The organism is Flavobacterium cauense R2A-7 (genome assembly GCF_000498475.1).
GTDB classification, from domain to species: Bacteria; Bacteroidota; Bacteroidia; order Flavobacteriales; family Flavobacteriaceae; genus Flavobacterium; species Flavobacterium cauense.
In genome coordinates this window covers 519,045-576,715 of record NZ_AVBI01000019.1, presented here as the reverse complement: position 1 = coordinate 576,715, position 57,671 = coordinate 519,045, and the positions used below count along the sequence as shown (strand labels likewise).

Genomic DNA, 57,671 nt, shown 5'->3' with positions numbered 1-57,671 from the left:
AATACTCCGTCAAGTAGTAGAGGATATTTTAATCAACGGTTTTAATCCTTATGAAGAAACTGAACCATTAGATGTAGTTAAAAAATATACAGTGCCAGAAGCTTTTGATTTTATTCTTGATCTTAAAAAAGGAGTTCTTTCTCCTTCGAGTTTTAGAGATTTTAAAAGTAGAATGAAGCAATTTAAGGAATGGCTTATTTCTCATGGTTGGGAATACAGATTCATAACCTCTGTAAACAAAGATGTTGTTATATCTTACCTTAATTATGTAATGAAAAAGACAAGTGCTTCGAATCGTAATAACACGAGAAGTAATATTTCATTATTCTATACTGCATTAGTAGATAATAATATTGTTGAACGTAATTTCATTGCAGAAATAAATGTTGTTAAAAGTGCTCCCGAGAGAAATAAAACATATACAGTTACACAAGAAAAAAAGATATTTGAATATCTAGTTAAAGATTACCCAGTCTTATTGCTTTTTATAAAATTCATTTCTTATAATTTTCTAAGACCGATAGAAGTTTGTAGATTGAAAGTTGGTGATATTGACATTTTGAGTAAACAATTGCATGTCAAAGCAAAGAATAAGGCAGTTAAAATCAAAATTATTCCAGAAGTACTTTTGAGTGAACTTCCTGATTTATCAAAATTCCCATTAAATAATTCTCTGTTTTCTCTCGATACAATTGGGGGTGGATGGGAAACCGAAATTGATAATAAACGAAATTATTATTCAAAACAATTTTCTAAAATTAAAGCGGAACTTGGTTTAGGAAAAGAATACGGACTTTATAGTTTCAGGCATACCTTTATAACAAAACTGTATAGAGAGTTCAGGAAGGAGTTTACACCTTTTGAGGCAAAAAGTAAGCTCATGCTAATAACAGGCCATTTTACCATGGATGCCTTAGAAAAATATCTTAGAGATATTGATGCAGAACTACCTGAGGATTATTCTGATGCAATTAAATGTGCAAATTCGGAATAAGAATAATGATGATTTATTTAGATGAATGAAAGAGTTAAAGATTAAAATTTACTTTAAAATTTCATAAAAATTAGGAATTAATCTTTTATTATAAATCAAGTAGTTACGATCGAAACTAACGAAGAATTTGGACATACCAATGATATACAAGAACTAAATAAAGATATATATTAAAAATAAAAGAGAATGTTGATAATTGTTCTTTTAATTTTTTAGGAATACTACAAAGTGGATTGTTTTTTTACAAGAACATAGCTGCGCAGTAAAATGAGATTTCACTGAGTAGCGCGCGTAAAAGGAAAGTTTTAATTTATTTAAAGAACGAAAATGAATTTTATGACGTTTAAGGGGTGTTTTTATATTTAAATACAAGAGAAACTGTTTTTTGTGAGTTATCTTCTTTTAAATATGTTTTTTTTGCTTTTTACGATATGTGTAGTAATGGAAGTAGGAAACAGAATGGAGAAAGTAATTCTAATATGATTTTTCGAAATTTTATAAAGTGTTTTTCTTGTCAATATTTCTTCTAAAACATTATTTTGGTACGTGAATGGTACGTGAAATTTTTCACGTACCATTCACGTACCATTCACGTACCATTCACGTACCTTTTACCTACCGCCCACGTACCATTTCACGTACCGCCACGTACCAAACAGTGTAAAAAGTATCAAAAACTGTCTAACTGTAGAGACTAACAAAAAAAAAGTTTGTAATTGTTATAGTAAAATTAAATTTGAATATTGGTACAATTAACTGATTCGGAAGAGCATTAAAAAACACAACTTCCTCCGATTAAAAAAGAACGGCATATTTGTCTATGCTTTAAAAGAAAACTCATACGAAGAAGTTGATATTCGAAATAAGGAAATTGAAGAGGAATAACCCCTAAAAAAAGCAACATTAAATTACTTCATATTGCGCTTAATTAATAGGGTAAGGAGGGTAGGCAAAAAACGTTGAAACTTTTTTCGTTTTTTTCTGAAACTAAAATTCAGGTAACATAAGACTATTACAATGCAAATCAGAACAGGAGTTGTTCCGGTTTGCATTGTTTTTAGCGGTTAAATCCGTTTTTGTCATTCTGAACTTTTCGAAGAATCTTTTAGTAAAAAATTGCTTACCCTGCTTACCCTATTCAAACAGTTGTAATTTTTTACATTTTGTTGATAAGAAGTAGATACTTTACGTGTTTCCTCACTTTACTTTCGATTGCTTTTCTCTATATTTACAACTTTACATTTTTGTACAACTTTACCTCGTTAAATAAGCCTGAATAATGGATAAACTAATTCAAAATTTCTCTATAAAATCAATATCAGATTTCTTTAAATCAAAAATATCTTCGTTTCAGCCTATCTCTGAAAATCTAGATTATATCATTGACGATAAACAGTTTGACAAATTCTCAGCGCTACAGAAAATAGGTGAAGTGGAATTTAAAAACGCAGAAGATTTATTAGTTTTTGCATGTAAATTCAATGGAGAATTATCGGAACGGGCTTCAAAAAAGCAACAATTTGAAATAGCAAAAAAAGTACTTAAGGAAGATTTCAAAGACGGATCTATTTTTGTTTTTCATGACAGTAAAGGCTGTTTCAGATTTTCTTTCATCAGAAGAAACTACGGTAACAAAGAACAAAAATTCTCTAATTGGAAACGTTACACTTATTTTGTTGATCCATTAAAAACAAATAAGACCTTCAAGAATAGAATCAATGGGTGTAATTTTTCTTCGTTAGATGACATCCAAGAAGCATTTAGTGTTGAAAAATTAAACAAGAAATTCTATGAAGAGATAGCAACTGCCTTTTATAGTCTTATAGGAGGTAAAGTAAACATTAACAAAAAAGAAGTTTCGTTTAATTCCTGTTTGCAATTACCTTCAACACCTGTAGATAATAGAAAAGTGTATCAGGAGTTTGCTGTACGTTTAATTGGTAGAACTATTTTTTGTTGGTTCTTAAAAAACAAGAAATCTGATGCAGGAATTCCGTTAATTCCAGAAGAGTGGCTTTCATCAAGTAGGGTGGCAAGTGTCAATAACGACCAACACAATTACTATCATTCCATAGTAGAAAAATTGTTCTTCTTGGTGTTAAATAAAAAACAAGAAGACAGAAAACCATATATGTTGCCTAACGATCATGAGTTGGTACCTTTCTTAAATGGAGGGCTTTTTGAAGCTCAAGAGGATGATTTTTTTCCAAAGGATAGCAAAGGGATACACAATCAAAATTTTGCGTTAAACATTCCAAATGATTGGTTTTTAAAGTTTTTCGAAACATTAGAGCAATACAACTTTACCATTGATGAGAATAGCATTAACGATTTTGAAGTAAGTATCGACCCGGAAATGCTGGGAACTATTTTCGAAAATCTATTGGCAGAGATTGACCCGGATACCGAAAAAAGTGCTCGTAAATCTACAGGGAGTTTCTATACTCCTCGTGAGATTGTCGATTATATGGTGGAACAATCACTATTGCAGTATATCAAAACAAAAACCAATATTGAAGACGAAGAACAATTAGAAATATTGTTAAAAGACGATACTGAAAACCCGTTTAATGAAAAACAAACCATTGCTATATTAGAAGCATTAAGCGAAGTGAAAATTTTGGATCCTGCTTGTGGTTCCGGTGCTTTTCCAATGGGAGTATTGCACAAGATTATTGTATTACTCAAAAAATTAGATAAAGGAGCCGTTTGGTGGAGAGCTAAGCAATTGGAAAAAATTGATAATGCATTAGTTCGCAAAGCGATGGAAGAAAAAATATCTAAAGAAAATAGTGATTACATCCGTAAACTGGGTGTAATACAACATTCTATTTATGGGGTAGACATTCAACCCATTGCTGCAGAAATCTCTAAATTAAGAAGTTTCCTTTCCTTGATTATTGATGAAAATATTGATGATAAAGCAGAAAACAGGGGAATAGAACCTTTGCCAAATTTAGAATTTAAGTTTGTTACTGCTAATACGTTAGTCAGTCTTGAGAAAGGTAATACACTTGGTAAAGACATGACTTTTGATTTTGGTGAAACATCTCATTTACAAAACGAATTACAACAGCTTAGAGCAAGTTATTTACAAGCGACTCCTCAAGAAAAAGAAAATCTAAAAAAGAAATTCGAAAAACTGCAAACACAAATTTATAAACAAGAAGTTTTAAATGCAGGGGGTATTGGTAGCAAACGAGCACAACAATTAGTGGCTTGGAAACCATTTAGTAACGAAAGCTCTGCTTGGTTTGACCCAGAATGGATGTTTGGGGTAGAAAAATTTGATGTGGTGATTGGGAATCCTCCTTATGTTCAAATAAAACAAATTGATGCTGAGAGCAAAAAAAGATTTACCAATAGTTTCAAATTTGCTACAGGTAGATTTAATCTTTTTTATTTATTCATAGAAATTACAAAAAAGTTTTCTAAAGAAAATTCTATAACTTCTTATATTGTACCAGATAGACTATTATTAAATACTCAATGTGCAGATATTAGAAAATACCTTTTGACAGAACAAAATATTAATGAAATTATCGCTTTTGGTGAATTAGTTTTTGAATCCGCGATAGTTGATTCAATAATAATAACTTACTCAAATTCAAAAAGAAATAAAGACTTTATTAAAGCGCTTACTAATTGCAGTATTGAATCATTGAAGAGTCCAAAAAGAACCGAAATTCCATATTCACACATAGATAACTCTCCAAATAATCAATTAGATTTAAACTATAATTTAGAAATAAGTAATTTAATAAATAAGATTAGAAATAATTGTGAGTTGTATGGTAACATATGTAATGTTAAGGATGGTATAATCCAAAGTAAAATTCCAGATTTATTATTTCTAAAAGATAGAAAAGATGAATTTTCAAAGAAAATATTATTTGGTCGAGATATTGATTCATATAAAATTAATTGGAATAACAATTGGGTAAATTACAATGAAGTAGCTATGAAATCGGCTGAGGCTTTAAGAGGAGGAAATGGACTTAGACTAAGAAATTCTAGCTTATTTGAAAACAAAAAAATTCTAACTAGACAAACTTCTGATTCAATAATTGCCGCCTATGATGTTGATAATTTTTATTATGCAAATACTTTACATGGAGCTGTAATTCAAGATGTATCTTATGATCCGCTTTATCTACTTGGTGTTTTGAATTCTAAATTAATAACTTTTTATTATAGAACGATTACTGCAGAAGAAGGAAAAGTTTTTGCGCAGGTTAAAATAGAGTTATTAAAATTACTTCCTATTAAGAAAACAAAAGACCAACAAAAAATCATAGATATAGTAAATGCTTTAATAAATCAAATAAAAATTGATGACAACAATACTAATGATAATTATATTGACCAAATCGACCTATTGGTATATAAACTTTACGAGCTTAGTTATGATGAAGTTTTAGTGGTTGATGCTGCGTTTGAGTTGAGTGAGCAGGAGTATGATAATTACAAATTAAGTTAATATGCAAAGCATAGCTGAAATATTAGAATACTTAAACAGTACGGACGAATGTACAACCATTGAGGCAAAGCGTGGTACAGCCATCGATATGTCAGTTATGGAAACTATTTGTGCTTTTGCAAATGAGCCTGGTTTAGGAGGTGGAATAATTGTGCTTGGAGTTACCCGTGATGAAAGTTCTTTGTTTCCATCTTATACAATTGAAGGAATAGATAATCCCGATAAATTACAGTTGGATTTAGCATCTCAAACGGCTACACTATTTAATCAACCAGTGCGTCCGGAAATTGAGGTTGAAATGCTGCCTAATAAAAAAATAGTAGTAAAAATTCAAATTAATGAGTTGCCTGATGGTCAAAAACCGTTGTATTTCAAAAAAAACGGATTGCCACAAGGAGCTTACAGAAGAATTGGTTCAAGCGACCAACGTTGTACTGAAGATGATTTGTTTGTTTTTTATAACAAAGAAGATAGTTTAGATAGTACAATTGTCAACGATACCAGTATAGAAGATATTAGTGAGGAAGCTATTTCATTATACAGAACCTTAAGAGCCAAAGTAAATGAATATGCTGAGGAGCTAAACTATAGTGATAAAGATTTATTACGTTCATTAGGTTGTATCAAGCAAGATAAAGGCGATTGGAAACTAACTTACACAGGTTTGTTAGTTTTTGGTAACCGTATGGCTTTACGTAGATTATTACCTATGGTTCGTGTAGATTACATTCGCGTCCCGGGTAATGAATGGGTAGAAGACCCTGAAAATAGATTTACTACTATCGACATGCGGGGTCCGCTAATTCAATTAGTACAACGTGTTTTTAGTGCTATTGCAGATGATTTGCCTAAAGGTTTTTTATTAGGCGAAGGCGAAATACAAGCTTCAAATATTGGATTGCCTTCTAAGGTACTTCGTGAGGCATTAGTAAATGCTTTTATCCATAGAACGTATAGAGAAAATCAACCTATTCAAATAATTCGTTATGGGAATAGATTAGAAATTAAAAATCCTGGATTTTCACTGAAACCTGAAGAGCAATTGGGAGAGCCGGGTTCAAAAAATAGAAACCCTTTCATTGCTTCTATATTTCATGAAACCAATCTGGCTGAAACCAAAGGTAGTGGTATTAGAACTATGAGAACTCTAATGGAAAAGTCTTCGTTAGCACCACCGACATTCGAAAGTGACCATTCAGCGAATTTATTTACTACTAGATTGTTATTGCATCATTTCTTAAATGAAACAGATTTACAATGGTTAGACACATTAAAAGAGTATGAGTTAAATGAATCTCAGAAAAAATGCCTTATCTTTTTAAGAGAAGCCGGAGCAATTGACAATCCAACATATCGTCAGTTAAATGCTTGTGATATATTGAGAGCTAGTAATGAATTAAGAGCTTTAAGGGATAAAGATTTAATAGTCCAAAAAGGCAAAGGACGTGCGACGTATTATATTGCCGGACCTGCCCTTAACACAAAAGTAGAAGAACTTAACACAGAACCCCTCGCGCTTAACACAGAACCCCTCGCGCTTAACACAGAACCTCAATCTTTAATACAGGAGTTACCTTCTGTTTTAAGAGACAAAATTCAGGTATTAGGTAGTAGAGAAAATGATAGTAGTAAAATTGAGAATATCATATATGAGCTATGCCAATTTAAAAGCTACTCTGTGAAGCAAGTAGCTGTAATTCTTAATAGAAAAGAGAATTATGTATATAGAAATTACATTAATCCGATGCGAGAGGCTGGTAGACTTCAATATACAATACCAGATATGCCTAACCATCCGGAACAAGCATATAAGTCAATTTAACAATGAAGGAAGAGTAAGCTTAAAGCATAAGGTATAATCCTTAACACAGTACCTAACTTATGTAATAAGCAGTAAAAAATAAGAACATAAAACAGAGAATGGCAAACAATTTTATAACCAATAATAAAACCCATAAATCACTAAAAGGAAGATTAAATACTTTAATCGGAATTAGTGATGAACTTAAATTTCTAGTAGGTTTTTTTTACTTTTCAGGTTGGCAAGAACTCTTTGAAAATCTAAAAAAGAACGAAAATCTAACCTTGAAATTATTGGTAGGTTTACAAGTAGATCAAATCTTAAATAAAATTGTAGAACACGGTAGTCAGGAAGAAGAGCAATCACACGATGATCAGTTCAATCAGTTCATGACTTCAATGGGAAATGCTATTAACAATGAAGAGATGGACACAGAAGCATTTTACAATCAGGTAGAATTCTTCTTGCAAATGCTTAATGAAAAACGTTTAATCATTCGTAAAACCGAAAATTCAAATCATGCCAAGTTATACTTGTTTCGTTTAAACGAAGAGCAAGCAAACATTCAGGCAATGACAGGTCAGTTTATTACAGGAAGTAGTAATTTAACACGTGCGGGTTTATCAGGTCAGGAAGAATTTAACGTTGAAATAAAAGATTATGGTTTTAATGAAGCAGAAACGTATTTTGATGAACTATGGGAACGTTCCATTCCAATTTCAGAAATTGATGACCGCAAAGAGTTTTTAATTCAATTTATTCAACACAAGTCTCAAGCAGCTTCAGTAACCCCATTTGAAGCCTATGTTTTAATTCTAAAAACATATTTAGACCTGCAACAACAAAAACAAATCAAACCTGAAATAGAAAATCTTTTAGAAGAAAAGGGATATAAAAAATACAGTTATCAGTTAGATGCAGTAAATCAGGCATTAAACATCATCAATGAATACAATGGGGTTATTATTGCCGATGTAGTAGGATTAGGGAAATCAGTTATTGCAACTTTAATAGCAAAAAATTTAGGAAAAAGAGGTATGATTATATGTCCTCCGGGTCTTGTTGGTGACAAAACATACAGTACGGGTTGGTGGGGATATATTAATGAATTCAATCTGTATGATTGGGAAGTAGAAAGTCGTGGAAAGCTGGAAGACTTGGCTGACACCATCCAAACAAAAGGAATCGAAGTGGTAATTGTCGATGAAGCTCATTATTTTAGAAATCAGGATACAGCCGATTATGAAGCACTTTTAACAATTTGTAGAGATAGAACTGTTATTTTACTAACAGCCACACCTTTCAATAATTCACCTGCCGATATATTTGCACTACTAAAATTATTTATTGTTCCCGGAAAATCAGGTATAACAATTGATGATAATATCGAGGGATTATTCAGAGCATATAACTACAGATACAAAAGACTTTCGGACATCATAAAAAATTGGAATTCCAAAGAACCAAAAAAAATTAGAAAAGCGGAACAATTGTACGTATCAATGCTAGGAAAAGAACTTCCTATCGATGTAAATAGTGTAAGACACGAAACTAAAGTATTAGCTAACCAAATCAAGAACATAATATCTTCTGTACTGATAAGACGAAATCGATTAGATTTAAAGGAAGATTATGTCTACAGAGAAGAGGTAGGCGATTTATCAACTGTAAAAGACCCCGTAGAATTATTTTACCTTTTAACACATGAGCAAAACACTTTTTACGATAAAATTCTTAACGAGTATTTTGAAGAAAATGGAAGATTCAAAGGTGCAATTTACCAACCATTTAGTTATGTTAAAATTGTAGATGAAGATGCTCTAGATGAAGAAGGAAACAGAGCTTTCCAACAACAGAGAAACTTATATGACTTTATGCGGCGTTTATTAGTAAAACGTTTTGAAAGTTCATTTGGTGCTTTCAGTAAGTCAATCGATAGATTTTTAAATGTGCATTTAATTGTTAGAGATTTTATTGAAAAATCAAACGGTAAATATATTTTAGATAGAGGCTTAATTGAAAAAATACTTTCCTATGATGAAGATGATATCGATAAGGTATTAGATGATTATTCGAAAGAGTTATTAACTAAAAAAACACCAAAAAACAATACGGTTTATAATCTGGATGATTTCCAAAGAAGAACTGATTTTTTGGAAGATATAGATAGTGATATTGTTGTTTTTCAGGAAATTCAACAACAACTTAAAGAGCTAAACATTGTTGACCATGACCCCAAAAGAGAGCGTATTGCAGAACAAATAAAGCTAATTCTTGAAAACGACAAGAATCGTAAAATAATATTGTTTTCGGAGTATGTAGATACCATTAAACATTTGGAAGATTATTTTAGAAAAGAGTTCGGAAATAAGTTGATTGTTTGTGATGGAAAAGTTTCTAAGGAAATGAAAAAACATCTTGATTCAGATTTCAATGCACAATATAAAGGCTCTCAAACCAATCATTTCGACATATTAATTACCAGTGATAAACTTTCCGAAGGATTCAATCTCAATAGGGCTGGTGTCATTATCAATTACGATATTCCCTGGAACCCGACACGAGTAATTCAAAGAGTAGGCCGTATCAATCGTATTGGTACTAAGGTGTTTGATGAGTTGTACATATATAACTTTTTTCCTTCCGAAATTGGAGCTGATATTGTAAAATCAAGAGAGATTGCTTCTCAAAAAATGTTCCTAATACATAGTTCATTGGGGGAGGATTCCAAGATTTTTGATGTGGAAGAAGAACCAACAGCATCAGGTTTATTTAATAAATTAAATCAAAACCCGGAAGAAGAGGGAGAAGTCAATACTTCAACCCATATTAGAAATATATTCAAAGATATTGAAGAAAAATATCCGGAGGCAATTAAAAAGATTTCAGATTTACCAACTAGGGTAAAAACCGCCAAATCATTTGATAAGTATCAATTAAATGTATTGCGAAAAAAAGGTTTAAGTTTATTTGCTCAGATTATCGAAAATTTGGAAGGGACACAGTCACACATTAAAGAAATTACGTTTGAAGATTTAGTGACAAATGTACAATGTGAATATGATGAAAATAAATCACCTCTTTCAAAAGACTTTTGGACTAATTATGAAAGTATTAAAACGTTCAAGCCTCAATACAAAACAGGTAGAAGTGACATTGCATTAGAATCAAAAGCTTTGGACAATCTAAAAATATTCCTGAAAGTATTGCCTGCTAATGAAGAAGGATTAGCAAATTTTTCAAAAATGTTAATTAAAGATTTAAAAAAGTACCATACATTATCTAGTAGAACATTGGGAAGGTTAGGTAGAAAGAGCATAAATCCAAAGTCGAATGAAAAAGAAATAGAGGCTTTTAAAAAAGAAATAATTTGGGTTAGAAATCACTTTGGTGACGATTATTTAGATAGAATTTTAAAAAGAGTAGACAATCAAAAAAATGAGGTAATCATTGCTGTGGAAAATAACGATACTCATTCAAAATCAGTACAATAAATATGTAAATTTCATGCTATTTTTTTTTAATGCCTAAGTGTTGAACTGCTTCAAGACTCAGATAAATTCAAATTTGCTGATGACACTTTATATCTTAAAATAAAAGATAGTTATTGTCTAAGTGTTTGTTTTTACCTAGTTTGGTTTCAATCGCAATAATTTCCAAGCTTAATTTTTTTTAAACATAAATTAGATAAAAACATAAATGAATATGATACTTTAAAAACATATAAATTAGATATGATTTTCTATTCTAAATACTATGGTATAAATTATGAAAAGTGAAATAACGCAACAAGAAGTAACTGATTTTTGGATAAGGGTATATTTTGATACCACAAGTGGTTTAGAAATAGCTGCCATAAAGAGAGCTTACCGAGATTTAAGCAGAACATTGATAAACTTTCCAAAAGATGAAAACAAAAAGAGTTCTTTTAGAGAGAAGTGGCTAATTGCATTACTTCCAAAAATTGAAGAGGTAAGATCAAAAGAATTCATAGATTTTGTAGAATTTACCATTTGGCATCAGTCAGCGTGTTATGCTCTAAGAACCGCTAACGATGAATATCATTTAACTCAGGGACAAGCTCAGAAATGGATAAATATGACCTTGAAATATTTATTTGCAATGGGAGAATCCAGAGTAAAAGGGATAACTAAAAACTATCATCATTTTCATGTCCCAATAGACAGTATCATCATGGATAAATTTCAGGGGTTTGGTATTCCAAAATTAGAAATGCCTTGGAGTAAAATAAAAGATTATGATACATACTACAGCTACCAACAATTAGTTAGAGATACCTTCAAAGGTAAAATTCCGTTAGATGTTGAATTTAAATTATTCAATCAAATAGGTTAATGGATTATGTTGGTATTTATTTGATTTTCAAGAAAATAAAAATATTGCTATTAAGGATTAAAATTGAAAACATTTAAGGTTAAGGAAATAAAATTTGCATAATTCATTTTTTTTCTTTATCTATGTACCCAGCATCAAGAATCACTCTTTTAGGTGATGCCAACCGATCAACTCACGACACGGTGGCTCAGAATGCGGAACAATCGTTCAAATGTGTTGAGAAATCAAAACTCTTTATCGCATTTCACGATGTAACAAAAATGTAAATTTTAAATTGTTATATTATGAATACTTGTAGCTCGAAAGCCATTACTACAGACTACCTTCACGAAGGGTTGTATGAGGAAACCGTTAACCTGCAAAACGCTAGTGTTGATGTTTTTTCAGTCATTAAAAATGACACCATCAGAATTCTAATTTCTGTCAATCACAACCAAATCAACACACTTTTAAATCTTACAGGTGTTCAGCCTTATGAATTGCTGTATTTTGATGAAAATAAAAATTTTACCGGAAAAGCGTTTAGCCTTTTTACCGGTGCAGCTCCTTTTCATATTCAAACCACTGCGCATTATATTTTGTTAAATCCGTTATTTAAATAGTAACAAAACATTTAATCATTAAAAAAACTCCAAACATATTTATTATGATACTAGAAATTTATGGAATTATTGCAGTTATTATTATCTATTGTATTTGTAAAGCCGAATATTAAATTTATTATATTTATAAAAGGTAATTATTATGATAAAAGGTACAGTAATAAGTTTTGAAGAAAATAGTTTTTCTGTTGAAAAAACGGAACAATTTATAGCCGACCACGATTTAGCTTGTAAAACAATGAGATCAAATGATTTTATTAGTCTTTTTGAAAAATATGATTTTACAATATTGGAAAATCCAAATGATGTTTTGTATAACATTATTGATTTCATCGGACGTTGGGAAGACGATGAAAAAGGAGCGGAAATTATTGAAGTAATAAAATCAGATTCTGCATGTTTATTTTGTAATATCGGAAACCCAGTAGTTGCTTACAAATGGATATACAAATACAATAAACTAAGAGATTTAGAAGGTAGGATTGTTTATGAAAAGAAGTTTGGTTTTAGATTTGAATTCAAAAATAATCAGTTAAGCCATTACGGATATTGTAATTCTTTTCGTTAATGAGTTTAAATTAATCATAAGCACGGCATAAAAAATCATTACTGGTGAAATGTTTTTTTTGTGTAAACTAAGACTTAATATCTGAATAGAGTTATAGTATGAAAAGTAAGTATATAGTATTTTTTTATTTGTTTTTATCCTACGGTTCATCCTATTCTCAAAAGCATAATCCTATTTTTTTCTCGAAGTATCCGAGGCTTGGATGGGAAGTGAAAACATTACATCTCAGGCTATAACAGGAAATCAAAGATTGATTATCTATACAGATAATAAGTCAGGTGTATTAGGGCTTACAAATGCTATTGTAAAAGACAATACTATGAGCTATGGGGTCATTACTGATGTAAATACAAAATCGTTTCTCAATCAACAAAATGGTTATTATCAAAAAGAGTATGATTTTAACTGGAAGTATCAAAACACTTATAACGACAAAACAGGCATGGCTCAGGTAAATTTAAAAATAAGTCAAATTGATAGTAGCTATGATTATTTTGGTGAAATTACCATCCAAAATTCCTATGGATTATTTTTAAAATACAAAGGACCGATATTTTTTAAAACCGATATTTTTGTTCTTGATTATCTTGTTGAGAAACTTAAATAATTCTTACTCTAGTTACCTGATTTTCTATAATAAATCACACTAATTACTTTTGAGATAGCTTTTAATTACTATTCAGTTATTAAAATTTCATTACCTCATTCAGCTGCACAAAAACCGTCTTTAGTCCAAGTATTCCTAAAGCCGGTTCTTTGTTTGCTTCATTTCGTTAATTTCTATTTCTAAAAGGCTTCTCGTATATTTATTAGAAATTAATATAGTCGGGTATTTTATGAACACAAAGGAATTTATACGGAAAGAACTCTACGATTTAGTTTGGTCAACTCCAGTATCAAAATTAATCCTAGAGTATGCAATATCGAATGATGGCTTTAAAAAACTTTGTAAACAGTTTGAAATCCCCCTGCCAAATAGCGGATATTGGGGTAAATTGAAATTCAACAAGGAGGTTATAAAGGAAAACCTCAATTCAACCTTTAACGGAGAAGACAAAATTATTTTAACCATAAGAGAGGAAGGAAATCCAATAAACGTAGACCAAACCCCACTTACGATAAGAATTAAAGAAATCGAAAGCGATCCAAAAGCACCTTTAATAGTTCCTGATAAACTAATCAAGCCGGATATTTTAATTCAAAATACCAAAACAGTTTATGACAACAGAAAAAATAAAGGTTTTAAATGGGATGATAAAATAGATACGGTATCAATTTATGTCGAAGAATCAAATTATAGCAGAGCACTTCGAATAATGGATACTTTCGTTAAACTGTTACGGTATAGAGGGCATATCTTTAGGAGAGATAGAAATAATAGAGGTCCACGCATTGTTGTAAACGATGTTGAGTTTTATTTTGAACTTAGAGAAATGAACAAAAGAATTCCGTCTGATAGACCATATGGTTCTTCAACTTATATTCCAACAGGAATTTTAGTTATAAAAATAGGAGAGAGTTATAAAGCTAAAGAATGGAAAGATGGTTCTACAAAATTAGAAAACCAATTGGCAAGAATAGTAGCTAAAATTGAATTAGAAGCACAGAAGGAATTAGAATGGCGTGAAGAATGTAGATTACACCATATAAAAATGGAAGAAGAGAAAAAAATACGAAAGGAATTTGAAGCGCGTAGAGATAAAGAATTCGCCAGAACCAAAAAGCTTTTTTCAGATTCAGAAAAATTCAACAAAGCAACTATTTATAGAAACTACATAAAAGCAACAGAAGAAAAAGCAATAGCAGAAAACAATTTAACCGATGATTTGAAAAGTTGGCTAAAATGGGCCAACAATAAAGTAGATTGGTTTGATCCTTTTATAAATAGGGAAGATGAACTCTTAAATGATAAAGACAAGGAAGATTTAGATAAACCCAAACAAACCAATCCTAATTACAATAGATACTAAAATGACATAAAACAACTGCTCTTGCGGTGGCTTGCTATCATTCTGAACTTACCGAAGGACTGAAGCAAAAGAACTATCATTTGCATGCGAAGCTTTTCAGGAAAATTGTGGGTTATATAAATTTTATTCAGGCACTTGCGAGAATAATAATCCACAATTAAAATAATTTTAAAATTTAACAGAAAATATTTTTTTTAAAAACTCATGAAAAATTAAATAAATGTAGTTTTCCTAAATCAAACGGTTATATATTTACTATTATTCGTTGAATCATAAATTAAAATTTACATGTATGACTATATCAAACAAAAAAATTATTGCTCTTGATTTACAGAATGTCAAAGTTGAGAATCTTGAAAATTGGCTATCCGAATCAGATTTAATTACAAGTAATTTTACAAGGTTATATTTAGTGAAAACTGTTTATGAGAACTCCACTTCCAATAATCCAATAGAGTTAGTCTATTTAATCAATAATTTCATTTTCGGAGTATCGTATAAAAACACTTTTCCGAAAATAGAATTTATTAAAGAGGTCAAACAAGATTTAAAGCTTTTAGAGCCTATTTCATTATCATCATTGAAATTATACCGCAGTGCATTAATAGACTGGATTTTCAATCATAAAAGAGAAAATGAATTGATTTCATTGGCTATACATAGTCAACAAAAATACAGTGAAGAAGATAAATACCAATTTGCCGATTTCACATCGTGCATAAGTGTAATAGATGCTGAGGATTTAGGTTTTCATTTGGACCATTTCTTTAAGCCTTTAAACCAAAAATTCAAAGAAATTCATCAGTTTTTCAAAAACAAATATGATGTTCCTAATGTCCTGAAAAATGTTAGCCTTACTAAGGTCTATTTTTTAGATAAATGGATATTGGGTTATTCGTTTCAAATGGAAGGTTCAACAGAAGAACATTTTTTTTGGAATATCTTTCTGGAAGATAAATTATTACTCATGAACAAATTTGCATTCGATGAGCCAATTCAGTACAACGTTGATATGATCTTGGATAAAATCACATCAAAAGGTATTGAAAGTTTGACTTATGAAGAACAAAAATATATGCATAATCTGTAAGTTTTTTAAAAATGGTAAAAATTCTTAAACCACCAATTATTTTCAAAGGTCAAGTGATTTTGCGGTATCTCGGTAGAAATCAGATTTTTATTCAAAAAAGGACTTTGATTCCAATTTCAATTTTTGATTACGATCATGCAATAGGAGAAGAATTAGTTATTTCGATGTCTATGTATGATGGTACAGAAATCAAAATAAGTATGATTTCAGCAAATTTATACATTAAGAAAAATGGGAATTATAGTTTAATGGAAGATCAAAGTTTTTGCGATTTTGAAATGCACATATCAGATAAAATGTTAGTTTTTGATGGCCAAATAAGTTATGAAAATACGTTTTCGGAAATCTTTAACTATAAGGAAGATTTTACCGCTACGATAATTACTAAGGCAGAAAATAACCTTATTGAAATTTGGAAAAAACACGAAAAATTTATTATTAATTAAAATTCATAATATGGAACTTAAAACAATAGAAGAATTAAACCAAATCGGTTTTGAAAAAATTGGAGAGTGGAAAATTAATAAAAGAGGAGCATTAGATTATGAAATAACAACTGATAAAACAACAGAAGTTCTGTATTCATTTGTAAAAGTTGACAATCAGAAGGAAGAAATTATTTACATAGGTAAAACAATACGAACTATAATAAATAGGTTAAATGGTTATAAGAAACCAGGAAATAGTCAATTTACAAATATTAGAATTAACAAAGAAATATTGAATCTATTAAAGAGTGATCTAAATGTAAATATTTATCTTTTTAAATGTAATGATGTAATTACATATAAATCCCATAATATAAATTTGGCCGCTGGATTAGAAGATACCTTAATAAAATATTTTAAACCAAAATATAATTTACATGGTAATCAAAGAATTATAGATGATGTCGAACTTAGTGAAAATTTAATAAAATTAACCAACGATATGAATGACGACAAAAATTGCCAGAATCATTATTTGATAGAAAAAACAACAACAGTATCAAATTTGGAAGGAAAAATTAATTTAGGAAATGTTCCTTTTAGTTTCTTACCGGAATATGGGGAAATAATAAACATTTATTTAGGCGATATTGTTTTGCAGGCTAATTTTATTAACGGAAATAATAATGGTGGGAATAATCCAAGGATAAATTGTGTAGCAATTGGGAATTGGTTAAGAGAAAATGGAATTAATGTTAATGATAATTTTTATATTAAAATTTGTAATAATAATTCATTCTATTTTTCAATTAATAAAATCTATTAAAAAATAATATGTTCTCAATCCAACAAGCCACTAAAGTATATGCAGAACCCATTGTAACATTATGGTCAAAACTAATGGCTATACATAAGGAATGGGATGCTGATTATTTTTCTGAAACAGAAGATAATATAAATCATTATAGAAACGACATCGAATACGCTATTGAAGACACTACTCAAGTAGTATTTGTTGCTATTTATGAAGATCAAATAGTGGGGTACATCACGGCTGGTATAGTCTTTTTTTCAAATTCCTATTACAACATGGATTCACATTGCGAAGTTGGAGATATTATGGTAGATACTGCTTATCATAATTCGGGTGTGGGTTCAAAATCATTAGAAGAAGTCAAAAAATGGGCAGCACAAAAAAATGTAAAAACCATTCAATTAAATGTGTTTTCAAAAAACCAAAAAGCTATTGATTTTTTTACCAAACAAAATTTTCAACCCTTGTTTTCTAAACTAGAATTTAAAATTTAAACATGAACCAAAATCTCCTTTCAAATATTGTTCTTGGTGTTGCAATAGGCGATGCAATCGGTGTACCGGTTGAATTCGAACCACGTCTAAAGCTGAAACAAAATCCCGTAACCGGTATGCGCGAATACGGTACACACGACCAACCCAAAGGCACATGGTCAGACGATACTTCGTTAACTCTATGCCTTGCAGAAAGTATTGTGGAAGGATTTGATTTGCAACAATTGGCTAATAAATTTGTTGCTTGGAAGAACAACAATCATTGGACCCCACACGGATGGGTATTCGATATCGGAATCGGTACACGTATAGCTATCGACCGACTTGAAAAAGGTGAACAACCCGAATATGCCGGAGGTTTTGAAGAAATGGACAATGGTAATGGTTCGTTAATGAGAATTCTGCCTCTTGTACTGCTTACAGTAAATTTATCTGCAGAAGAAAGTTATTCTTTAACCAAAAAAGTGTCCTCCCTCACCCATGGCCATGTACGTTCTGTAATAAGCTGCTTTTATTATTTGGAATTCGCTAAAAAAATTATTGAAGGAATAACTCCTTATGAAGCATTCGTGTTGTTGCAATCAGAAGTAACTGAGTTCTTAATAGAAAAGAAAATTAATCCCGATGAAATAAGCAAATTCAATCGATTATTGCAGGGAAACATCGCTTTGTTGAATGAAGAAGATATTAAAAGCTCCGGCTATGTATTGGACACTTTAGAAGCGTCCGTTTGGTGTTTACTCACAACTGGCAGTTACGAAAAAGCAGTTCTAAAAGCAGTTAATTTAGGTCATGATACCGACACCACCGGAGCAGTAGTCGGAGGATTGGCAGCATTGTATTACGGTATTGAAGCCATTCCTAATAATTGGTTACTCAGCCTGGCAAGATTAGAGGATATTAACAATTTATGCAATCAGTATGAAAAAGTCATGTAATAAAATCGGTTTAAGATTTTTCTTTTTTTGGTTATTAACTCCTTTGATTAATATGTATGCTCAGGAGGGTTTGATTTTCTATCAAAATGATAAAATAAAGCTTAGTTTGGAAAAAGGAGGTGTAAATCAAACGTTTAATTTTAAAAATTTTGAGGAGAACGAAACAGTAAAAGTACAATTCCGTGTATTTAATAACTCAAAAGTTTTTTTAGGATCGGAAACTTTTACCGAAAACAAAAAACTTATAGAACAGTACCGTTCAAAATATTTAAAGATGGCTGTTGAAAAAAACAGAAATATGCATGATATTGAATATGATGAAAGAAAATTTAAAATAGTTACAGAAAAAAGTAACAATAGAATCAGATTCTATTATTATCATTCGAAGGTCAATAGTAAGGAAACTGTAAACCAATCATGTGCGAAAACATATAATAATACGAGTAAATCAGATTGGTTATATTTTGGTAATACTGATTTTTTAATTGAAATTTCAATCAACGACAAAATCGAAGTATTCAAAGAGTACAATTTAAATAAGATGTGATACAGTCTTAAGGTCATAACTATTCATTTCATTAATTGATCAGATGGCATATTTATTGAATTTTTACTTCGAAAATTATAATTTAAAGGAATGAATTTTTTATTTATATTTGATTTTATAATTGAAAAAGTGTACACGATTTGTGTACACGATTTGGTGAAAATTAGTATAAATCATATACTCTTAGCCCAGTAAATACGTTGATTTTTTTCGAAGATAAGATTGTGGTTCCGAAGGTCGCGGGTTCGAGACCCGTCTTTCACCCTTAACATTGGAAAGCCTCTGGGAAACCAGAGGCTTTTTTTATGAACTTTTTTAATAGTTACAGTAATACATGTGAACGAACTGAATCCTAGTATTATCTTTTTTTGCAAATATTATCTTGTAATTATATTTTTTCCTTCTGTTTGACTCACTAAATTTAGTGATGTGTGGGTCACTAGATTTAATGATTTTTTTTAAAATGATGTGTCGTGTTTTTAGGTTGTTTCTTTTAATTATTAATTTCGCCCAGTTTTACTATCAAATCTAAAAATATCATGAATAAATTTTACCTTCTGACTGTTTTTTTCTTCTGTTTTTTATACTCACATGCTCAGGCACCCTCTATACAGTGGCAAAAAGCATTAGGAGGAACAAATATGGATAAAATAGCTGACATAATTCAAACTCCAGATGGCGGTTATATTGCTGCTGGAGGTACATCATCTAGCGATGGCGATTTGACCAACGACAACAGCATTGCAAACGGATGGGTTGTAAAAATGAATAATTTAGGTGTTATTGAATGGCAGAGAACTTACGGTGGATTAGGAAGTGAAAGCTTTTCTAAAATTAAACTTACGTCTGATGGAGGCTATGTTTTAGTTGGTACAACAAACTCAACAGATGGAATTTTCTCGGTTAATCAAGGAGAAAGTGATGCTTGGGTAGTTAAGCTGGATGGAGTAGGAAACATAGTATGGCAAACTGTGTTAGGCAGTATAGAAACAGACTATGTATATGATATTAAACCGACAGCAGATGGAGGCTGTATTTTTGTAGGTGCTACAGAAGTAATCCATACTAGTGGATGGATTGGATGGCAAGATTATTGGATAGTTAAGTTGACTTCCACTGGGTCATTTCAATGGCAAAGAACATACGGTGGGACAACTGATGATTATGCACAAAACGTTTTGGAGACTTCAGATAATGGTTATTTAGTGACAGGTTATAGTCAATCTGACGATGGTGATGTGCTTGATAACCATGGGGATATGGATGTCTGGATATTAAAGTTGGATACAGCTGGTGCCATAGTTTGGCAAAGAAATTTAGGAGGCACTGGGGATGATTTTGGAGTGGAAGCACTTCAAACTGCTGATGGCGGTTATATTATTGCAGGTGATACCAATTCAAACGATGGGGATGTTGTTGGTAAATTGCATGAAGAATATGATTTTTGGGTGATTAAATTAGATGTTACAGGTAATATTGTTTGGCAGAAAACCTACGGTGGTTCAGGAACTGAATATCCCACAGGGATAGCACAAACAGCAGATAATGGTTATATTATATCAGGAGTAAGTCAGAATGCTAATGATGGAGATGTGACAAATAATCATGGGCTTACTGATTTTTGGATATTAAAATTGAATGGGAATGGCGTGCTTCAATGGCAAAAATCCTATGGAGGTAGCGAAAATGATTATCCAACTAATGTTGAACAAACTTTAGATGGAAGGTATATAGTTTCAGGTTTTACAGCTTCAGATAATGGTGATGTAGTTGGTTATCATGGAAATGTTGACGGATGGTTAATAAAATTAGATACTGGGGGTAATAATCTTCCTGTCCAACCTCAGTTTGCAAGTATTCAACAGCCTGTTTCAGGAAGTGTAGGTATTAATACAAACTTTATGGTTAGCGGTCAGGTATTTGTTGCAGGTTTAACCGATGTAGCTCCAAATGTTTCCGGTCAGGCTCCAGGAATTCAGGCTTGGATAGGTCTAAGTCCTGTTGGTCAAAATACAAATCCTGCTTCTTGGTCCAATTGGGTTCCCGCTACTCATAATGGCACCTATGTAGGAAACAATGACGAGTATTTTGCTAATATAAGCATTAGCGTAAGCGGTACCTATTACTATGCTACTAGATATTTATTAGATGACGGTTGTTATGTTTACGGAGGTATAAATAGTTCTGGTTTTGGTAATTTTTGGGATGGGGTTAATTATCAAAGCGGCGTATTGACAGTGACAGAGCCCGCAGTTCCATTACAAGGTGTATACAACGTAATGGTCGAAAAATTAAACACTACAGGTGGACCATATTTTTTTACAAATGAAACTGTAACTAATACTGCATTGAATCAATATAGAACAACCAATGTAGCTAATTATTATCCTCAAGGGGGAACACCGGGAAGTACAGGTACTGTTGGTTTAGCATATAATCAACCAGGTTATACATTTAAACGAGTTGGATATAATATTCTTGTTGAAGACCAGCTGCTTTTTGATTATTTTAGTAATCCAATTTCTCAAACACCAACACAATTTAATGCGAGTACTTACAATCCAACAACCGGAGTAATAATAATTGAATATACAATAATGTTTTCTGGTGTTCCTAGAGAATACCGTAGTACATATAATCCTGTAATCCTCGGAACTAATCAAATTATTGCAAATTCATTTTCTTATTATCCTAATCCTGTAAAGGAGGTTTTGAACTTATCCGGAATTGAATCTGATTTCAGTTATGAAATTTATAATTTTACAGGACAGCAAGTGGCGTTTGGTGATGTAAGATCAGGTCAAAATCAAATTAATATGGCTAATCTTGTTAAAGGTAATTATATTGTCAGAATAATTTCAGGAGCGGAAATTAGAACTATAAAAGTTATTAGAGATTAATAAAGTAAGAAAAGTTGCTGATTAACAAATGTTCTTGTGAAAATTGAGTTTTAAGATTTACTATAATGTAATTTTTAAAAATAAAAGAATTATTTATCTTGGAATTATTAAGAGTAAAAATTTATATTTTTTGCGTATACGATTTATTAAGAGTATTATTAATCATATTGCTTTAAGTATGTAAAATAGTTGACATAATTTAAAAATTCAAATTGTGGTTCCGAAGGTCGCGCGTTCGAGACCCGTCTTTCACCCTTAACATTGGAAAGCCTCTGGGAAACCAGAGGTTTTTTTATGAATCTATTTTAATAGTTGTAGAAATACATCTTAACGACCTGAAAGATCATACTTAGCAAGAGAACAAACTAGATAAACCCGCTAAAAAGTCTTCTGAATTTAGTCTTTTAAGATTTAAGACTGTGATAGTTTTGTATCTCTAAAATGTTCTTGAAATTCATACCTTTGGTTAACGGACTCTAGATTTTATCAGTAAGCTAGTTACAGGGCTAAAGTTCCAATAAAGCAACTTCTAATCGTATATGAGCATACAAGAACAAATCAAAGACTATATTAACAGTCAGCCTGAACGTAAACGCAGTGATATGCAAGAGTTGCATCATAGGATACTGTCTATGATGCCTGATTGTAAATTGTGGTTTCTGGATGGTAAAAACAGCGAAAACAAAACGGTTTCCAATCCTAATATCGGATACGGGCTTCACACCATAAAATACACCGATGGAACAACAAAAGAGTTTTATCAGATTGGTATGAGTGCCAACACTACCGGAATTTCTGTCTATATTCTTGGAATCAATGATAAAACATTCTTGGCAAAAACTTTTGGAAACAAAATCGGTAAGGCAAGTGTTACCGGATATTGTATTAAATTCAAATCGCTAAAGGATATTAATATCGAAATACTCCAGGAAGCTATAGAGTATGGGTTTAAGGCATCTTCCTGAGATTTATCGGGAGAAATAATGCATTAACTTTTAAATCCAATCGGCAATCAATATAAAACTGGAGGAATTGTAAACGTTTTTTTGGGGACTGTAAGAAACTTTTTTAATAATCAATTTCAGAAAAAATTTCAATCATAATAGAAATCTTACTATATTAGTAGGGCTTAATTTAAAGCAAATTAATAAGTAGAACATAAAAAAAACTATTATGGGATCATTTTTAATTACAAAAAGAGCAAACGGTGAATTTCAGTTTGTATTAAAAGCAGGTAACGGTCAGGTTATTTTAGCGAGCGAAGGATATACTACCAAAGCGGCTTGCGAAAACGGAATCGAATCAGTACGCAAAAATTCTCAGGAAGATGCTCGTTTTGACCGTTTAGTATCGAAAAACGGAAAACCGTATTTCAACCTGAAAGCAACTAACGGGCAAATCATTGGAAACAGTGAAATGTATGAATCGGAAGCTGCTCGTGAAAACGGAATCGAATCGGTTAAGAAAAATGCACCGGATGCAACTGTAAAAGAAGAGTTGTAATTCGCATTGAAAATAAAAAAGCTCCTCAATCGAGGAGCTTTTTTATTGTTTTTATTTTCCGTCTTTGTCTACCACAATGCGGTTTTCGCGGTTGGCCAATTCCCAAGCCAGGGCAAAAGCGAGTTTTGCTCTTTTGGTCAAAGCATCAAACTCGATTTTTTCCACTTCATCTGTTGGTTTGTGGTAGTCTTCATGAATTCCGTTAAAGAAGAAAATCGCCGGAACACCTTTTTTAGCGAAGTTATAATGATCGGAACGGTAATAAATCTGCTCCGGATCGTTTCTGTCGTTGTATTTGTAATCCAAACGAAGGTTAACATATTTACTGTTCATTTCTTCATTAATGGTATGCAATTCCGAACTCAATCGGTCGGAACCAATCACATATATATAATTGTTGTCGTTCGGATTTAAAGTATCACGTCTTCCCACCATATCAATGTTAATATCGGCAATCGTATTCTTTAAAGGGAATAACGGGTTTTCGGAATAATAACGGGAACCGTGTAATCCGTGCTCTTCTCCGGTTACATGAAGAAATAAAATAGAGCGTTTCGGACCTTTACCGGATTTTTTAGCTTCCATGAAAGCTTTTGCGATTTCCATTACAGCTACAGTTCCGGAACCATCATCATCAGCGCCGTTATAGATTTCTCCGTTTTTCATGCCCACGTGATCGTAATGAGCGGAAATAACCAAAATTTCTTCCGGTTTTTCAGAACCTTCAATATAGGCCCAAATGTTTTCAGAATCGTTCAGTTTCGGACTGAAGCCTTTTTTCATGAATTCGGACGGCACTTTTTGATAGTAACTGTCGGCACCTTTCGGGAAAGGAATCCCAAGTTTTTTATACTGATTGATAATGTATTCCCCGGCTTTTTTTTGTCCAGGCTCTCCAGTGTTTCTTCCCTGCATTTCATCGGAAGCAATCACATACAGATTCTTTTTGATGTTTTCCTGACTAATCGAATTCAGGTATTTTTCGGGCGTGCTTTTCTTGGTTTCAGCAATTTTCTGTTGCGAGGTACAACTTGCAAAACTCAACGAAAGCGCCATGCTCAGCATGATTATTTTCTTCATAATTTGATCGATGTTTTCATATTAGTAGCAAAAATAGATTTTTGTTTCACTTTAATTTATTTTTTATTGAATTGTCATTGCGGTATACAGGATATAGCAAACCAAAACAATCCAAAGAAAAACGAAATTTATGAAAAACAACGTAGAACTTTTAATAAAAGAGATAAATTTATTTTCACCATAGAGCCTTTTGTGGGCTTTGTAAAAATAAATAACCGGCCAAAGGAAGAAAGCGGTTCGAAGTAATCCTTGTAAAATATTGAATAGAATGAAATCGGTATAACTGAAAATCCATTCCGAAATGATAAACAAACTGGTGAGCAGAAGCAAAAAAGAGAAATAATGCAGCGTAAAAATACCGTGATCAAAATAATACCAGCGTTTTTTACCATGAAATAACCATAACCAAAAGGCAAAAATAGGTAAATAAAGAAAAAGGACTTTAGGTAAGTTTTGTTTGAAATGTAGCAGCGATTTATTGAAAGCTTGTCTAAAAGTATTGTGTTCGGCTACGGTAATCATTTTTTTGGTATACCAATATTGAATTTTACTCAGCTTCTCTTTCTGTGGAAGGAGGTTCTGAGATGAATCCAATGCTTTTACGGTTTTATATTGTCCGAACCAACCGTATTCGTCCATCCAGTTGTAGTTGTAGCGATTTTTCGTTTTCGGAATACTGTCACTGCTGTCCCATAATTTAAGGTTTGCAGCATTCTCAGATTTAGTAAATTTTACTGGTGAATTTTCACCTCCAAGTTTAAGGTCTTTCTCATCAATCACAAAACCGGAAAGAAAAAAGGTAACGAAACTTATAAAAATATAGAGCTTTACCGGAAGCACAAAGCGTTGTCTTCTGCCGGAAAGGTATTCCCGGGTCAATCGGGCAGGGTAGAAGAGCAGGTATTTCATCGTATTCCAGAAACTACTGTCGTAATGAATCAGATCTTCCACAAAATGAGTAAAAAGATAATGGAAGGATTTTCGGGTTTCGGTATTTTCCTGTCCGCATTGCGGACAAAAGCGTTCTTCCACAATATTCCCGCAATTCAAACAGGTTTTGTCTTCACGAAGTACACCTTTACTCATAGCTGTTTCTTTTAACCTTTAAATTTAAAAAGAAATAGGGTTTGAATAAGTGTTTTCTGTATAAAATGCTGATTTTTAAGATAAAAGGTATAAAGCATAAAAAAAGCTCCCAATTTTGAGAGCTTTTAGTATTCTTAGAAATTCGGACTAAGATTGTATTTTTTGTAGAAGGTATCCAGCACTTCCAAAACTTCATCTTCGGTATCTACCACTTTGATAAGGTTCATGTCTTCCGGATTAGCATTGTTTTCTTTATCGATAATGACGGTTTTAATCCAATCCAATAATCCGCTCCAAAATTCTCTTCCCACTAAAATGATAGGGAATTTACCAATTTTTTTAGTTTGGATTAAGGTAACGGCTTCAAACAATTCGTCCAATGTTCCAAATCCTCCCGGCATTACCACAAATCCCTGAGAGTATTTCACGAACATAACTTTACGTACGAAGAAATAATCAAAATTCAGGTTTTTGTCTTTGTCGATATACGGATTGTAATGTTGCTCAAAAGGCAATTCAATATTCAAACCTACTGAGGTTCCGTTACCAAGATGGGCTCCTTTGTTACCGGCTTCCATAATTCCGGGTCCGCCACCAGTGATTACACCATATCCGGCCTGACTGATTTTATAAGCAATCTTTTCAGCCAATAAATAATATTTGTTATCCGGTTTTGTTCTCGCCGATCCGAAAATCGATACACAAGGACCAATTCGCCCCATTGATTCGTATCCGTTTACGAATTCGGACATAATTTTAAAAATTGCCCAAGAATCGTTAGCGCGTATTTCGTTCCAGGTTTTTTGTTTGAACTTATCCTGGATTTTGTCGTCGTCACTTAAAAAATCATCTTTCATCATTTTCTTTTTCGTTAAAATTAAAACAGCCTGCTAATGTAATTCTTTTTTCAAAAACTGAGCAGTGTAGCTTTTTTTATTTTTGATGATTTCTTCCGGTGTTCCTTTGGCAATTAATTCGCCTCCGCCTTTTCCGCCTTCATACCCAATGTCGATGATATAATCAGCAAGTTTGATTACGTCCATATTGTGTTCGATAATTAAAACGGTATTGCCTTTTTCAACCAGTTTGTTGATTACATCCATCAAGACACGAATGTCTTCAAAATGCAATCCGGTTGTGGGTTCGTCAAGAATATAAAAGGTGTTTCCGGTGTCTTTTTTAGACAATTCGGTTGCCAGTTTGATACGCTGTGCTTCACCGCCGGAAAGCGTTGTACTTTGTTGTCCGAGGGTAATATAACCCAAACCAACATCCTGAATAGTTTTAATTTTGCGATAAATTTTCGGAATGTTTTCAAAGAATGGAACGGCTTCATCTACCGTCATCGCCAATACATCTGAAATCGATTTTCCTTTGTAACGGATTTCCAATGTTTCTCTGTTGAAACGTTTGCCCTGACAGGTTTCGCATTCCACATAAACATCCGGAAGGAAACTCATCTCGATAGTTCTCACACCCGATCCTTCACAGGTTTCACAACGCCCGCCCGAAACATTAAAACTGAAACGTCCGGGTTTATAGCCACGAATCATGGCTTCCGGAGTCTGGGTATACAAACTTCTGATTTCCGAAAAAACATCGGTATAAGTGGCCGGATTGGAGCGTGGTGTACGGCCAATCGGGCTTTGGTCAATATCAATTACTTTATCAATATGTTCCAAACCTTCAATTTTCTTGTACGGCTGCGGTTTTTTAACAGCATTAAAGAAATGGGCGTTCAGAATAGGGTAAAGTGTTTCGTTAATTAATGTCGATTTACCGCTACCTGAAACTCCGGTAACGCAAATCAATTGTCCGAGTGGAAATTCAACTGAAACATTTTTAAGGTTATTTCCTGTCGCACCACTAAGTTTGATGGTTTTTCCGTTGCCTTCACGACGTGTTTTCGGAACGGCAATTTCCATTTTTCCGTTAAGGTATTGTGCAGTAATCGTATTTTCCTGTAACAATTCTTTCGGTGTGCCTTTGCTGATGATTTCACCGCCAAAACGACCGGCTTTCGGACCAATATCAATCACATAATCGGCACGTTCAATCATGTCTTTGTCGTGTTCCACTACAATTACGGAGTTTCCGATGTCACGCAGTTGTTCCAACGAATGAATCAGTTTTTCATTATCCCGCTGGTGCAACCCAATACTTGGCTCGTCCAAAATATAAAGCACCCCCACCAACTGAGAACCAATTTGTGTGGCCAGACGAATACGCTGTGCTTCACCGCCGGAAAGTGATTTTGAACCTCTGTTTAGGGCTAAATAATTTAATCCGACATCAACCAAAAAACTCAGGCGTGCTTTAATTTCTTTTACGATTTCAACAGCAATAACTTTTTGTTTTTCAGATAAATGATTGCTTAAATCGTTAAACCAATCGCACAATTCATCAATATCCATCGCCGATAATTCGCCAATGTTTTTCTCATTAATTTTAAAATACAATGATTCTTTTCGTAAGCGCGAACCATGACATTCCGGACATTCGATTTCGTCCATGAATTCTTTAGCCCAACGTTTTATCGATGCTGAACCGCTTTCGTCATATTGGTTTTTAATGAAATTCGAAATGCCTTCAAAATCGATTTTATAATCTTTCGTGATGCCCATAACTTTAGACACGACTGAAAATTTCTCATTTCCGCCATTCAAAATCATGTCCATTGCTTCTTGCGGAATGGTTTCTATGGCATCGGTTAATTTGAATCCGTATTTTTCTCCGATAATTTCCAGCTGTTTGAAAATCCACGAGCTTTTTTGTTCGCCTAACGGAGCAAAACCACCTTGTTTGATGGATAATTTAGGGTTTGGGATGATTTTATTCAGATTGATTTCGTTCACCGTTCCCAGTCCGTTACAATGCGGACAGGCACCTTTCGGAGAGTTGAACGAAAAATTGTTCGGTTCCGGATTCGGATAGGAAATTCCGGTGGTCGGACACATTAAATTTCTACTGAAATAACGAACTTCCTGACTTTCCTGCTCAATAATCATCATGATACCATCACCGTGGTACATCGCAACTTTAATGCTTTCAGTTAATCGTTTGTCGATATCTTCCGTTTGTTCAATTGCCATTCGGTCGATAACAGTTTCGATATCGTGGGTTTTGTAGCGGTCAACTTTCATTCCGTATTCCAAATCACGGATTTCACCGTCAACGCGTACTTTTACAAATCCCTGTTTGGAAATTTGTTCAAATAACTCCCGATAATGTCCTTTTCGGGAACGGATTATCGGTGCTAAAATATTAATTCGTTTTCCGTTGAAATGCTCGAAAATCAATTCTTTAATCTGCTCATCGGAATACGAAACCATTTTTTCTCCGGTATTGTAACTGTAAGCTTCTCCGGCTCTGGCAAACAATAATCGAAGGAAATCGTAAATCTCCGTAATGGTTCCAACGGTGGAACGCGGACTTTTACTGGTGGTTTTCTGCTCGATGGCAATTACAGGGGAAAGTCCGTCGATTTTATCTACATCAGGACGTTCTAAACCGCCCAAAAACTGACGTGCATAAGCTGAAAAGGTTTCAATGTAACGGCGTTGTCCTTCGGCATAAATGGTATCGAAAGCCAATGATGATTTTCCCGAACCCGAAAGCCCGGTTATCACCACGAGTTTCTCACGCGGAATGACAACATCTATATTTTTAAGGTTATGGACGCGGGCGCCTAAAACTTCAATCGTATTCTCTGAATCTAACATAATTAGCTGTGTAGTTGTGCAAAACGCAAAGGTACTGTTTTGTGGCTAATTTTTAATAGAAGCGTTGTAAAGAAAATAGAAATTTTATTCGATTCGCAAGGATTTCAATTTTTCGCGATAGGCATCCAGAATATCAACTTTCGCAATGTATCCCAAGCAGGTTTTGTCTTTTAAAACGAAAAGCAGTTCTGAATTGGAAGTTTCAAATTTCTCCATCACAGTTTCCATGACTTCATCGTAGCAAACCGTTTCTTTTGGAGCTTCGATAACATCGCTTAGAGGGGTATATTTCTTCTGAAAATCGTTGAAGATAATCGAACGGACAGTATCAAAACTGATAATTCCTTCAAATTCATTTTTTTCATTAACCACCGGAAAAACGGTTTGCTTGGTTTCCGAAAGTAAATTTGCTACATCATCAAGTTTTGCAGTGTTAGGAATCGTGACAAAATTGGTTTTTATGTGCTTTGATAAATCGATAGAAGACAGGATGTTTTTATCTTTATTCGTGGTGAAAACTTTACCGGAATCGGCTAGGTTTTTAATATCCATCGAATGGCCTTCCATATTTTTGGAAATGATAAAACTTATCGACGACACAATTAAAAGTGGTACCATTAAACCGTAGCCGCCGGTAATTTCTGCGATAAGGAAAATAGCGGTTAAGGGTGCATGGAACAATCCGCTAAGTAAACCTGCCATACCTACTACCGAAAAATTGCTGATTGGCAAGTCTTTATCGATTCCAGTCAGCTGAAAAAATTTGGCCACAAAAAAACCGAGATACGAACCTACAAAAAGGGAAGGAGCAAAGTTTCCGCCATTACCCCCGCTGCCTAACGTTAGTCCGGTTGCGATAGATTTAATCATTAAAGTTACGCCGATGAAAGCCAACAGCATCCATTCGTTCGATTTGTGTTCGTCAAGAATGGTGTTTTCCAGCAGCACTCCCGGATTTGCGGAAGATAAGGCTTTAATACTTTCATACCCTTCACCAAACAACGTTGGAAAGAAGAATATCAGTACCGCTAAAAGAGAAGCGCCAAACAAAGCTTTTTTATACGTAGACGATTTGAATTTACTGAAAAAATGTTCGACTTTCCTGAAGTTTCGCGCATGATACACCGAAACCAATCCGGCTAAAATTCCTAAGATGATGTAGTACGGAATATTGTGATAGTCAAAGGTTAATTGTCCTCTGAAGGTCAGTAAGATATCTTCTTTTAAAACCACTGTAGAAACCAAAGCGCCCGTTGCCGCCGAAATCATAATCGGAATGAATGCCGTAACACTCATGTCGGCTAAAATCACTTCTATGGCAAATAAAACTCCGGCAATTGGAGCGTTAAAGGCTGCTGCAATTCCGGCTGCTACTCCGCATGCTAATAATAACGTCCGGTCTTTGTAATTTAGTCGGTATTTTTGGGCATAATTTGATCCGAAAGCCGCACCGGTTATAGTAATTGGCGACTCCAATCCGGCTGAACCTCCCATGCCAACGGTTAAGGAACTGGTTATGATTTGCGCATACATTTGTTTTTTTGGCATAATTCCCGATTTGTTCGCTACGGCAATCATAATCTGCGAAGTCCCTTTTTCGATACTGCCATCGAGAAATTTTTTGATTACCCAAGCGGTCAGTACAATTCCGATCACGGGAAGTAAACTGTTGGAGTAGGGTAAATGTAAAATACGGTCGATATAATTAGCAAACCTAAAAACCCAATGGGCAAACGTTTTTAAAACAATTACAGCCAGTGCTGAAGAAATGCCGACCAAGACACAGGAGACATATAAAAACTGTCGATTGCTTAAAACGGATTTCAGTAAAAACAAAAAAGCTTCAAAACGCTTTAAGCTCTTACGAATCAATAAAGTGAAAACAGAAACTTTTTGGGCTGGCATTATATATTTTTTAGATTTCAAACGAATGAAATGCTAAAATAAGGCATTTTTATGAGAACACTGTTTTAAAGAAATTATAAATTTCTCAAAGCTTCCCGTTTGCTTAGTGGTTTTAAATCGGTTTTCACTACAAATTCCGTTACCTCTTTTGGGTTGAACCGACTATAATCACGCAACGCCCAACCAATCGCTTTCTGGATGAAAAACTCTTTGGAAGCTTTGTGTTTTTCGCAGATTGAAAACAATAGCTCTGCATCGGTTTGGGCTTTGTAATCCAATTGGAAAAGAATAGCCGAACGGTTCAGCCACATGTTTTCGGAGGATGCAAATTGATTGATTACCTTCGGAATTTCTTCCGGAAACTGAGCCAAATAATTTCCTAAAAGATATTTGGCAATAGTATCCACGCTGTCCCACCACGAATGGGTTACAATCATTTTTTCGATAAGTTGAACGTCTTCTTTCCGGTACTTTTTTTTCAATTCCTTCATCAGGATTTCAATTCCACAATAATGAAATTCGCGTTCTTTCATTGAAAACAATTCCATAACGATTTCCCGGGCATGCTGTTTTACTTCTTCTTTGTGAAGCTTCCAGACTTCCTTAAATAAAACTCTTCTTGGTGTGGTTTTGATGCCGAAAAAAAAGAAATTGTTTTTCATGTAGGCTTCCATGGGAACAGCAGTTTCAGCGGAAGCAACTTTGCGGAATTCTTGTTCCAGATTATTAGTAAAAGTCATTATAAAATAGCCATTTTTTGTTGCACGTGAGCGCGTAATTCTTCAAAAAAAGCAGTGAATTCCGTTTCGAATTCGGTATAATATTCCTGTAGTTCATTAACTGCATTTTGCATTGAAACGCGGTTTTTGGTGCGATAATCCATCTGAAATAAAATCATCCCGATACCTTCAATCGTTGCATAACTCGCCAGCCAATTCCGTCCAATCATGGAAGGCATCATGGCTTGGGTTTTTGGGTTGAGCCAATCGTAATTATCGCGTAACGACTGATAAAAACGTTCGGCGTAATCTTCCAGTTTTTCATCAGAATACCTTGCCCAGTTTTTTGCCAGAAAATGATCGTAGAAAATATCCATAATCACACCCGAATAATGTCCGTAGGCTTCATGCAAGCGGTGTTTGCTCTTTCGGAAAACAGGATGCGCATCAGTAAACGTGTCGATAGCTCGGTGTAACAGAATTCCTTTTTGCACATCAACGGGAAAGTGTTCATAGTCGTGACCACGGATGCCGTCCGCTATGAAATTCCCGATTTTTATCAGGTCGTTATTTCCGGAAAGATAGATGTGTGCTAAGAAGTTCATTTATTTAGTTTCTGAGTTTCTAAAAAACTTTAATTGTAAATATATGAAAAAACTTAGCAACTAAGTAACTCAGCCACTAAGCAACTTTCATATATTTGTAGTTACAAAAAATGAAATTCATATGACTTTAATAAAATCAATCTCCGGAATCCGTGGTACTATTGGCGGTAAAGTAGGGGATAACCTAACACCTGTTGATGCAGTGAAATTCGCATCGGCTTACGGAACTTTTTTAAAACAAAACAGTTGGAAAGAAAAACTAACCGTTGTAATTGGTCGTGATGCCCGAATTTCCGGTCCGATGATTCACAATTTGGTAGTTAATACACTTGTTGGTTTAGGCATTGACGTAATCGATTTAGGTTTGTCGACCACACCAACGGTAGAAGTAGCCGTTCCGATGGAAAAAGCAGATGGTGGAATTATTCTGACGGCTTCCCACAATCCGAAACAATGGAATGCGCTGAAATTGCTGAATGCAAAAGGAGAGTTTTTAAACGGAGCGGACGGAGCGAAAATCCTTGAAATTGCAGAAGCCGAAGCTTTTGATTTTTCCGACGTGGACAGTTTAGGTACCGTTACTGAAAATGATGCATACATGGACATTCACATTGATGAGGTGCTGAATTTACCTTTGGTAGATGCTGATGCAGTTGCCAAAAGAAAGTTCAAGGTTGTGGTTGACGGAGTGAATTCTTCGGGTGGTGTTATTATTCCGAAATTGTTGGAACAAATGGGCGTTGAAGTAGTGAAATTGTACTGCGAACCTAACGGTCATTTTCCACACAATCCGGAGCCATTAAAAGAACATTTAGGTGATATCTGTCAATTGGTAGTAAAAGAAGAAGCCGATTTTGGAATTGTTGTCGATCCGGATGTAGACCGTTTAGCGTTTATTTCCAACGATGGTGAAATGTTCGGCGAAGAATATACATTAGTGGCTGTTGCCGATTATGTTTTGAGCAAAACTCCAGGGAACACAGTTTCCAATATGTCATCATCCAGAGCATTAAGAGATATTACTGAAAAACATACCGGAAGTTATCAGGCCAGTGCCGTAGGTGAAGTAAATGTGGTAGAACTGATGAAATCGACACACGCGATTATCGGAGGTGAAGGAAACGGCGGAATCATTTATCCGGAAAGTCATTACGGACGTGATTCATTAGTGGGTGTTGCTTTGTTCCTTACGCATTTGGCCAATATGGATATGACAGTAGCTGAGTTAAGAGCGTCTTATCCGCAATATTTTATGAGCAAGAATAAAATCGAACTGACTCCGCAAATTGATGTGGAAGCTGTTTTAAAAGCAATGACCGAAAAATACGCATCTGAAAATATTTCAACGATTGATGGAGTGAAAATCGATTTCCCAACGGAATGGGTACATTTACGAAAATCAAATACCGAACCAATTATCCGTATTTATACCGAAGCACCAACGCAAAATGCAGCCGATGTTTTAGCGGAACGTTTTGTTAATGAGTTAAAACAGATTGCCGGAATTTAAAACAGAATCGAAATTCTAAATAACAACAAACCCTGAGTGAAAGCTCAGGGTTTTGTTTTGATGTCATAATTATTTTCAATACCAAAATCTGCAGAATCGATTTTGTCGTATATGGTTTTAACATAGGAATTTGTACTTTTGAAAACCATTAAAAAACAAACAATGAAAATCGTTATTTCTCCAGCTAAGTCATTGGATTTTGAAAAAGAATTGCCAACAACACAATATACTGAAGCTTGTTTTCTGAAAGAAGCCAATTCGGTACACAAAGTTCTGAAGAAAAAAAAAACCAAACAGTTGATGGAACTAATGGACATCTCAGATAAGTTAGCCGATTTGAACTGGCAACGCAATCAGGAATGGGCAATACCTTTTAATCCTGAAAATGCGCGTCCTGCGGTTTATGCTTTTAACGGCGATGTATATCATGGTTTGGATGTATATACTCTTCCAGTAGAGAAATTAGAAGTTTTGCAGGATAAACTCCGCATACTTTCGGGTTTGTACGGATTGTTGAAGCCGTTGGATTTAATGCAGCCGTATCGTTTGGAAATGGGAACGCAATTGCCAATCGGTAAAAACAAAAACCTTTATGAGTTCTGGAAAGCAAAAATTACGAAAGAGTTAAACAAAGAATTGAAAAAAGGTGATTTGTTTGTCAATTTGGCCAGCAATGAATATTTTTCGGCAGTTGATGTAAAAGCGTTGAAAGTTCCTGTAATTACTCCGGAATTTAAAGATTACAAAGACGGAAAACTTAAGATGATCAGTTTCTTTGCCAAGAAAGCCAGAGGCATGATGGTGCGTTACATTATTGATACAAATGCAGAAACCCTCGAAGAATTGAAAGGTTTCAATTACGAGGGTTATACATTTGATGAAAATTTAAGTAAAGGAAATACGTTGGTTTTCACCCGTTAATTAACCTAAGTGTAAATATTCTTCATAATCTCGGAAGGTATCCCGGGTCATTTTACGTTGGTCACGTGATAATTCACGCAGTGCTTCAACACCTTTTCTGGCGCAACGTTTTACTCTGCCTAAGCGGGAAGAAAACTCCATTAATTTATTTGCATCGGAAGGTTGAAGTTTACCACGTAATTCGTTTACAAATTCAGAGAATTCGTTCAATACATAACTGTTTTCTTCGTATTCCGATTGTAGGTCTACTAAAAACTCGTCAATCTCTTTTTCGATGTCGTGACAGTTGTGTTCACTTTTTTGCAAAAATTCCTTTAGAATCCTTTTGTCGCCGTTTGTAAATATGCCCATGGTGAAGAAGTGTTTGGTTAATACTTTGTAACTGATTATGAATCAATCAAATATATTTTAAATTTGGGTTAATTTTTCATTATGTTATTAAAAATCGATTAAATGAAAAAATAGACGACCAAGCGAAAAAATCATAAAAAAACTCTGAAACAATTACGTTCAGAGTTTTCAATCAATTAACAACTATGTTTAAATTAATGAACATTCGATAAATCTACTTTCTTTCCGGAACCTCGTTTGATTAACAGTACAAACGGAATACAGATAAGAAACATGATTCCCAAGTACATGAAAACATCCATGTAAGAAAGTACCGTACTTTGTTTGATTACGGAAAGTTCAATGGCTTTATGCGCTTTATCCAATGCTTCGCTTGCGCTGAAACCTTTCGACATAAAACCCATTTGCAGTTGTTGAATCCGTTGTTGGACTTCAAACTTTGTCGAATCCAAATGCGCAATCAAATTTACCCGATGTTCCTGACTGAATCGCGAAATGAAAGTGGTGATAATGGCAATTCCGAATGAACCTCCCAATTGACGCATCATTCCGGTAAAAGCAGCTCCTTCTCCGATTTCTTTTCCGTTTAACGTTGATAACGCCAAAGTCGTAATGGGAACGAACAACAAACCTAGACCAATTCCACGAAGGATTAAAGGCCAAAACATATATTCTCCGCCGGTATCGGGAGTCATTATACTGTACATCCAAAACGTAAATCCGAAGAACACGGCGAAACCAACTGCAACCATATACGCTTGTGGCACTCCGCGTTGGATTAACTTACCGATAAACGGCATCATGATTCCGGTCATGATAGAACTTGGAATCAGAAGCAATCCGGCGTCTAAAGCGGTCCAACCTAAAATGGCCTGTGTATAGATTGGAATGATAAAGGTTGAACCGTACAATCCAAATCCTAAAATGAAACACATAATCGTTCCGATACGCAGGTTCTGATCGTTTAAAACCCTAAGATTTACTATCGGATATTTGTATGTCAGCTGTCGCCAGATAAAGAAAATCAATCCGAAAAATGACAACAAGGATAAAGCGATAATAGTATTGTTTTCGAACCAATCATCCTGTTGCCCGTGTTCCAATACAAATTGCAGCGAACCGATAAAGGATGCAAGGAATACGATTCCCCACCAATCCACCTGATGTGCTTTTAATTTTTCGCCGTATTTCGGACTTTTTACAAAATAAAGTGTTAGAATCGTTGCTATAATTCCCAACGGAATGTTGATGTAAAAGATATACGGCCAAGAATAATTGTGTACAAGATAACCTCCTAACGGCGGACCTAAAGTCGGCCCAACAATTACACCCATTCCGTAAATGGCCTGAGCCATTCCGCGTTTTGCTGCAGGATAACTTTCGGTAATAATGGTTTGTGCCGTTACCAAAAGTGCACCGCCTCCCATACCTTGTATGAAACGGAAAAATACCAGCTCCCAGATGTTAGACGCATTTCCGCAAAGGAAAGATGAAACGGTGAATATAATAATGGAAGCGGCAAAATAGTTTCTTCGTCCGAATTGTTGCGATAACCAACTCGTCATCGGAATGATAATTACATTGGCAATCGCATAAGCCGTGATTACCCACGCGACATCGGTTAGGGTTGCTCCCAAACTTCCGCGCATGTCGTTAAGCGCTACGTTTACAATGGTGGTATCTACAATTTCGAGCAGCGCACAAAGTACCGCTGTAATTGTTATAATGACTCTGCGAAAGCCATATTCCACCAAATCATCTGGTTGTGTTGTTGCCATATTATTTTACATGTACATCTACTTCTACATTCATTCCCGGACGTAGTAATTTTACTTTTTCAGCATCATTGTTAGCCGTCAGTTTAATTTTAACAGGTAAGCGTTGGATTGTTTTAACGAAGTTACCGGTTGCATTGTCCGGAGGCAAAATTGAGAAACGGGAACCTGTTGCAGGAGAGAAAGAGTTTACTTCACCTTCAAATTTAGTATCAGGATAAGCATCTACTTTTAGTGTTACTTTTTGTCCTGCACGCATTTTATTCAATTGAGTTTCTTTGAAATTTGCCACCACCCAAGTATCAGTATTACTTACGATGTAAAATAACGACTGTCCGGGTTGCACCATTTGTCCGGCCATAACATCCACACTGGAAACCTGACCATCAAGAGAAGCAGTAATAACCGTATAGCTTAAATTTAATTGAGCAGCATCCAAAACTGCCTGAGCACGCTTGATGTTTGCTGCTGCGACACCGGTTTGTTTGGAAGCCACATTAGTTTTTGAAGCTACAGCCTCACGCTGATGGATATTTGCATTACGTTGTTGCTGTAAAATTTCCACTTGTTTTTCTGCTTCTTGTTTCGCAGCCAATGCCTGTTCGTATTGCTGTTTGGTAATCGAGTGATTTTTGTACAGATTCGCATAACGTTCAAAATCGTTTGTAGCTCTTCCTAAACGGATTTTCGCTGCTTCAATACTTCCTGAGTTGGATTGAATTGTAGCTTCTGAAATTGAAATGTTTGCAGAGGTTGCACCTACATCGGCCTTTGAAACTTCCAGTGAATTTTCTGCAGCTGCAAGAGCAGCTTTGGCTTCTTCCACTTTTACCAAAAAATCACGGTTGTCGATAACCAAAAGCGTGTCACCTTTTTTAACGAAGTCGTTATCTTTTATGTACACTTTTGTTACATAACCCGCCACGCGAGGGATAATTGGGTTCATGCTTTGTTCAATCTGAGCGTCATCGGTTTCTTCATGCGCTTGTCCGTGTAGGTATTTGAAGGTTCCGTAAACAATTCCTAAGATAACTAAAGAGCTGATTATGAATATGAATTTTTTATTTGCGGGTTTCTTTTCCATGATGAATGAAATTAGATTAGTTTTTGGTTGATGATGAGGTTAATTTTCCGGAAGCTGCTAACACTTCGTAATATTTCTGAACGATATCTGCTTTGGAATACGCTTCATTGATTTTGGACTGCAATTGCTGTACATCGGCATCAAGAAGATCGTTGGTGTCGGATAAACCATTGTCATATTTATCTTTTACAATTCTGAAATTTTCAGAAGCTTGTGTTACCGCTTCCTGATATACTTTATTTTGTTTCTGTGCCAGCAGATAATTTTCATTCGCCTGCTGCATTTGAATTTTGGCCTGATCCGTCATGATTTCCAACGATTGTTCTGCTTCTTTGGCTTTGCTTTTTGCGGCTTTAACGTCTTTTCCGTTTTTGAAAAGGGAAGTTACATCATAGGAAAGTCCGACTCCAAAATTCATCGCATTGGTTACCGTAACCACATTTTGTAAATCAAAGGCAATATAACCGCCCATAAGATTTAAAGCGGGATAGTAATTTCCTTTTGCGATTTTCACATTGGCTTCGGCAGCTTTTTGTTGCGATTGAATGGCCAGTAAGTCATTTCTCCCGGAAATATCATTTGAAGAGATTGTCAGTTCTGTTTTTTGGGCAAAAAGGGCAGAATTCGGTATAATTTGTGTGCCTTCCGGCAGTTTTAAAAGTGTAACCAACTGAAAATTTACGATGTTCCTGTTTTTCTTAGCTTCTTCTAAGGCGATCTGATAGTTGGAAACCTGTAATTGTGCTTTCAGTAAATCGTTTCGCGCAATGATTCCGTTTTGCTCCATGGCTTTGAAATCGGTTACACGTTGTTCGGCACGTTTGATGTTTTCCTGAATCAGTTTTTCGCTTTCCTGCGCTTTGTATAAGGCAACATACAATTTAACGGTTTCCAGGGCTAATTGTTCTTTTGTATTTGCAGCGTTGAATTTTTCGGCTTCAAACATGCTTTGTGAAGCTTTAATGCTGTTTTGCACTTTAAATCCTGCAAACAATGGAACAGTTGCCATTGCATTTCCTAACATAAGTTGATTAACTTTGGGGGAAGTACCACCCTGAGAAGCATTTCCCAGTTTAAAATCGACATCGGCATTGGTCAAACGCTGAAACTGACCGTTGATTTTTACATCGGGATATTGTTTGTTTTTCACCGTAAGCATTTCAAATTCTTTTGTAGCGGCTTTGGTGTCGGCTAGTTTGGCTTCAGTACTTTGAGTAACTGAAAGTTGGATGGCTTCTTCGAGCGTAATGGTTTTTTTTTCCTGTGCTTGAACAGAAATAAAACCAAACAAGAAGAAGATTCCTAGCCTTAAGGAATTACTTTTCATAGGTTAAAAGGGCTTTAATGGTTTGCTTGATGTGGATGGTCAGTTCATTATAGACATAATTGTTGATGTCTTCCTGCGTATTCAGATTCAGGATATCTTTGAAAAAAGGTTTGTTCATCTGAAAATGAAAATAGGTTCCCATGATGGTAGTCGGAAGCAAAACAACGTTCACGTCTTTGTTGAAAATATTTTTGTCCTGTCCTTCTTTGATGATGTTTTTTAAAACCTCCAGATTGTTTTTCTTCATTTCGTTGAAAGCATCACAATTAATGATTCGTTTTCCTGAAGAAATTTCAAAATGGATAATCTGATACATGCCTTTGTTCTGATGAATACGCTTAATGTACAATTCAATCAGACGATCGATTTTTTCAATAGGAGTTAGCTCTTCGCGATACAAGTTTTCCATCTGCAGGCGCATGTCGGAAATACGATATAGAATTAACGCTTCCAACAGCTTTTCTTTCGAACCGAAATAATACGAAATCATCGCGATGTTGATGTTTGCACTTTTGGCAATATCACGTACTGATGTTCCGTCAAAACCTTGCTCGGCAAACAGGTTTTCTGCTACCTGTAAAATTTCAATTTGCTTGTCGTTAAAATCAGTCATTTTAATTTGATTTTAAATTCGGATACAAAATTAAACGCTTGTTTAAATTAAACGTTTGTTTAAATTTGATTTAACATTTTTTTAACAGATAAACAACGCCATTTCTAAGAACAAAATTGTTCCTAAAATTGACGTTGTTCTATTGGAAAAAAGATCTTTTTTAAAGTATAATTAAAATCTATTATATGTTTTTAAAACATTGAATGTTAATTATTTATTATGTTTTATATGAATAGATTATTGATGTAATTTTGAATATTTGCGATATTGTTTTGACTGATGAATTTCACAAAATCACTACCGATAATTGCTCCTTTTTGACGTTCGATAGCCTGTTGAAAAGTAGCTTTGTCTGAAATACCAAAACCTACAATTTGCGGATTTTTCAGTTCCATTTTTGCGATACGGTCGAAATAGTTTTTTTGGTTATCCCCGAAAGAATTTTGACTTCCCGTTGTACTGGAACTACTCACCATGTAGATGAAACTGTCTGATAACGAATCCATTTTACGGATGCGTTCTTCGGCAGTTTGTGGTGTAATCAGGAAGATGTTTTTTAAGTTATAGTGTTCAAAAACCGTTTTATATTCCTCTTCAAAAGTGGTTAATGGTAAATCGGGGATGATTAAGCCGTCGATACCCACTTCGGCACATTTCTCGCAAAAATGCTCTACGCCGAACTGTAAAATCGGATTGAAATAACCCATGATAAGCAACGGAATTGTAACGGATTTCCGAATGTCTTTGAGTTGTTCAAACAGTAGTTTTGTGGTCATTCCGTTTTCCAAAGCTTTGGTGGAACTTTCCTGAATGGTCGGCCCGTCTGCTAAAGGATCACTGAAAGGCAAGCCGATTTCGATCATGTCGACGCCGCTTTTTTCAAGTTCCTGAATGATAGCAACCGTATCGTTGAGGTTAGGGAAACCTGCCGTGAAATAGATGGAAAGCAGTTTTTTGTTTTCTTGTAATTTTAGGTTTATTCGGTTCATTTTAAATGTTTTTGCAGTATTAAGTTGTGTTATGAAAACAGGTTTTGTTTGCGTTAGGGATAGGAGCGGCATCCTTTTTATTTGGACATTGAGGCTCTCGAAATGTCCAAATAAAAAGATACAGCGGATAGCCCGACCCTTGTGGTAACGTCCTATTAAAAATTAAAATAGTCGATGTACGTATTCAGGTCCTTGTCGCCGCGCCCCGATAAATTGATGACTACAATATCGTTCTCTTTGAATTTTCGTGTTTCCAAAACGGCCAAAGCATGCGCACTTTCGATAGCGGGAATTATGCCTTCGGTATTGCATAAATTCAGTCCGGATTGCATGGCTTCGTTGTCTGTAATTGCAATAAATTCAGCTCTTTGTGTATCAAAAAGATGTGCATGTAAAGGTCCGATTCCCGGGTAATCCAAACCTGCGGAGATGGAATAAGGCTCGGTAATTTGACCGTCTTCCGACTGCATTAAAAGCGTTTTACTTCCGTGTATAATTCCGATTTTTCCCAAAACGGAAGTCGCCGCACTTTCGCCCGAATCGATTCCTTTTCCCGCAGCTTCCACAGCGATTAGTTTTACGTTTTCGTCGTTCAGAAAATGGTAAAAAGCTCCGGCTGCATTGCTTCCTCCACCCACGCAGGCAATTACGTAATCAGGGCTTTTACGGCCTTCTTTTTTAAATAATTGTTGTTTTATTTCATCGGAAATTATACTCTGAAATCGTGCTACCATATCCGGATAAGGATGCGGCCCGACCACGGAACCGATGATGTAATAGGTGTTGGTTGGGTTGTTAATCCAGTCGCGAATGGCTTCGTTGGTGGCATCTTTCAGGGTTTTGGAACCGGATGTGGCAGGTCGGACTTCAGCGCCCAACATTTTCATTCGCGCTACGTTAGGGGCTTGTCGTTGAATATCGATTTCACCCATATAAACAATACACTCCATGCCCATTAAGGCACAAACCGTTGCCGTGGCCACACCGTGTTGTCCTGCTCCAGTTTCAGCAATGATGCGGGTTTTGCCCAATCGTTTGGCTACTAAAATCTGTCCGATGGTATTGTTGATTTTATGGGCTCCGGTGTGACATAAATCTTCCCGTTTGAGATAGATTTTGGTGTTGTATTTTTCGGATAAACGTTTCGCAAAATAGAGAGGTGTTGGCCGTCCAACGTAATCTTTTAATAATTGTTGGAACTCCGATTGAAAATCAGCATCATTGATATAGTTTAAATAATTTTGACGCAATTCTTCTACATTCGGATAAAGCATTTCGGGGATGAAAGCGCCACCAAAGTCGCCGTAAAAGCCGTTTTCGTTAACTTGATAGTTCATTTTGTAATTCTTTTAAAAGTTGTGTGTTTTTTAATCCCGGTTCAGTTTCGAATTTGCTGTTCACATCGAGCGCATGAATCGGAAAACCCAATTGTTTTATTTTGTTAATTTCTTCTAAACCAATGCCTCCGCTTAGAAAGAATGGTTTTTTGGAAGGATAGTTTTTCAGTATTTCCCAGTTGAAAGTGGTTCCGTTACCGCCAGGATTTTCGCCTTTGGTATCGAATAGAAAGTAATCGCATACGGATTCATAAGGAGGAAGTTTCTCAAAATCAAAATCATCTGCTACGGAAAACACTTTTATGACTTCTACGTTGATGATTTTCAATACTTCGCAGACTTCAGGTGTTTCGTTGCCGTGAAGTTGAACAACCTGTAAATCGTATTCCTTGATTTTTTTCAGAATGTCATTCATGGCGGCATTCACGAAAACGCCGACTTTCAGTATGGATTTTGGCAGTTCCGGTAATTTTCCGTTGCAATAACGCGGTGATTTTTCATAGAAAATGAATCCCAAATAATCGGGTTCAAGCGTTGCAACCTCCAGTATGTTTTCGGTGTATTTCATTCCGCAGATTTTTAGTTTCATGATTTCACAAATATAGAGTTGATGAATGCTGCTGCTGCTTGTCCCGGATTTTCAGTTTTCATGAAATGTTCCCCAATCAAAAAGCCTTGATAACCATAAGGTTGAAGTTCATTAATTGCTTCTGTTGAACTGATACCACTTTCGGAAATTTTTACGAATTCGTTTGGAATATGTTCTGCTAATTCTTTGCTGAAATCCAAACTGACTTCAAAGGTCTTCAGATTTCGGTTGTTTACGCCAATCATGTCCAAACTCGGCATAATGGCTTTGTCTAATTCTTCTGTATTATGAACTTCTAATAAAACTTCAAGTCCCAAAGAATGAGCGAATTCGGATAGTTGTTTGATTTCTTCTCTTGTTAAAACAGCGGCAATCAACAGGATGGCATCAGCACCATGCGCTTTGGCTTCGAGAATTTGGTATTCGTCAAAGATGAATTCTTTTCGGAGTAAAGGAACATTAACGGAAGTTTTGGTCAAAAGCAAATCGTCTAATGAGCCACCGAAATATTTTCCATCGGTTAAAACGGAAATTCCTGAAACGCCGGCGTTTTGATATCCTATTACCACATCCTCCACAGAAAAGTTATTGCAGATTACTGATTTTGAAGGCGAACGACGTTTGTGTTCTGCGATGATTCCCACCAGATTGTTTCTTAAGTTCTTACTCAGGGAATAGGTTCGCGCTCCAAACAGAACGGAATTTTCCAGTTGTGCAATTGGAATTAGCTGCTTTTTGAGTTCGACTTCCCGTTTTTTATCGTTGATTATTTTATCTAAAATGGTCATTTTTTTTATAATTGAAAGATTGAAAGATTGAAAGATTGAAAAGTTTTTGTTAACGGCTTATAGCTCGCAACTTTGTTAATTTTTCAAAGGCTTTTCCCGAGAGTAGACTTTCTTTTGCGAATTCAAATCCGTCTGAAATCGAGCAGTTTTTCACTGTCACAATCGCCATTCCGGCATTGGCACAGACCACATTATTTTGTGCTTCGGTTCCTTTTCCTTTTAAAATATTCAGAAAGATTTCTGCCGATTTTTCGATGGTGGTTCCGCCTTGGATTTCGAATGGGTTCAGTTTTGAAACATTGAAATCTTCCGGTTTAATGATTTGCTCTAAGTTTTTGGAAATGAGTTTGGTATTTCCGGTTAACGAAATTTCATCATAACCGTCCAAGCTGTGTAAAACTGTAAAATTTGTTTTGGTATGCTGATAAAGATAGGCGTACATTCGAGCCAATTCCAGATTGAAAACTCCCACCAATTGATGCTTTGGAAAACTCGGATTAACCATTGGGCCCAACATATTAAAGAAGGTTTTTACGGCTAATTCTTTTCGGATAGGCGCCACATTTTTCATGGCAGGATGGAAGAGTGGGGCGTGCAGAATGCAAATTCCGGTTTCTTCGATGGATCTCTTTAAAAATGCTTCTTCATTACTGAATTTAATACCTAAAGTTTCCATTACATTACTCGAACCAGAAATGGAAGAAACACCGTAATTTCCGTGTTTGGCAACGTGAATTCCCGCTCCGGCCGCTACAAATGAAGCCAAAGTTGAAATGTTAAACGTGTCTTTTCCATCGCCGCCGGTGCCACACAAATCGATGGTTTCATAATCGGATAAATCAATTGGGATACAAAGCTCCAGTAAGGCTTCACGGAAACCTGATAGTTCTTCAATGGTAATGTTTCGCATCATAAATACGGTCAGAAAACTGGCTATCTGACTTGGGTTATAACTTCCGTTGGAAATGTTTTTCAACACCGTTTTGGCTTCCTCTTTGGTAAGCGCTTCGTGTTGGATCAATCGGTTTAAAATTGTTTTCATTTCGTTTAAATTAGATATAAGTTAGGCTTGGCTTCAAGTTTTTGAGACTTAAAACCGAATGCTGTTTTCGATATAATTGTTTGTTAATTAGCTGTTAAGCCAATTTTCGAGGATTTTCTTTCCGTGAGGTGTCAGCACGCTTTCCGGATGGTATTGCACGCCGCGAACATCGAAAGTTTTATGTCGGAGGGACATGATTTCGCCGTTTTCATCCACGGAAGTGATTTCAAGTGTTTCAGGAAAATCGGCTTGGTTTACTACCCAGGAATGGTAGCGACCGACTTCAATTTCATCGGCTAAATCTTTAAAAAGTACTTCATCGGGAACAGTTATTCTGACTTTAGTTGCTACTCCGTGGTACACTTTTTCAAGGTTGGTCAGGCTTCCGCCAAAAACTTCTCCAATCGCTTGCTGGCCCAAACAAACGCCTAGAATGCTTTTAATGGGCGCATAGGTTTTAATAACTTCTTTCAGTAAACCGGCTTCGTCAGGGATTCCCGGACCTGGTGAAAGCAGTATTTTATCAAATTTTTTAAGTTCATCAATATAGAATTCGTCGTTGCGGAAAACGGTTACCTCGCAATTCAAATCTTCCAGATAATGTACTAAATTATAAGTGAAACTATCGTAATTGTCTATGACTACTATTTTTTTCATTTTGTAAAGTTGCTGAGTTACTGAGTAGCTGTGTTACTAATTTTTTTGTTAACTATGATTGGTGACTAAATTCTTTCTGCTAATTCTAAAGCTTTGTTCAACGCGCCTAATTTATTGTATACTTCCTGCATTTCACTTTCTTCGTTGGAACTGGCAACAATTCCGGCTCCGGCCTGATAATGCAATTGGTGGTTTTTACTTAAAAAGGTCCGAATCATAATCGCGTGGTTAAAATTACCATCAAAATCCATAAATCCAATGGCACCGCCGTAGAAATTTCGGTTGGTGTTTTCAAGGTTTTCAATCAACTGCATGGCTCTGTGTTTTGGTGCTCCCGATAATGTTCCTGCCGGGAAAGTATTGGCGACAACCTGCATTGTGGTGGCTTTTTCATGCATTTGTCCGCTCACTTTGGAAACCAGATGAATAACGTGCGAGAAAAACTGTACTTCGCGGTAGTTTTCGACTTCCACTTTGTTTGCATTCCGACTCAAATCGTTTCGTGCCAAATCGACTAACATTACGTGTTCGCTGTTTTCTTTCGGATCTTCGGATAATTGTTTGGCTAACAGCGCATCTTTTTCGTCGTTTCCAGTGCGTTTGAATGTTCCTGCAATAGGATGAATTTCGGCTTTTCGGTTTTTGATGACCAGTTGCGCTTCCGGCGAAGAACCCATGATTTTGAAATTTCCGTAATCGAAAAAGAACAAATAGGGTGAAGGATTGATGCTTCGTAATGCTCGGTAAACATTGAATTCATCGCCTTTAAAACCTTGTGTAAAACGTCGGGATAAAACCAATTGAAAGACATCGCCGCGGAAACAGTGTTTTTTGGCTAAAGCGACATTTGTTTTGAAATCATCATCGGATAAATTGGAAAGTGAATCACCTTCTTTGCTAAACGAGTAGGAAGTAAAATTTTTAGATTGAATCAGTTGTTCGATTTCGGAAATATTGTTCTGATTGTCAATGCTGTGGCAGAAAATATAAGCTTCATTTTTGAAATGATTGATTGCAATGATGTTCTGATATACAGCGTAAAAAATATCGGGAATTTGTAAATCGGAAGTTCTTTTTTGGATGCTGACTTTCTCAAAATAACGTACGGCATCATAACTGATATAGCCGAATAACCCGTTAGTAATGAATTTGAAATTCTGATTTTCAGAAGTAAACTGATTCCCGAAAGATTGAATACTTTGTGAAATATCGGTTTCTTTTTCTATAGCAACCGTCTCCGAAATTCCGTCTGGAAATGTAGTTGTAATCAGTTCATTTTCAACTTTAATGCTCGCTATCGGATTACAGCAGATGTAGGAAAAACTGTTGTCATTTCCATGATAATCACTGCTTTCCAGCAAAAGACTGTTTGGGAATTTATCGCGGATTTTCAAATATATGCTCACCGGCGTAATGGTGTCGGCAAGGATTTGTTTGTGGTGGGTATGTAATTTATATTTTTTCATAAAACGTTGTTTCGGTTTGGACAATAAAAAAAGGCTTGTCGTGATTGACAAGCCTTTTTATCTATTTTGGTTTTAAAAATACAGATAGGAGGATTCGCTCACGATTTTCGACGTAAGTTATTCCACCACCAAGTATTGTTTAAAATGTTGTTCATTTCTTATTTTGTATGCTGCAAAGTTATAGAAATGTTTTTTAGAAAAACAAATTTTAATTTAAAAAAGCCCTGAAGGTTCATTTTCAGGGCTTTTTAAAAGCTTTTGCAAGTATGAAAATTAGAATTTCAAGTTTACGTTTAACTCAAATTCGTCGTAAATTGCTTTGTCCCCAATACCGTCAAAGAAAGATTTTGAACCGTATTTGATGTCGTATTTCGTTCTGTCAATCATCAATTTAGCAGTTGCGTCATTTTTGTTAACAACGATGTCAAAAGTAATTGGATTTGTAATGTCTTTGATTGTTAAATCAGCAGTTACAGTATAAGTATCTTTTGATTTTGCAGCAATAGTTTTGAAAACCAATTTAGAAGTTGCAAATTTATCAGAACCGAAGAAATCATCTGCTTTCAAGTGTCCTTCCAATTTTTCTTTACCTCTTCCAGCTTCTAAATCAGTTACAGTGATTGAAGTCATGTCTACTGTAAAGTTTCCACCCGCTAATTTTTTTCCTTTGAATACTAAAGCACCGTCTTTAAGAGCGATTGTTCCCTCGTGTTGTCCGGTTACTTTTTTACCAAGCCAAGTGATTTTACTTTTTGCTGCGTCTACTTTTTTAGTTGTTTGCGCTGTAGCGGATAAAGTTCCTAAAGCTACTACTAATGCTAAAGCAATTGATTTTAATTGTTTCATGATTTTAATTTTAGTTTAATTGATTTAATTGTTTATGATTATAAATTGATAAATAATTCCTGTTTTGATTTGCGTACTTTTACATTGTGTTGTGTAGCGTCTTCTTCATGACGATACCCTACAGTAGCGATTAAAGATGCATTTAAACCCAACTTTGAAAGACCAAGGATTTCGTTCACTTTTTCCGGTTCGAAACCTTCCATTGGCGTAGCATCTATTTGCAATTCGGCCGCAGCATTAAGCAAATTTCCTAATGCCAAATAGGTTTGTTTGGAAGTCCAGTTATTTTTTGCATCTTCGGTTAAAGTTGTGATTTTAGATTTCATGAAATCACCGTAACCTGAAATGTTTTCTGCAGGAATTCCTCTTGTTTCCGCAATGTTTGCAATGTAATTGTCTATTTCTTTTTCGCCTAAGTTTGTCATATTGGCAAAGACAAACAAATGAGAAGCATCTACAATTTGAGATTGTCCCCAAGCAGCGGGTTGAATTTGTGCTCTTAATTCCGGGTTTTCTACAATGATAACTTTGTAGGGTTGAAGTCCGTAAGAAGATGAACTTAAACGGATTGCTTCTTTTAAAATTTCAAGATCCTGATCTGAAATTTTTTTGGTGGCATCGAATTTTTTGGTGGCATAACGCCAGTTTTGATGTTTTATGAAATTGCTCATACTTAAATTGTTCTGAATTTTTCTAATAAAAAATTTAATTGTTCCAGTTCGTCCTGAGTAAGGTTTTTGCAGAACATGTTTTCGTGATTTTCCACTTTCGGATCGAGTTCGTTTAATAAATCCATTCCTTTTTGTGTTATCGTTATTTCCATTTTACGTCTGTTTTCCGAACAAACTTCGCGGGTAACCAAATCTTTCAATAATAATTTATCTACTAATCGGGTAGTGTTGCTTGTTTTGGCCAACATGCGTTCCTGAATTACGCACATGTTAGTGGGTTTTCCGTTTTGTCCTCTTAAAATACGCAGTACATTGTATTGTTCTCCAGACAAATCATAGGGTTTTAACACTTCTGCAAATTTCTCGGAAACAATATTTTGCGTAAAAAAAATATTTAGCACCGTCTTCTTTGCCGATGATAATACTTTTGTCGATTTTATGATTTCTTCGATTTTCATATCAGTACTTTAATTTGTCGATACAAATGTAGTAATGTTTTTTATTGTATATACAAATGTTGTATTAAAATTTTGTTAATTTTAAATGACAACTTCTTAAATAAACTTTTAAAGCGTTGATTTTAAATTTATTTGATAAAAAAAAAGCAACAATACATGTACAAAGTTAAATTTTTATTAATATTGCGTACCATAAAAACTAACTTAACTAACAAACTTAACAATTACAATGAAGAAAAAGTATTTTTTAGCATTGTCGCTGTCATTAACTATGATTGTATCGCTGCAAGCGCAGGACAATCAGAAGATTTCAGACGATAAAGCATACCAAAAAATTAAAAAATTCTCCGATCCGCTTGTCAAAGATGTAGCTATTGGAGTTTTCCTGAAAGAAAATAAATTAGGAAAAGGCTATACTTTTAAGGCAAAAAACGAAAGTACAGACAAAAACGGTAATGTTCACCAAAGACACCAACAGTATTTTAATGGATTAAAAGTTGAATTCGGAACAATCATAACCCACAGTTCCGAAGGAAAAGTTTATACTATTAATGGAGAGTTGTACAATGTTGCGAATCTGAATGTGGTTCCAACCTTATCAAAGGAGCAAGGTTTCCAGAAAGCCGTTGCATTTAAAAATGCAAAAAAATACCTTTGGGAAGATCAAGAACAAGCTCAATTAATGGATTACAAGAAACCGGAAGGAGAGTTGTTGATTTTGCCAAATGTGAAAACAGGAGGAGTTAATTTAGCTTATAAATACGATGTTTATACGTTAGATCCTATTTCCAGAGATGAAGTTTATGTTGATGCGCATACAGGAACTATCCTTTATAAAAACCCGATTATCAAGCACGCAGACCGATTAATTTCAAAAGAAGAAACGAAAGAGCAGGCTCAAAAAATGGAAGCGCTTGTTACAGGAACAGCTGCAACCCGTTATAGTGGAAGTAGATCTATTGAAACCACTTTTGATACCGGTTTGGGGAAATATGTTTTGTTGGATAATACAAGAGGAAATGGTATTGTAACCTACAATTGTCAAAAAACAACAACGTATCAAAGTACGCATTTTCAGGACAATGATAACAACTGGACTTCAGCAGAATTTGCCAATATTAATAAAGACAATGGTGCTTTAGATGCACACTGGGGAGCAGAAATGACTTATGATTTCTGGTCTAATGTTTTCGGAAGAAACAGCTTTGATGGTAATGGTGCACAGATTAAAAGTTATGTTCACTACCGTCAGGTTACAGGACAAAATCTGGTTAATGCTTTCTGGAATGGTAGTGTGATGTCTTACGGAGATGGTAATACATCCGTTAATATCTTAACGTCAATCGATGTTTGTGGCCACGAAATCGGTCATGCTATTTGTAGTTATACGGCTGATTTAGCTTATCAAAACCAATCAGGAGGAATCAATGAAGGTTATTCTGACATTTGGGGAGCTTGTATAGAGCATTACGGAAGAACAGGATCATTGGCAGGTACGCCAGTAGCAAATGTTTGGAAAATTGCGGAAGATTTATCATCTACCGGAACACCTTTCCGTTCGATGAGTGCTCCAAGAACTTATGGAAATCCTGATACTTATTTAGGACAATATTGGACTCCAACCGGAGATGAAGCAGGTTGTGCACCTAGCAGCAGTAATGATTATTGTGGTGTTCACAATAATAGTGGTGTAATGAATCATTGGTTCTATATTTTAACGGCTGGTAAATCAGGAACGAATAATGCACCTGTTCCGGATACTTATAATGTAACGGGAATCGGTATGGCAAAATCTTCTGAAATTGCTTATTTTGCTGAAAGAGATTATCTTACGCCTAACTCTACGTACATGGACGTAAGAAATGCTACGTTGCAAGTTGCAACGGATTTATATTGTCCTAACAGTCCTGAAGTTATTGCTGTAACTAATGCTTGGTATGCAGTAAATGTTGGAGAACAGTATGTTGGATATCCAACAGATGTGTCTTTAAAATCCATTACAGGAAGTTTAAATGTTGCTTGTGGTACTTCAATTAACCCAATAATTAAAATTGAAAATGCCGGTACAACAACACCAATTACAACAGTAAATATTTCTTATACTATTGATGGTGGTGCAGCTACAAATTTAGTTTGGAACGGAAATTTAGGCATCTGTCAAAATCAAAATTATTCCTTCCCTTTAGGGGCATTGTCAAGAGGTACTCACGTATTGAGCGTTACAACAACGATGGCAGGTGATGGAAATTCAGCAAACAATACAAAATCAGCATTAATTATTGTTAATGATGCCGGGGTAATAGGTCAGATTAATACATTTGAAGCGAATTCTGATGTTTTGGTTTCTATTGATGATTCAGGTGCAAATAATGTTTGGCAAAGAGGTACTGCTGCAGGAACTCAATTAACCAATACTGTTGCCGGAAATTCTAAAGTATATGGAACTAATTTAAGTGGTTTGTATCCAAATCTTACTAAATCGTATTTGGTATCTCAATGTTATAATTTATCCAATGTTCAGAATCCAATATTAAAATTTGATATGGCATTCGATTTGGAAACAGATTGGGATTTAGTTTACATGCAATATTCAACTAACGGAGGTTCAACCTGGTCAAATTTAGGGACAGGTGCAACGGCTAACTGGTACAACAGCAACAGAACTCCAAACGGAACAGATTGTTTTAACTGTATTGGTGGGCAATGGACCGGAGAAGGTGCTTTAACTAATCCGGCCGGAGGAATTAATGCTCAGAAACGTCAATATAGCTATAGTTTAGCAAGTTTTGGAAATGGCGGTGCAACACCTCAGTCAAATATCATTTTCAGATTTGTTTTCCATTCCGATGAAGCGGCTCAGGAAGAAGGTGTAATCATTGATAATTTTGTTATCGAAGGAACATTGGCAACCAATGAAAATAATTTTGAAACATTTACGGTATGGCCAAATCCATCTACCGGAACGGTTAACATTCAATTGAATACCACAGAAAAAGTAAATGTTACCTTATTCGATATCAGAGGAAGAAACGTATTTAATAAAGTTTACAATTCTACAGGATCAATGTTTAATCAGGAAGTAAATTTCAATTCATTAGAAAAAGGAATTTATTTATTGAATGTTGAGTCGGAAGGTAAAAAAGCAACGAAGAAGTTAATCATTAACTAATCGTCTTAAAACTTAAATCAAGCGGATAAAAGTCAAATTTTATCCGCTTTTTTTATTTAAATTTGAATTCAAATACAACGATTATGAATTTAACACAAGAAGATTGGGCAAGCAAACTTCAGGAAGATGATAACGCCGTAATTTTAGACGTTAGAACCGAAGATGAATGTTTGGACGGAATGATTCCCGGAGCCATAAATATTGATATTTATAAAGGTCAGGGCTTTATTTATAAAGTGGACGAACTGGACAGATCCAAAAATTATTATGTGTATTGCAAGGCGGGAGGAAGAAGCGCGCAAGCCTGCAGTATAATGAATCAAATGGGGTTTGAAACCACTTACAATTTAATGGGAGGGTTTTCTGAATGGGAAGGTCCAACGGTGATACCAGAATAAAAAAGGAGCATTTCGCTCCTTTTTTATTCTGCCAGTTTTCGCAGCTCTTTTTTATCTTTCAGTATAATTTTTTTTCCGTTAAGTTCAATCCAGCCATTTTTGTTAAAATCCGAAAGCAAACGAATGCAACTTTCAGTCGCTGTTCCGATAATACTGGATATTTCATCTCTGGATAATTGAATTTTCAGGGATTCATCTTCATTTATACCAAAAGCATCATGAAGATAAAGTAACGTAGCGGCAAGGCGTTCTTTTACACTTTTTTGTGCCAGATTTACCAAAACATTATCCGCTTCTTTTAAATCATGGCAAACATTTTTCATCATATTCAACGAAAACTTATTGTTCACATTGAAAAATTCCATAACCTGACTTTTAGGAACGAAACAAACCTGCATGTCTTCCAATGCAACAGCTCCTAAATTGGCAGGTTCTTCACTAATTAGTGATCGCTGCCCTAATAATTCACCTTTGGTAACAAGTTTTACAATCTGGTCTTTACCGTTGGAACTTAATTTTGTGAGTTTGCAAACACCGTCTTTAATACAGAAAATACCATCCAAAGTGTCACCTTCTTCAAAAATAATATCCCCTTTTTTTACGGTATAGGAAGTTTTACAATCAGCAAGTTTCACTAATTCATCTTTATTCAATGCTTTTAAGGCACTGAATTCTCTAACGATACATTGATCACATTTACCCATTATTTCTGATTGTTTTTGCAAAGATACTAAAGGATGACAAATATCATATTTTAAAAATACTTAAATTGTAAACTTTGTACCAGGTAAATGAGCAAATTTTTATGAATGCACAAAATTGTTTCCATTGTGGTAACGATATTGTAGTTGCAGATGAAATTATTTTTGATGAGAAATCATTTTGTTGTGCGGGATGTAAAACCGTATACGAAATTTTCAGTCTGAATGATTTAACCTGTTATTACGATTTCGAAAATGCTCCAGGAGCGACACCACAGGATATTAAAGGTAAATATGATTTCTTAGACAATGAAGACATCGTTTCCAAACTTCTCGACTTCCAGGAGGATTCAACACATATTGTTTCACTCTACATTCCTCATATACACTGTAGTTCGTGTATTTGGATTTTGGAAAATCTACACAAACTTCAAAAAGGAATTGCCGCTTCGCAGGTAAATTTTCATGAGAAGAAAGTCAGAATTACTTATAATCCCAACGAAACCAATCTGAAAGATATCGTTCTGATGATGAGTTCCATCGGATATGAGCCTTACATCAGTCTGGAAAATTATGAAAATAAGAAAAAAGCGGTCGATCGCAGTTTGTATTACAAAATCGGAGTCGCGTTTTTCTGTTTCGGAAATATCATGCTTTTATCGTTTCCGGAGTATTTTGAAGTAGGCGAATTCTGGATTGAACAATACAAAGGTTTTTTCCGTTGGCTGATATTCGCACTTTCCTTACCGGCTTTTTTCTACTCGGCTTGGGGCTATTATGTTTCGGCCTGGAAAAGCATCAAATCCCGAATGTTGAATATTGACATCCCAATCGCTTTAGGTATTGTGGTGATGTTCGTAAGAAGTACGGTGGATATCGCTTTTGGGTACGGACAAGGTTTTTTCGACAGTATGTGCGGACTGATATTCTTCATGTTACTCGGAAAGCTGTTTCAGCAGAAAACCTACAACTTTCTTTCGTTTGAACGCGATTACAAATCCTATTTTCCCATAGCGGTTACCAAAATTAATGCCGACGGAAGTGAAGAAGCCATTCAGGTATACGATGTTAAAAAAGGAAATCGATTGTTAATCCGAAATCAGGAATTGATTCCGGTAGATGGTATTCTGATTTCAGAAAAAACATCATTAGATTACAGTTTTGTTACCGGAGAAGCAGAAGCTATCGAAAAAAAATCAGGCGATAAAATATTCGCCGGCGGAAAACAATTGGGAAGAGAAGTAGAAATGGAAGTGCTGCATTCGGTTTCCCAAAGTTATCTGACGCAATTGTGGAGTAATGATGTTTTTCAGAAAAGAGTCGACCAGAAATACAAAACCATAACCGATACCATCAGTCGTTATTTTACTCCGGCTTTGTTAGGTCTTGCTGTGGTTTCATTTGGATATTGGATTTTCATTGATGTAACAACCGCATTTAATGTTTTCACGGCGATTTTGATTGTTGCCTGTCCGTGTGCGTTGGCTTTAACTGCGCCATTTACGTTAGGGAATGTTTTGAGAATCGTCGGAAGTCGGAAATTTTACCTGAAAAACGCTACTGTTATTGAACAATTGGCAAAAGTAGATACCATTGTTTTTGATAAAACCGGTACGATTACCACCAACAAAAAGACTTCCATTACCTACGAAGGTACAGCCTTGACTGATGCAGAACTGAAATTGTTGAAAAACACGTTAAGAGGTTCCAATCACCCTTTAAGCAGACGATTATACGATTATATTCCGAATCAGGAAAAAAGCGATACTACCCATTTTGAAGAAATTATCGGAAAAGGGATTTTTGCGGAAATCGATGGAAATACGATAAAAATAGGTTCGTCCCAGTTTTTACAGCACATGAGTGAAAACACGCATAAGAAAACCAAAGTCCACATTGAAATTAACGGTGTTTACAAAGGAAGTTATGTGTTTAATAATCAATACCGTGAAGGTTTAGAACAGTTGTTTGAGAATTTATCGAAGAATTACAATTTAGTGGTGTTGTCAGGAGATAACGATGGCGAACGAAAAATTCTGGAGAAAATGTTACCTCAAAATACGACTTTAGTGTTCAATCAGAAACCGGAACAAAAACTCGCTTACATCGAAAATCTTCAGAAAGAAGGAAAAAATGTAATGATGATTGGCGATGGTTTAAACGATGCGGGGGCTCTGGCCCAAAGTAACATAGGAATTTCCATTTCGGAAAACGTGAACGTGTTTTCACCGGCCTGTGACGGTATTCTGGACGCTTCGCAGTTTTCCAAAATCGGTTTCTTTATGAAGTATTCCAAAAATGCAATGAAAACGATCATGATGAGTTTCGGATTATCATTACTTTATAACGTTGTCGGGCTGAGTTTCGCGGTTTCCGGAAACCTTTCACCCATAGTTGCGGCTATCATTATGCCGTTAAGTACGGTTACAATTGTAAGTTTTGTTACAATAATGAGTAATTTTTTTGCAAGAAAATAACTAGTTTTCATAGTGTTATGAAAATAAAATCGTATATTTTAACAAAAATTTTAAGTATGACAAATGTCATATTTTAATAGGATATACTGGGATAACTTTGTCAAATAAACTTAAGGTATGAGTGTAATTTATCTATTAATCTCCATCAGTATCGTAGTCGCCGCTGTCTTTCTGTATATTTTTATCAGAGCAGTAAAAAGCGGTCAGTTCGACGACGATTACACCCCATCGGTCAGAATACTTTTTGACGATGAATTGAAAAAAAATTCAAACAAATCAGAACAAATCAGAACACAAATAGAAAAACAGAACTAATTATGGAAATGCAACAATTTTATTACGATAACAAAATTGTAAAGAAGTTCCTCTATGCTTCAATAGTTTTTGGAGTAGTGGGAATGCTCGTTGGTCTTTTAGTGGCAACCATGTATCTTTTTCCGAACTTAACAGATGGAATTCCTTGGTTAAGCTACGGTCGTTTAAGACCTTTACACACAAATGCAGTAATTTTTGCCTTTGTGGGAAATGCTATTTTTGCAGGTATTTATTACTCTTTACAACGTTTGTTAAAAACCAGAATGTACAGTGATGTTTTAAGTAACATTAATTTCTGGGGATGGCAGTTGATTATAGTAGCTGCCGCAATTTCGTTACCGTTAGGGTACACAACATCAAAAGAATATGCCGAATTAGAATGGCCAATTGATATCGCGATTGCACTTATCTGGGTGGTTTTTGGTATCAATATGATTATGACGATTTTACGTCGTAGAGAGCGTCATTTGTATGTTGCGATTTGGTTTTACATTGCCACGTTTGTAACGGTAGCCGTTCTGCATATTTTCAACAGTTTAGCGTTACCGGTAGACGGAATGAAAAGTTATTCCGTATACGCTGGTGTTCAGGATGCTTTGGTACAATGGTGGTACGGACACAATGCAGTTGCGTTCTTCCTTACAACACCTTTCTTAGGATTAATGTATTACTTTATTCCTAAAGCGGCTAATCGTCCTGTTTACTCTTACAGATTATCCATCGTTCACTTCTGGTCGTTAATTTTCTTATACATCTGGGCGGGACCTCACCATTTGTTATATACTTCTTTACCGGATTGGGCACAAAATTTAGGGGTTGTTTTCTCAGTAATGTTAATCGCTCCGTCTTGGGGTGGTATGATTAATGGTTTACTTACGCTAAGAGGTGTTTGGGATAAAGTACGTACAGAACCTGTATTGAAATTCTTCGTAGTAGCAATTACCGGTTATGGTATGGCTACTTTTGAAGGACCGATGCTTTCACTTAAAAACGTAAATGCCATTGCACACTTTACCGACTGGATCGTAGCTCACGTTCACGTAGGAGCACTTGCTTGGAACGGATTTATGACTTTTGGTATGATTTATTGGTTAATTCCAAGAATGACAAAAACGAATTTATATTCATTGAAGTTAGCCAATTTCCATTTCTGGATTGGAACTTTAGGAATCATTTTATATGCACTTCCATTATACGTTGCCGGTTTTGCTCAGGCACAAATGTGGAAACAATTTAATCCAGACGGTTCATTAGTATACGGAAACTTCCTGGAAACTGTTACAGCGATTATGCCAATGTATGCAATGCGTGCAGTAGGAGGAACGTTATTTATTATCGGATTGTTCGTTTTGGTGTACAACATCATAATGACAGTAAGACAAGGTCAAACGATCGAAGACGAATTGGCTGAAGCTCCTGAATTACAAAGAATCGCTCCAAACCGATTGAAAGGTGAAAAATTCCACACTTGGTTGGAAAGAAAACCTATCCAATTAACTGTTTTGGCTACTGTTGCAATTCTTATCGGTGGAATCATCCAGATTGTACCTACGTTAATTGTAAAATCTAACATTCCTACAATCTC

At 35.0% G+C, this 57,671-nt stretch carries 49 protein-coding genes (2 of these 49 cut by a window edge); 26 read left to right on the top strand and 23 right to left on the bottom strand.

The window, feature by feature from the left end; all coding sequences use genetic code 11:
* The 19 genes from FCR2A7T_RS15245 to FCR2A7T_RS12560 form a co-directional block, all read left to right on the top strand.
* Positions 1–994, top strand: the 3' portion of a protein-coding gene (locus tag FCR2A7T_RS15245) for a tyrosine-type recombinase/integrase (RefSeq protein WP_242604102.1). Its footprint begins 176 nt before the window's first position; only the last 994 of its 1,170 coding nucleotides appear in the window; its start codon lies beyond the left edge, outside the window; its stop codon occupies positions 992–994.
* 1,279 nt (positions 995–2,273) lie between these two features.
* Positions 2,274–5,474 carry an Eco57I restriction-modification methylase domain-containing protein gene (locus FCR2A7T_RS12640; RefSeq protein WP_023571694.1) on the top strand — a complete coding sequence of 1,067 codons (3,201 nt, stop codon included), beginning with the start codon at positions 2,274–2,276 and terminating at the stop codon, positions 5,472–5,474.
* 1 nt (position 5,475) lies between these two features.
* Positions 5,476–7,296 (top strand): ATP-binding protein, encoded by a 1,821-nt coding sequence (locus tag FCR2A7T_RS12635; protein WP_023571693.1) that lies wholly within the window; start codon positions 5,476–5,478, stop codon positions 7,294–7,296.
* Positions 7,297–7,394: 98 nt separating this feature from the next.
* Positions 7,395–10,769 (top strand): helicase-related protein, encoded by a 3,375-nt coding sequence (locus tag FCR2A7T_RS12630; protein ID WP_023571692.1) that lies wholly within the window; start codon positions 7,395–7,397, stop codon positions 10,767–10,769.
* 274 nt (positions 10,770–11,043) lie between these two features.
* On the top strand, positions 11,044–11,631 hold the full coding sequence (locus FCR2A7T_RS14880) for a hypothetical protein (protein ID WP_023571691.1): 588 nt from the start codon (positions 11,044–11,046) through the stop codon (positions 11,629–11,631).
* A 122-nt stretch (positions 11,632–11,753) separates the two neighbouring features.
* On the top strand, positions 11,754–11,897 hold the full coding sequence (locus tag FCR2A7T_RS15240) for a hypothetical protein (protein WP_023571690.1): 144 nt from the start codon (positions 11,754–11,756) through the stop codon (positions 11,895–11,897).
* An 18-nt stretch (positions 11,898–11,915) separates the two neighbouring features.
* On the top strand, positions 11,916–12,233 hold the full coding sequence (locus tag FCR2A7T_RS12620; protein ID WP_023571689.1) for a hypothetical protein: 318 nt from the start codon (positions 11,916–11,918) through the stop codon (positions 12,231–12,233).
* Between the two features lie 142 nt (positions 12,234–12,375).
* Entirely contained in the window at positions 12,376–12,801 is a 426-nt protein-coding gene (locus tag FCR2A7T_RS12615; RefSeq protein WP_023571688.1) for a hypothetical protein, read from the top strand.
* Between the two features lie 202 nt (positions 12,802–13,003).
* Positions 13,004–13,408, top strand: coding sequence for a hypothetical protein (locus FCR2A7T_RS12610; RefSeq protein ID WP_035118437.1), 405 nt, complete (start codon positions 13,004–13,006; stop codon positions 13,406–13,408).
* 229 nt (positions 13,409–13,637) lie between these two features.
* The gene (locus tag FCR2A7T_RS12605) at positions 13,638–14,771 is read left to right on the top strand and encodes a hypothetical protein (RefSeq protein WP_035118434.1); all 1,134 of its coding nucleotides are present in this window, start codon (positions 13,638–13,640) and stop codon (positions 14,769–14,771) included.
* 292 nt (positions 14,772–15,063) lie between these two features.
* The gene (locus FCR2A7T_RS12600) at positions 15,064–15,861 is read left to right on the top strand and encodes a DUF6576 domain-containing protein (protein WP_023571685.1); all 798 of its coding nucleotides are present in this window, start codon (positions 15,064–15,066) and stop codon (positions 15,859–15,861) included.
* Between the two features lie 11 nt (positions 15,862–15,872).
* Entirely contained in the window at positions 15,873–16,307 is a 435-nt protein-coding gene (locus FCR2A7T_RS12595) for a hypothetical protein (RefSeq protein ID WP_035118431.1), read from the top strand.
* Between the two features lie 10 nt (positions 16,308–16,317).
* Positions 16,318–17,115 carry a hypothetical protein gene (locus FCR2A7T_RS14875; RefSeq protein WP_023571683.1) on the top strand — a complete coding sequence of 266 codons (798 nt, stop codon included), beginning with the start codon at positions 16,318–16,320 and terminating at the stop codon, positions 17,113–17,115.
* Positions 17,116–17,123: 8 nt separating this feature from the next.
* A complete protein-coding gene (locus FCR2A7T_RS12585) occupies positions 17,124–17,597 on the top strand; it encodes a GNAT family N-acetyltransferase (RefSeq protein ID WP_023571682.1) in 474 nt (157 codons plus the stop codon).
* Between the two features lie 2 nt (positions 17,598–17,599).
* Positions 17,600–18,535 carry an ADP-ribosylglycohydrolase family protein gene (locus FCR2A7T_RS12580; RefSeq protein WP_023571681.1) on the top strand — a complete coding sequence of 312 codons (936 nt, stop codon included), beginning with the start codon at positions 17,600–17,602 and terminating at the stop codon, positions 18,533–18,535.
* Positions 18,519–19,082: a hypothetical protein gene (locus FCR2A7T_RS12575; RefSeq protein ID WP_035118429.1), complete on the top strand. Its 564-nt coding sequence runs from the start codon at positions 18,519–18,521 to the stop codon at positions 19,080–19,082. The genes FCR2A7T_RS12580 and FCR2A7T_RS12575 overlap by 17 nt, the downstream gene beginning before the upstream one ends.
* A gap of 539 nt (positions 19,083–19,621) precedes the next feature.
* Entirely contained in the window at positions 19,622–21,982 is a 2,361-nt protein-coding gene (locus FCR2A7T_RS12570; RefSeq protein ID WP_023571679.1) for a T9SS type A sorting domain-containing protein, read from the top strand.
* A 539-nt stretch (positions 21,983–22,521) separates the two neighbouring features.
* Positions 22,522–22,947 carry a hypothetical protein gene (locus FCR2A7T_RS12565; protein ID WP_035118427.1) on the top strand — a complete coding sequence of 142 codons (426 nt, stop codon included), beginning with the start codon at positions 22,522–22,524 and terminating at the stop codon, positions 22,945–22,947.
* A 208-nt stretch (positions 22,948–23,155) separates the two neighbouring features.
* Complete coding sequence (locus FCR2A7T_RS12560; protein ID WP_023571677.1) at positions 23,156–23,485, top strand: YegP family protein; 330 nt, start codon at positions 23,156–23,158, stop codon at positions 23,483–23,485.
* 51 nt (positions 23,486–23,536) lie between these two features.
* Here FCR2A7T_RS12560 and FCR2A7T_RS12555 read toward each other — a convergent pair whose 3' ends face one another.
* From FCR2A7T_RS12555 to FCR2A7T_RS12525, 7 genes are all read right to left on the bottom strand, one after another.
* A complete protein-coding gene (locus FCR2A7T_RS12555) occupies positions 23,537–24,565 on the bottom strand; it encodes a M28 family metallopeptidase (RefSeq protein ID WP_035118425.1) in 1,029 nt (342 codons plus the stop codon).
* A 63-nt stretch (positions 24,566–24,628) separates the two neighbouring features.
* Positions 24,629–25,651: a DUF3667 domain-containing protein gene (locus FCR2A7T_RS12550; protein WP_023571675.1), complete on the bottom strand. Its 1,023-nt coding sequence runs from the start codon at positions 25,649–25,651 to the stop codon at positions 24,629–24,631.
* A 134-nt stretch (positions 25,652–25,785) separates the two neighbouring features.
* Positions 25,786–26,508: an LOG family protein gene (locus FCR2A7T_RS12545; protein ID WP_394330455.1), complete on the bottom strand. Its 723-nt coding sequence runs from the start codon at positions 26,506–26,508 to the stop codon at positions 25,786–25,788.
* A gap of 33 nt (positions 26,509–26,541) precedes the next feature.
* Positions 26,542–29,373: an excinuclease ABC subunit UvrA gene (gene uvrA, locus FCR2A7T_RS12540; protein ID WP_023571673.1), complete on the bottom strand. Its 2,832-nt coding sequence runs from the start codon at positions 29,371–29,373 to the stop codon at positions 26,542–26,544.
* An 84-nt stretch (positions 29,374–29,457) separates the two neighbouring features.
* Positions 29,458–31,278: a chloride channel protein gene (locus tag FCR2A7T_RS12535; protein WP_023571672.1), complete on the bottom strand. Its 1,821-nt coding sequence runs from the start codon at positions 31,276–31,278 to the stop codon at positions 29,458–29,460.
* 74 nt (positions 31,279–31,352) lie between these two features.
* Positions 31,353–32,018 carry a DNA alkylation repair protein gene (locus tag FCR2A7T_RS12530; protein ID WP_035118424.1) on the bottom strand — a complete coding sequence of 222 codons (666 nt, stop codon included), beginning with the start codon at positions 32,016–32,018 and terminating at the stop codon, positions 31,353–31,355.
* The gene (locus FCR2A7T_RS12525; RefSeq protein WP_023571670.1) at positions 32,018–32,602 is read right to left on the bottom strand and encodes an acyl carrier protein phosphodiesterase; all 585 of its coding nucleotides are present in this window, start codon (positions 32,600–32,602) and stop codon (positions 32,018–32,020) included. The genes FCR2A7T_RS12530 and FCR2A7T_RS12525 overlap by 1 nt, the downstream gene beginning before the upstream one ends.
* A 121-nt stretch (positions 32,603–32,723) precedes the next feature.
* On the opposite strand from FCR2A7T_RS12525, the gene glmM reads away from it, so the two are divergent.
* Both glmM and yaaA read left to right on the top strand, forming a co-directional pair.
* A complete protein-coding gene (glmM, locus tag FCR2A7T_RS12520; RefSeq protein WP_023571669.1) occupies positions 32,724–34,112 on the top strand; it encodes a phosphoglucosamine mutase in 1,389 nt (462 codons plus the stop codon).
* 162 nt (positions 34,113–34,274) lie between these two features.
* Positions 34,275–35,033, top strand: a complete 759-nt coding sequence (gene yaaA, locus FCR2A7T_RS12515) for a peroxide stress protein YaaA (protein WP_023571668.1) — start codon at positions 34,275–34,277, stop codon at positions 35,031–35,033.
* On the opposite strand, the gene FCR2A7T_RS12510 is transcribed toward yaaA, so the two are convergent.
* From FCR2A7T_RS12510 to FCR2A7T_RS12440, 15 genes are all read right to left on the bottom strand, one after another.
* On the bottom strand, positions 35,034–35,384 hold the full coding sequence (locus tag FCR2A7T_RS12510; protein WP_035118421.1) for a hypothetical protein: 351 nt from the start codon (positions 35,382–35,384) through the stop codon (positions 35,034–35,036). It lies immediately after the preceding gene.
* 194 nt (positions 35,385–35,578) lie between these two features.
* Complete coding sequence (locus FCR2A7T_RS12505) at positions 35,579–37,162, bottom strand: MDR family MFS transporter (RefSeq protein WP_023571666.1); 1,584 nt, start codon at positions 37,160–37,162, stop codon at positions 35,579–35,581.
* Position 37,163: 1 nt separating this feature from the next.
* Entirely contained in the window at positions 37,164–38,243 is a 1,080-nt protein-coding gene (locus tag FCR2A7T_RS12500) for an HlyD family secretion protein (protein WP_023571665.1), read from the bottom strand.
* Between the two features lie 16 nt (positions 38,244–38,259).
* Positions 38,260–39,570: a TolC family protein gene (locus FCR2A7T_RS12495; RefSeq protein ID WP_035118418.1), complete on the bottom strand. Its 1,311-nt coding sequence runs from the start codon at positions 39,568–39,570 to the stop codon at positions 38,260–38,262.
* Positions 39,560–40,183 (bottom strand): TetR/AcrR family transcriptional regulator, encoded by a 624-nt coding sequence (locus tag FCR2A7T_RS12490; RefSeq protein ID WP_023571663.1) that lies wholly within the window; start codon positions 40,181–40,183, stop codon positions 39,560–39,562. The genes FCR2A7T_RS12495 and FCR2A7T_RS12490 overlap by 11 nt, the downstream gene beginning before the upstream one ends.
* A 224-nt stretch (positions 40,184–40,407) precedes the next feature.
* Positions 40,408–41,172 (bottom strand): tryptophan synthase subunit alpha, encoded by a 765-nt coding sequence (trpA, locus tag FCR2A7T_RS12485; RefSeq protein ID WP_023571662.1) that lies wholly within the window; start codon positions 41,170–41,172, stop codon positions 40,408–40,410.
* 155 nt (positions 41,173–41,327) lie between these two features.
* The gene (gene trpB / locus FCR2A7T_RS12480; protein WP_035118415.1) at positions 41,328–42,509 is read right to left on the bottom strand and encodes a tryptophan synthase subunit beta; all 1,182 of its coding nucleotides are present in this window, start codon (positions 42,507–42,509) and stop codon (positions 41,328–41,330) included.
* Complete coding sequence (locus FCR2A7T_RS12475) at positions 42,493–43,098, bottom strand: phosphoribosylanthranilate isomerase (protein WP_035118412.1); 606 nt, start codon at positions 43,096–43,098, stop codon at positions 42,493–42,495. The genes trpB and FCR2A7T_RS12475 overlap by 17 nt, the downstream gene beginning before the upstream one ends.
* A complete protein-coding gene (gene trpC, locus FCR2A7T_RS12470) occupies positions 43,095–43,886 on the bottom strand; it encodes an indole-3-glycerol phosphate synthase TrpC (protein WP_023571659.1) in 792 nt (263 codons plus the stop codon). Before trpC ends, FCR2A7T_RS12475 begins: the two co-directional genes overlap by 4 nt.
* A 49-nt stretch (positions 43,887–43,935) precedes the next feature.
* Positions 43,936–44,928, bottom strand: a complete 993-nt coding sequence (gene trpD / locus FCR2A7T_RS12465) for an anthranilate phosphoribosyltransferase (RefSeq protein WP_023571658.1) — start codon at positions 44,926–44,928, stop codon at positions 43,936–43,938.
* Positions 44,929–45,015: 87 nt separating this feature from the next.
* Positions 45,016–45,585, bottom strand: a complete 570-nt coding sequence (locus tag FCR2A7T_RS12460; RefSeq protein WP_023571657.1) for an anthranilate synthase component II — start codon at positions 45,583–45,585, stop codon at positions 45,016–45,018.
* A 65-nt stretch (positions 45,586–45,650) separates the two neighbouring features.
* On the bottom strand, positions 45,651–47,051 hold the full coding sequence (locus tag FCR2A7T_RS12455) for an anthranilate synthase component I family protein (RefSeq protein ID WP_035118410.1): 1,401 nt from the start codon (positions 47,049–47,051) through the stop codon (positions 45,651–45,653).
* Between the two features lie 273 nt (positions 47,052–47,324).
* Positions 47,325–47,897, bottom strand: a complete 573-nt coding sequence (locus FCR2A7T_RS12450; RefSeq protein ID WP_023571655.1) for a YceI family protein — start codon at positions 47,895–47,897, stop codon at positions 47,325–47,327.
* Between the two features lie 38 nt (positions 47,898–47,935).
* Positions 47,936–48,568, bottom strand: a complete 633-nt coding sequence (locus FCR2A7T_RS12445) for an NAD(P)H-dependent oxidoreductase (protein WP_023571654.1) — start codon at positions 48,566–48,568, stop codon at positions 47,936–47,938.
* A gap of 2 nt (positions 48,569–48,570) precedes the next feature.
* Positions 48,571–49,026 (bottom strand): MarR family winged helix-turn-helix transcriptional regulator, encoded by a 456-nt coding sequence (locus FCR2A7T_RS12440; protein ID WP_023571653.1) that lies wholly within the window; start codon positions 49,024–49,026, stop codon positions 48,571–48,573.
* A 229-nt stretch (positions 49,027–49,255) separates the two neighbouring features.
* Between FCR2A7T_RS12440 and FCR2A7T_RS14870 the strand changes: the two genes are divergently transcribed.
* Both FCR2A7T_RS14870 and FCR2A7T_RS12430 read left to right on the top strand, forming a co-directional pair.
* A complete protein-coding gene (locus tag FCR2A7T_RS14870) occupies positions 49,256–52,195 on the top strand; it encodes a M4 family metallopeptidase (protein ID WP_023571652.1) in 2,940 nt (979 codons plus the stop codon).
* A gap of 83 nt (positions 52,196–52,278) precedes the next feature.
* Positions 52,279–52,593 carry a rhodanese-like domain-containing protein gene (locus tag FCR2A7T_RS12430; protein ID WP_023571651.1) on the top strand — a complete coding sequence of 105 codons (315 nt, stop codon included), beginning with the start codon at positions 52,279–52,281 and terminating at the stop codon, positions 52,591–52,593.
* 23 nt (positions 52,594–52,616) lie between these two features.
* On the opposite strand, the gene FCR2A7T_RS12425 is transcribed toward FCR2A7T_RS12430, so the two are convergent.
* Entirely contained in the window at positions 52,617–53,297 is a 681-nt protein-coding gene (locus tag FCR2A7T_RS12425; RefSeq protein WP_023571650.1) for a Crp/Fnr family transcriptional regulator, read from the bottom strand.
* Positions 53,298–53,398: 101 nt separating this feature from the next.
* Between FCR2A7T_RS12425 and FCR2A7T_RS12420 the strand changes: the two genes are divergently transcribed.
* The 3 genes from FCR2A7T_RS12420 to ccoN form a co-directional block, all read left to right on the top strand.
* Positions 53,399–55,771 carry a heavy metal translocating P-type ATPase metal-binding domain-containing protein gene (locus tag FCR2A7T_RS12420; protein ID WP_023571649.1) on the top strand — a complete coding sequence of 791 codons (2,373 nt, stop codon included), beginning with the start codon at positions 53,399–53,401 and terminating at the stop codon, positions 55,769–55,771.
* Between the two features lie 117 nt (positions 55,772–55,888).
* Positions 55,889–56,086, top strand: a complete 198-nt coding sequence (gene ccoS, locus FCR2A7T_RS12415) for a cbb3-type cytochrome oxidase assembly protein CcoS (RefSeq protein ID WP_023571648.1) — start codon at positions 55,889–55,891, stop codon at positions 56,084–56,086.
* 2 nt (positions 56,087–56,088) lie between these two features.
* On the top strand, positions 56,089–57,671 hold the 5' portion of the coding sequence (ccoN, locus tag FCR2A7T_RS12410; protein WP_023571647.1) for a cytochrome-c oxidase, cbb3-type subunit I. 613 nt of this gene lie beyond the right edge of the window; the window shows 1,583 of its 2,196 coding nt (coding positions 1–1,583); its start codon is at positions 56,089–56,091; its stop codon lies off the right edge, out of view.

What these genes read in the sequence shown, in the direction of transcription:
- FCR2A7T_RS12640 (WP_023571694.1), top strand. Translation starts at nt 2,274, where the DNA reads ATGGATAAACTAATTCAAAATTTCTCTATAAAATCAATATCAGATTTC.
- FCR2A7T_RS12635 (WP_023571693.1), top strand. Translation starts at nt 5,476, where the DNA reads ATGCAAAGCATAGCTGAAATATTAGAATACTTAAACAGTACGGACGAA.
- FCR2A7T_RS12630 (WP_023571692.1), top strand. Translation starts at nt 7,395, where the DNA reads ATGGCAAACAATTTTATAACCAATAATAAAACCCATAAATCACTAAAA.
- FCR2A7T_RS14880 (WP_023571691.1), top strand. Translation starts at nt 11,044, where the DNA reads ATGAAAAGTGAAATAACGCAACAAGAAGTAACTGATTTTTGGATAAGG.
- FCR2A7T_RS15240 (WP_023571690.1), top strand. Translation starts at nt 11,754, where the DNA reads ATGTACCCAGCATCAAGAATCACTCTTTTAGGTGATGCCAACCGATCA.
- FCR2A7T_RS12620 (WP_023571689.1), top strand. Translation starts at nt 11,916, where the DNA reads ATGAATACTTGTAGCTCGAAAGCCATTACTACAGACTACCTTCACGAA.
- FCR2A7T_RS12615 (WP_023571688.1), top strand. Translation starts at nt 12,376, where the DNA reads ATGATAAAAGGTACAGTAATAAGTTTTGAAGAAAATAGTTTTTCTGTT.
- FCR2A7T_RS12610 (WP_035118437.1), top strand. Translation starts at nt 13,004, where the DNA reads ATGGGAAGTGAAAACATTACATCTCAGGCTATAACAGGAAATCAAAGA.
- FCR2A7T_RS12605 (WP_035118434.1), top strand. Translation starts at nt 13,638, where the DNA reads ATGAACACAAAGGAATTTATACGGAAAGAACTCTACGATTTAGTTTGG.
- FCR2A7T_RS12600 (WP_023571685.1), top strand. Translation starts at nt 15,064, where the DNA reads ATGACTATATCAAACAAAAAAATTATTGCTCTTGATTTACAGAATGTC.
- FCR2A7T_RS12595 (WP_035118431.1), top strand. Translation starts at nt 15,873, where the DNA reads ATGGTAAAAATTCTTAAACCACCAATTATTTTCAAAGGTCAAGTGATT.
- FCR2A7T_RS14875 (WP_023571683.1), top strand. Translation starts at nt 16,318, where the DNA reads ATGGAACTTAAAACAATAGAAGAATTAAACCAAATCGGTTTTGAAAAA.
- FCR2A7T_RS12585 (WP_023571682.1), top strand. Translation starts at nt 17,124, where the DNA reads ATGTTCTCAATCCAACAAGCCACTAAAGTATATGCAGAACCCATTGTA.
- FCR2A7T_RS12580 (WP_023571681.1), top strand. Translation starts at nt 17,600, where the DNA reads ATGAACCAAAATCTCCTTTCAAATATTGTTCTTGGTGTTGCAATAGGC.
- FCR2A7T_RS12575 (WP_035118429.1), top strand. Translation starts at nt 18,519, where the DNA reads ATGAAAAAGTCATGTAATAAAATCGGTTTAAGATTTTTCTTTTTTTGG.
- FCR2A7T_RS12570 (WP_023571679.1), top strand. Translation starts at nt 19,622, where the DNA reads ATGAATAAATTTTACCTTCTGACTGTTTTTTTCTTCTGTTTTTTATAC.
- FCR2A7T_RS12565 (WP_035118427.1), top strand. Translation starts at nt 22,522, where the DNA reads ATGAGCATACAAGAACAAATCAAAGACTATATTAACAGTCAGCCTGAA.
- FCR2A7T_RS12560 (WP_023571677.1), top strand. Translation starts at nt 23,156, where the DNA reads ATGGGATCATTTTTAATTACAAAAAGAGCAAACGGTGAATTTCAGTTT.
- FCR2A7T_RS12555 (WP_035118425.1), bottom strand. Translation starts at nt 24,565, where the DNA reads ATGAAGAAAATAATCATGCTGAGCATGGCGCTTTCGTTGAGTTTTGCA.
- FCR2A7T_RS12550 (WP_023571675.1), bottom strand. Translation starts at nt 25,651, where the DNA reads ATGAGTAAAGGTGTACTTCGTGAAGACAAAACCTGTTTGAATTGCGGG.
- FCR2A7T_RS12545 (WP_394330455.1), bottom strand. Translation starts at nt 26,508, where the DNA reads ATGAAAGATGATTTTTTAAGTGACGACGACAAAATCCAGGATAAGTTC.
- uvrA (WP_023571673.1), bottom strand. Translation starts at nt 29,373, where the DNA reads ATGTTAGATTCAGAGAATACGATTGAAGTTTTAGGCGCCCGCGTCCAT.
- FCR2A7T_RS12535 (WP_023571672.1), bottom strand. Translation starts at nt 31,278, where the DNA reads ATGCCAGCCCAAAAAGTTTCTGTTTTCACTTTATTGATTCGTAAGAGC.
- FCR2A7T_RS12530 (WP_035118424.1), bottom strand. Translation starts at nt 32,018, where the DNA reads ATGACTTTTACTAATAATCTGGAACAAGAATTCCGCAAAGTTGCTTCC.
- FCR2A7T_RS12525 (WP_023571670.1), bottom strand. Translation starts at nt 32,602, where the DNA reads ATGAACTTCTTAGCACACATCTATCTTTCCGGAAATAACGACCTGATA.
- glmM (WP_023571669.1), top strand. Translation starts at nt 32,724, where the DNA reads ATGACTTTAATAAAATCAATCTCCGGAATCCGTGGTACTATTGGCGGT.
- yaaA (WP_023571668.1), top strand. Translation starts at nt 34,275, where the DNA reads ATGAAAATCGTTATTTCTCCAGCTAAGTCATTGGATTTTGAAAAAGAA.
- FCR2A7T_RS12510 (WP_035118421.1), bottom strand. Translation starts at nt 35,384, where the DNA reads ATGGGCATATTTACAAACGGCGACAAAAGGATTCTAAAGGAATTTTTG.
- FCR2A7T_RS12505 (WP_023571666.1), bottom strand. Translation starts at nt 37,162, where the DNA reads ATGGCAACAACACAACCAGATGATTTGGTGGAATATGGCTTTCGCAGA.
- FCR2A7T_RS12500 (WP_023571665.1), bottom strand. Translation starts at nt 38,243, where the DNA reads ATGGAAAAGAAACCCGCAAATAAAAAATTCATATTCATAATCAGCTCT.
- FCR2A7T_RS12495 (WP_035118418.1), bottom strand. Translation starts at nt 39,570, where the DNA reads ATGAAAAGTAATTCCTTAAGGCTAGGAATCTTCTTCTTGTTTGGTTTT.
- FCR2A7T_RS12490 (WP_023571663.1), bottom strand. Translation starts at nt 40,183, where the DNA reads ATGACTGATTTTAACGACAAGCAAATTGAAATTTTACAGGTAGCAGAA.
- trpA (WP_023571662.1), bottom strand. Translation starts at nt 41,172, where the DNA reads ATGAACCGAATAAACCTAAAATTACAAGAAAACAAAAAACTGCTTTCC.
- trpB (WP_035118415.1), bottom strand. Translation starts at nt 42,509, where the DNA reads ATGAACTATCAAGTTAACGAAAACGGCTTTTACGGCGACTTTGGTGGC.
- FCR2A7T_RS12475 (WP_035118412.1), bottom strand. Translation starts at nt 43,098, where the DNA reads ATGAAACTAAAAATCTGCGGAATGAAATACACCGAAAACATACTGGAG.
- trpC (WP_023571659.1), bottom strand. Translation starts at nt 43,886, where the DNA reads ATGACCATTTTAGATAAAATAATCAACGATAAAAAACGGGAAGTCGAA.
- trpD (WP_023571658.1), bottom strand. Translation starts at nt 44,928, where the DNA reads ATGAAAACAATTTTAAACCGATTGATCCAACACGAAGCGCTTACCAAA.
- FCR2A7T_RS12460 (WP_023571657.1), bottom strand. Translation starts at nt 45,585, where the DNA reads ATGAAAAAAATAGTAGTCATAGACAATTACGATAGTTTCACTTATAAT.
- FCR2A7T_RS12455 (WP_035118410.1), bottom strand. Translation starts at nt 47,051, where the DNA reads ATGAAAAAATATAAATTACATACCCACCACAAACAAATCCTTGCCGAC.
- FCR2A7T_RS12450 (WP_023571655.1), bottom strand. Translation starts at nt 47,897, where the DNA reads ATGAAACAATTAAAATCAATTGCTTTAGCATTAGTAGTAGCTTTAGGA.
- FCR2A7T_RS12445 (WP_023571654.1), bottom strand. Translation starts at nt 48,568, where the DNA reads ATGAGCAATTTCATAAAACATCAAAACTGGCGTTATGCCACCAAAAAA.
- FCR2A7T_RS12440 (WP_023571653.1), bottom strand. Translation starts at nt 49,026, where the DNA reads ATGAAAATCGAAGAAATCATAAAATCGACAAAAGTATTATCATCGGCA.
- FCR2A7T_RS14870 (WP_023571652.1), top strand. Translation starts at nt 49,256, where the DNA reads ATGAAGAAAAAGTATTTTTTAGCATTGTCGCTGTCATTAACTATGATT.
- FCR2A7T_RS12430 (WP_023571651.1), top strand. Translation starts at nt 52,279, where the DNA reads ATGAATTTAACACAAGAAGATTGGGCAAGCAAACTTCAGGAAGATGAT.
- FCR2A7T_RS12425 (WP_023571650.1), bottom strand. Translation starts at nt 53,297, where the DNA reads ATGGGTAAATGTGATCAATGTATCGTTAGAGAATTCAGTGCCTTAAAA.
- FCR2A7T_RS12420 (WP_023571649.1), top strand. Translation starts at nt 53,399, where the DNA reads ATGAATGCACAAAATTGTTTCCATTGTGGTAACGATATTGTAGTTGCA.
- ccoS (WP_023571648.1), top strand. Translation starts at nt 55,889, where the DNA reads ATGAGTGTAATTTATCTATTAATCTCCATCAGTATCGTAGTCGCCGCT.